The following is a 57241-nucleotide window of genomic DNA, read 5'->3' on the forward strand; positions in this document are numbered from 1 at the left end:
TCGACTTCGCCGACACGATCGAGCAGCAGGGTTTCACCATCGATAACCCGAACGCCGGCTCGGCGTGCGCCTGCGGCGATTCGTTTAACTAACTGGTTCCCCTAGGAAGCGCAGCCGTACTCTGCCCGCAGCCACTCCTTGGCTGTGGGCATTGTCGTATCTTCACGGGCGTCGGTGTCCGGCGGCACGGGGTCTTCCCCGAACACCTCCCCGGTGCGGGCCTTATCCCAAGCCTGCGTGATCACGAGGACGGAGCCGTCCGGGAAGTCGAACACAGAGTTCGAGGACGCGTACCCGGCGGTGAGGGAGCCGAAGCTGCGCGAGCGATCCAGGCCACGAAACGCCAGCATTGCCGCCTCGCCGGATGAACCCGTGTTCTCGTCTACCAGCACCGCCACGGGTGCATCCCACTTGCCTGCCGGCTCGCTCAGCGCCATGCCTGTCGGCGAGATGGAGTTTCCCTCGACCTCGATCGACATTTCTCCCGCCGCGAATTGGAAGAAGAAGGCGGGTCCGTCGGGCAGGAGCGGAGACACGCCGGCGAGCATCGGGTACATATTGCCGCCGGTGTTTCCGCGCAGGTCAACTATCGCGCCGCAGGCGCCCTGGTCCCGCGCGGAAGCGAGTTCGGTGCCGAGGGCATCGGCGTAGCGCTGCCCGTCGTCGTGCCGGGAGATGGCCGGTACGGTGACAATTGCCACCTCGCCGTCGATTTCCACGCCAGCGGAGGAGTCCGGCCCTGTGTCCTCCTGAGATTCCCCGCCAGTTTCCTCGCCCGGGCGCAGTAGCGCGGAGTGTTTGCCGCCGGCGGCGGAAACGGCAGCGTCGATAAGCGGGTAAAGCTCCTCGCGGCTCGAGGCGGCTGAGGCAGCATCCAACGCTGCCGCACGGGCCGCGGCGTACTCGAGGGAGTCCGCGTACACCCCGAGGTCGGTGAGCTCGAGCACGGTTTGGGTGTAGCGCTTCGGCGTATCGGTGCCCAGAAATCGCGCGGTGCCCGTGAGCTTCGCGCTCAGGACGGGTCCGTAGAAGTAGAGGGCCACGCCAGCGAGCACGAGAAGGGCGATCGCTAGAACGCCGAGCGCCCGCCAGATTTTCGCAGCCATTAGAGTTGGACCGGGTAATCTCTGTGCTCGATCTGCGGGTCGATGCGTCCCTCGACGAAGATGCCGTGCCAGACCATGAATGCCAGCACCGTCCACAGGCGGCGGGAGTGGTCGGAAACGCCGTCGCGGTGCTCCTTGAGCATCTCCAGCACCTGGTCCTTGGCAAAGATGTCGTCGGTCTGGGACTCGCGGATGGTGTCCTGCGCCCAGCCGAAGAGCTCGTCGCCCGCTAGCCAGTGACGCATCGGCACCGGGAAGCCCAGCTTCTTGCGGTGCAGCACGTGTGGCGGCACGATCTGCTCCATCGCCTTGCGCAGCGCGTACTTGGTGGTGCCGTTGGCGATCTTCTGATCGTGCGGGATCTTCTGCGCGATCTCGAAGACTTCCTTGTCCAAGAACGGCACGCGCAGCTCGAGGGAGTTGGCCATGTTCATCTTGTCGGCCTTGACCAGGATGTCGCCGCGCATCCAGGTGAACAGGTCGAGGTTCTGCATGCGCGCCACCGGATCCATCTCGGTGGACGCCGCGTAGATCGGCGCGGTGACCTCGCGGTGGTCCCACTCGCGTTTCGCCCACGGCAGCACACGCTGGAGCTGGTCGAAGTTGAAGGAGCGGGCGTTGCCGTAGTAGCGGTCCTCGATCGGGGTGGTGCCGCGCTCAAGCAGGCTCTTGCCTTTCATGCCGTCGGGCAGCACGCGGGAAAGCCGGTTCAGGCCGCGATTGAGCGTGGCAGGCAGCTTCTCAAACGGTGCGAGCGACAGCGGCTCCTTATAAATGGTGTAACCGCCGAACAGCTCGTCTGCGCCCTCGCCGGAGAGCACAACTTTCACGTGCTTTCGTGCCTCTTGCGCCACGAAGAACAACGGCACGAGCGAGGGGTCTGCCACCGGATCGTCTAGGTACCACATGATCTTCGGAATGGCGTCGGCGTATTCCTCGGGGCTGACAATCTTAACGATGTGCTCCACACCGATCGCCGCCGCCGACTCCGCTGCGACATCTACCTCGGAGTACCCCTCACGCTCAAAGCCGGTGGTGAAGGTGAGCAGGTCCGGGTTGTGGCGCTTCGCCAGCGCTGCGATCGCGGTGGAGTCGATGCCGCCAGAAAGGAAGGAGCCCACGGTGACGTCTGCGCGCATGTGCTTTTCGACGGAATCCTCCAACGCGGCCGCGATCTCGTCGTAAAGCTTCTGCTCATTGTCCACCTTCAGCGGGGTGAAGTGCGGGCGGAAGTAGCGGTCGGAGTGCACTTCGCCGCCAGGCTTGAGGGTGACGGTGCAACCGGATTCCACGCGGCGGATATCCTCGTGCAAGCTCTCCGGCTCCGGGACGTACTGCAGGTCCACGTAGTGCTCGATCGCGCGGCGGTCCAGACCTAGGCCTAGACCGAGCTCGTCGGCCATCTCAAGGATGGACTTCTTCTCCGATGCGAACACGGTGCCAGCTTCGGTGGTGGCGTAGTACAGCGGTTTGATGCCGAACTGGTCGCGGGCCGCAAACATCGTCTCCGACTCCGTATCCCAGATGACGAAAGCGAACATGCCGCGCAGGTGCTCGACCACGTTCGCGCCCCAGTGGTGGTAGCCAACAACAATCGGCTCCCCGTCGCCCTCAGTGTTGAAGGTGTAACCAGCTGCCTGAAGTTCCTCGCGCAGCTCCACGTAGTTGTAGATCTCGCCGTTGAACGTCAGCGCGTAACGCTCGGGGTTGTCCTCCGGGCCCCAGCGCAGAGGCTGGTGGGAATGCTCGATATCGATAATGGCCAAGCGGTTGAAACCGAACACTGCGTTATCGTCGTTCCAGGTGCCGGCCGCGTCCGGGCCGCGGTGATACATGCACTGCAATGAGCGCCCCACGGCGTCGACGTAATCCGGTCCGTTACCGCCCGCGGTGAGCATCGCAATAAGGCCACACATCGTTGTTGGAACCTCTCCTTATATATATGGTGCACCCCGCTTGATGCGGGGCCCGTTCACACCGTGCTGAACAATGCCTTCAACAATAGGGTTTCGGTTACGCAACGGGCGAACCAGACACGTCCACCTTTTGCCGTGCCCCATAAGGGGGCCAACTAATGGATGAACCCGCTGCGCGGTTGGAGACGCTGCCAAAACCGGTCGCATCGACTGGCGCCTAAATCCCAGCAAACTGGCGCTATTGTCGTGTGCGGCCGATGGGGGAGGTGGGCAGGACGGCTGAAAACGACGAAGGATTCCCGAGATTCCAACAGCCTTGCGGCTTTGAACTATTCTGGCCACGTAGGAATGTTTCCGCTTTGGCATGTTTTGAGTGTCAATTGCGTAAATGTTCAGTGATTGAAGTGTGGACAGGAAGGCAGACACACGTGGATAAGCAAGGAAACCGCGGAATCGCCAAGAAGATCGGCGTCGCGGGCTCGCTCCTGCTCGGAAGCTTCGCGCTGACGGGCTGCGATGTTGCGCCGCCGGAAGGCCTCGCGCGCATCCTCGACATGGGCTGGCCGGATCCGGTGACCCCCGAAGGCACCCAGATGTACAACTTCTGGGTGTGGGTCTGGGTTGCCGCCTGGATCATCGGCATCATCATGTGGACGCTGTTCATCGTTGCGATTGTGAAGTGGAACCACAAAGCGCGCACCAAGCAGGGCGCTGGCGAGTTCCCGAAGCAACTGCAGTACAACGTGCCTCTCGAACTCGGTTTGACCGTCCTGCCGATCATCATCGTGATGGTGCTGTTCTTCTTCACCGTTCAGGCGCAAACGCACACCACCGCGCTGGATAAGAACCCGAAGGTGACGGTCGATGTTACGGCCTACCAGTGGAACTGGAAGTTCGGTTACGCCGAGGTTGACGGCGAGTTCACCGCGAACGGCCAGAAGTACGAAGGTGTGGACGAGGAGCGTCAGGCACTCGCTGAGGAGTCCAAGAAGGACCCAGAGGGCATGAAGAACGCGAACCCGATCCACGGTGCGTCCATGGGCGACCAGTCCTACCTCAACTTCAACGAAATTGAGACAGTCGGCTCCACCGAAGAGGTTCCGGTGCTCGTGCTTCCGACCGATACCGCGATCGAGTTCCGTCTCGCGTCCGGCGATGTGAACCACGCATTCTGGGTTCCGGAGTTCCTGTTCAAGCGCGACGCTTACGCACACCCGGAAGCCAACCAGCAGCAGCGCAACTTCCAGATCGAGCGGATCGAGGAGACCGGTGCATTTGTCGGCCGCTGTGCTGAGATGTGCGGTACCTACCACGCAATGATGAACTTTGAGGTCCGCGCGGTCACGCCGGAGCAGTTCTCGGACTACATGCAGTTCCGTATGAACAACCCGGAGGCTCCGAACTCCGAGGCTCTGGCTGCTATCGGCGAGGACCCGTACGCAACGTCCACCCGTCCGTTCGTTACCGACCGCACCGGCTCGCGCGACGGCAACAACACCGTCGACCCGAACGCGACCGTTTAAGAAAGAGAGCAAGTAGCCATGGGAACCGGTTCTAAAGTTTTCTACGCTATCGGCACATTCCTTGCGTTGATGTCGGTGTTCTACATCCTGTCCACCACGTGGATCGGCGAGGATGCATACCTGTTCGGTCTTGAGTGGGTTGGCGCTGTCGGCCTAGTGCTCGCCACCGTGTTGTCCTTCATGATGGGCGGCTACCTCCACATCGCCGAATCTCGCATGGACATCGTCCCCGAGGACTGGGAAGAGGCCGAGATTGAGGACGGCGCTGGCGTGCTGGGCTTCTTCTCTCCGAGCTCCATCTGGCCGTTCGCGATGGCCGGCTCGATCCTGTTCTTCGGCCTGGGTATTGCTTTCTGGCAGCTGTGGCTAATTGCCATCGGCGGCGTAATGCTCATCTGGACGACTACCCAGTTGAACCTGCAGTACGGCATCCCGCGCGAGAAGCACTAGAGACCGTGCGTTGCCCGGCCGCCTTCGCCGGGCATCAACCTTCCCCCGCCACGCAAAATGGTGGGGGATTTTGCTGTTTCTGCCCGAGGGGGTGGCCCACCTGCTCCGGGGGTCAATCGAAAGTTGTGGCCCTGAAAGAGGTAGTTCCCCACAGTGTGAGATGGGGCACAGGCGGGAACTTTCTGATGATGGGGGTGGCGGTGGCTGGACAACCGCCTCGTCGGGGTGCAATTTTGCGGAAAGCACGCGTTACCCGAGATGTCGGGCGATGACCTGCAAAAATATCCGTCGTAAATCGTGCGAAATAGTTCCCGGGAATTGCAGAAAACTTTTTTGTTGTTTCCAATGTCTTGGATGTGCAGGTGGATGACACTCTCACAGGAAAATCGCGGGGGTAAGTGAGATGAATATCAGAACCCGATAGGGGATAATCACATTCGTGACGACCGCAGTTAATAACCAAGACATGGCGACACCGCAGAATCGTGTCCCCGTGCTGAACCGCCCCAATATGGTCAGCGTGGGCACGATTGCGTTCCTCGCCCAAGAGTTGATGTTCTTTGCCGGCTTGTTCGCGATGTACTTCACCTCGCGTGCAAACGGCCTCGCAGCCGGTGACTGGGAGAACCAGACCGCCCACTTGAACGTGATGTTCGGCCTGATCATCACGATCGTGCTGGTGGCCTCGTCCTTCACGTCGCAGTTCGGCGTGTTCGCAGCCGAAAGGGGTGACGTCTTCGGCCTGCGCAAGTGGTTCGCAGTAACCATTGGTCTCGGCGTGATCTTCCTTGGCCTCGTTGCATATGAGTGGGCTGAGATGGCCACGCACGGTGTGACCCCGCAAGCCAGCTCGTACGGCTCGGTGTTCTACATCATCCCCGGCTTCCACATGCTGCACGTGACCGCCGGCATCATCGCCTTCGTCGTTGTGCTGTTGCGCGTTGCGAAGTCGAAGTTCACCCCGGCGCAGGCAACTGCGGCGATGGTGACCTCTTACTACTGGCACTTCGTCGATGCCATCTGGATCGGCGTGTTCATCACTCTGTACCTCGTTCAGTAGGGCCGACAGGGCTTCGGCCTTTTCACGGACAGTTACTGATAAGCAGCTCAAAGGGAACACAATGGAAAACTCACCCAACAAGAAGCGTCGCGCACGCAAGACGCAGCGCACCGTCGCCGGTGCTGCCGCGTTGACGCTCGGCCTCACCGGTGCGGGTCTCCTGGCTTCGGCGCTGACCCCGAACACACAGGTTGCGTCCGCACAACGTGATGATCAGGCAATGATCCAGGAAGGCAAGGACATATACGATGTCGCCTGCATCACCTGCCACGGCGCCAACCTCCAGGGCGTAGAGGGCCGCGGCCCGTCGCTCATCGGTACCGGCGAGGGCGCCGTGTACTTCCAGGTCAACTCCGGCCGCATGCCGATGATGTCCAATGACGCGCAGGCGGAGCGTAAGCGCCCGCGCTACACCGAGTCCCAGGCTCTGGCGCTCGCCGCGTACGTCGCGGCGAACGGCGGCGGCCCGGAGTTGGTGTACAACCCGGACGGCTCCCTCGCAATGGAGGAGCTGCGCGGCAAGGGCTACAACGGCAAGATCCAGGAAGGCGACGTGGCCCGCGGCAGCGAGCTGTTCCGCCTGAACTGCGCGTCCTGCCACAACTTCACTGGCCGCGGCGGCGCGCTGTCCTCCGGTAAGTACGCGCCGACGCTGGACCCTGCGAACGAGCAGGAGATCTACCAGGCGATGCTCACCGGCCCGCAGAATATGCCGAAGTTCTCGGACCGGCAGCTCTCCGCGGACGAGAAGAAGGACATCATCGCCTTCATCAAGTCCTCCAAGGAAACTCCGAGCCCGGGCGGCTGGGGCCTCGGCGGCCTCGGCCCGGTCTCTGAAGGTATGGCGATGTGGATCATCGGCATCACCCTTGTCGCTGCAGCTGCTATGTGGATGGGATCCCGCTCATGAGTGAACTGAAGAAGAATTACACGACTGAAGAGCTAGACCGCATGAGCAATGCGGAGCTGGCTGCACTCGGCACGGAACTCGACGACGTCACCGTCGCGTACCGCAAGGAGCGCTTCCCGGTTGAGAACGATCCGCGCGAGAAGGCTGCTGAGCGCGGCATCAACATCTGGCTCACGATTTCGATCATCTGCGGCCTGGCGTTTTTGGGCGTGTACCTGTTCTGGCCGTGGGAGCCGAAGTTCCACGGTGACGAGGGCCTGTGGACGTACACCATGTACACCCCGTTGCTCGGCCTCACCGCAGGTCTCGGCCTGGCTTCGCTGGGTATTGCCATCACGCAGTACGTGAAGAAGTTCATCCCCGAGGAGATCTCGGTGCAGGTGCGCCACGACGGCCGCTCGAGCGAGCTGGACCGCCGCACGACCACCGCTCTGCTGAACGACGCGTGGGAAACCTCCACGTTCGGCCGCCGCAAGGCGATGAAGGGTCTGCTGGGCACCGCAGGTGTGCTCACCGGCCTGATGATCATCGCGCCGCTGGGCGGCATCATCAAGGATCCGTGGCGCCCGCGCCACGCCCTGAACTACCACGGCGACGGCACGCTGTGGACGCACGGCTGGACCATCCAGGACCAGGGTGTGAAGGTCTACTTGGGCCGCGACACCGGTGCGATCGCCGAGCTGCACGAGGGTGTGGCCGGCTCGCACTACAGCACCGCTGGCGTCTCGCGTCTTGTTCGCATGCGCCCAGAGGATCTGGCAGCTGCCGCCATGGAGACGGTCTTCCCCCTCTACCCGGACGACGTCAACGACGGCGACAACTACGACCCGGCCCGCGACGTGTATGAAAACCACATGCACTCCATCCACGGCCCGCGCAACGCCGTGATGCTCATCCGCCTGCGCTCGCAGGACGCGAAGCGTGTCACCGAGCGCGAGGGCCAGGAGGACTTCCACTACGGCGACTACTACGCCTACTCCAAAATCTGCACGCACATCGGTTGCCCGACCTCGCTGTACGAGGCGCAGACCAACCGCATTCTGTGCCCGTGCCACCAGTCGCAGTTCGACGCGCTGCAGTACGGCAAGCCGATCTTCGGTCCGGCCGCCCGTGCTCTGCCGCAGCTGCCTGTGACTGTTGACGAAGACGGTTACCTCATCGCTAACGGCAACTTCAACGAGCCCGTTGGCCCGGCATTCTGGGAGCGTCAGTCCTAATGAGTACGAAACTTGCAAAAGCCGCGGACAACGTTGATTCGCGCTACACGATCTCGGGCGTGCTGCGCCCGCAGTTGAACAAGGTTTTCCCCAGCCACTGGTCCTTCATGCTCGGTGAGATGGCGCTCTACAGCTTCATCATCTTGCTGCTGACCGGTACTTACCTTGCCCTGTTCTTTGACCCGTCGATCACCAAGGTGATCTACGACGGTGCGTACCTGCCGCTGAACGGTGTCGAGATGTCCCGTGCGTACGCAACTGCACTTGATATCTCCTTCGACGTCCGCGGTGGCCTCTTTGTCCGCCAGATGCACCACTGGGCCGCGCTGATGTTCATGATGGCGATGTTCGCCCACATGATGCGCGTGTTCTTCACCGGTGCGTTCCGCCGCCCGCGTGAGGCGAACTGGCTGATCGGTGTGACCCTGGTGCTGCTCGGCATGATCGAGGGCTTCATGGGCTACTCCCTGCCGGACGACCTGCTCTCCGGCGTGGGTCTGCGCATTATGTCGGCGATCATCCTGTCGATGCCGATCATCGGCACGTGGATTCACTGGGCGCTGTTCGGCGGCGACTTCCCGTCCGACCTCATGCTGGACCGTTTCTACATTCTGCACGTGCTGATCCTGCCGGGCATCATTCTGGCGCTCGTCGCGGCGCACCTCTTGCTCGTTTGGTTCCAGAAGCACACGCAGTTCCCGGGTCCGGGCCGTACGGAGAACAACGTCGTCGGTATCCGCATCCTCCCGGTGTTCGCGCTGAAGGCTATCGGCTTCATGATGATCACCTTCGCGGTGCTCGCTGCGATGGCTGGTCTGACGACTATCAACGCGATTTGGAACCTGGGCCCATACAACCCGTCGCAGGTCTCCGCTGGTTCGCAGCCGGATATCTACATGCTGTGGACTGACGGTGCCGCGCGTGTCATGCCGGCGTGGGAGCTCTACATCGGCTCCTACACCATCCCGGGCGCGTTCTGGGTGGTCCTGATGGCCCTGATCATGGTGATCCTGCTGATCTCGTACCCGTTCATCGAGAAGTCTGTCACTGGCGACGACGCCCACCACAACCTGCTGCAGCGCCCGCGCGACGTGCCGGTGCGTACCGGCATCGGTGTCATGGCCCTGACCTTCTTCCTGCTGCTCACCATCTCGGGCGGTAACGACCACGTGGCACACTTCTTCCAGATCTCGCTGAACGCGATGACCTGGGTCGGCCGCATCGGCCTGATCGTGCTGCCGCCGCTCGCGTTCTTCATCACTTACCGCCTCTGCATCGGCCTGCAGCGTTCGGACCGCGAGGTGCTGGAGCACGGTATCGAGACCGGCGTGATCAAGCGCCTGCCGAACGGTGCGTTCGTCGAGATTCACCAGCCGCTCGGCCCGGTGGACGAGCACGGCCACCCGGTGCCGCTGGAGTACGGCGGTGCACGCGTGCCGAAGCAGCTCAACCAGCTCGGCTTCGCCGACTCTGAGACCGTGGGTAAGTTCGCCCCGGCGGAGATCGGTGTCACGGAGCGTGTCCGCGACGCGCAGGAGCAGTACCACCATGAAGAGGTGGAGACGCTGCGTGCGCTCGAGGAGAGCAAGGATCGCACAGACCGCGATGCGACCCGCGAGAACAGCCACTAGCTGACAGCGTCAAGGCAGAGAGTCCCTTCCCAATCGGGAAGGGACTTTTTTAATAACAAATTGGTGAAATCGCCAGATGTGTCAAAGGTCACAGAAGTCAAATATCGGCAATGTATATAGCATTTGGGCGGTAACGAGATCGTCGATAAGCAAGTGCAAAGTGCCAGGTTGTAGGCTAAATGCCGCACGTTTCGCATATCGACGCCTGCCTGCGGGTGCCGACTTTTCGAGTGGGACTGCGGCCTGCTCCCGTTGGTAACGGATGAATAACGGCGTGGCGGCTGGACACCGTTGTTGCCGTTTCGTAACCTGTTCGAGACATTGCGACAACAGCCGTTGGAAGCATGTACCGAAACAACATATTGCCGCTACCTCAAGCACCGTCTCGCACCCGCGGGCGATGGGAGAGGGGCCGGGGAACCGTAGTGGGAATCGCTCCCCGTGGGGTTGGGATCGTTCTCAAGATTCAGCCCGACAGCTAACCCGGTTGGCGAAGAGAAGATATGGAGAGACTTACAGTGGCCAAGCACCGTCGCCAGACCAACACCGCAGCACGTACTGCAGCAGCGACCACCGCACTTGTCGCAGGCGCAACCCTGATCGCGCCGACCACCGCTACCGCCGCCGAGGTTCGGGTTCCCAACACCCCGATCTCCGTGCAGGTGCCGGGTATTGAGACCGTTCCGGGCATCGCCGCCATCCCGGGCATCGAGGCATGGATCCCGTCGCTGAAGGGCGTCTCCGCTGAGGGCGACATTCGCGCGGCTATCGCAAGCGTGAAAGCTATCCCGGGTGTGCAGAACGTTCCGGGCTTCAACGACTTCATCGCAAACGTTGAGCGCCAGCTCCTGCCGGCTCCGGCTCCGGTTGCCCAGTACTCCGCTCCGGCGCCGAAGCCAGCACCGGCTCCGAAGCCTGTGGGCCAGCGCATCGTTGAGATCGCTCAGTCCAAGATCGGCTCCCCGTACGTCTACGGTGCCGCGGGTCCCGACGCCTTCGACTGCTCTGGCTTTACCTCCTGGGTTTACGCTCAGGCGGGCAAATCCATCCCGCGTACCTCCCAGGCCCAGGCTAGTGCTGGCCAGTCCGTGCCGCTGAGCCAGATTCAGCCGGGTGACATCGTTGCCTACTACGGTGGCGCTTCCCACGTTGCCATCTACGCTGGCAACGGCCAGATTATCGACGCGCTTAACTCCGGTATTCCGGTTGGCTACCGCGACCTGCACATGATGCCGATTCACTCCGTGGTTCGCTTCTAGGCAGCGAGGCACTCGACGCCTTCGCTTGATGCGCTCCGCCTCAGGGCGGGGCGCATTTTCATACCCATTCACGGCGGGGATTGTGTAACTTTTGTAATCATTCTTAACAGCAATGTGCACATTCCCCAGCGGTTTCAACCGGGCGGAAATAACTGTTTGTCACAGGCTGATAACGGGCTATAGTTACACCGTTCTTTTCGTTGCATGGGCGCACACGTCCATTTGAGACAAAGAGGTTTTTAGTGGGTAAGCACTCCCTTCACACTTCCCGCTCCACGCGTGGTGGGGCAATCGCAGCCCTTGCCGCACTGGCTGCGGTGGGCACGTCTTTCGCCGCCCCGGCGAACGCGGACGAGGTGGACCAGCTGATTGACGAGATGGACAAGATCTCGCATGAGGCCACTGCGAAGATGGAGGAGATTAAGGGCCTCGAGGACAAAATCGGCGCTTCGCAGCGCAAGATTGACGATGCGAACCGACGTGCGGACGAGGCGAAGACTGAGCTGGCCGAGATCCGCGGCGTGAGCGATGCTCAGCGTCGCAATGTCGGCGACATCGCCCAATCGCGTTACCGCCTGCCGAAGAGTGAAGCGGTGCTTACCACCCTGGACTCCGGTAATCCGCAGGAGGCCATCGACCGCTCTGCCTACCTCGGTTCGCTGAGCAGAAACGCGGAGCGAGCGCTCGCGGACCTGGAGGGCGCGAACAAGCTCGCAGCGGAGAAGGCGTCGGCGGCTTCCATCGCCGTTGCAGAAGCGCAGTTCACCCGCAATGAGCTGGAATCCCAGCGGGCGAAGCTTGAGAGCGAGCGGGCCGACCTGGATGGCCGTGTACGCGACATCGAGGCTCGCGTGGACGCGTTGAGCGAGGAGGGCCGCCAGCGCTGGGTGAACAAGGATAACCCGATCAACCTTGCGTCGGCTGACCTGCCTGGCGTGGATTCGGGCATCGTCGCCGCAGCAATGGCGCAGATCGGAAAGCCGTACGGCTGGGGCTCGGCCGGGCCGGACGCATTCGACTGCTCGGGTTTGATGGTGTGGGCCTATGCCCAGAACGGCATTGGCATCCCGCGCACGTCGCAGGCGCAGCTTGCGGGTGGCACCCCGGTGCCGCTGGATCAGCTGCAGCCGGGCGACATCATTGGCTACTACCCGGGTGTCACGCACGTGGGCATGTACATCGGCGACGGAATGGTGGTGCACTCCTCGGACTACGGCATTCCGATCCAGGTTGTCCCGGCGAACTCCATGCCTATTCAGGGCGCTGTGCGCTACTAGGAGAACTTCGCGCAGTTGGCCACGCTGCTTGTTACCAACGATTTCCCGCCCACTGTGGGCGGGATTCAGTCGTACTTGCGGGATTTCGCAGATGAAGTAGTTGCGCGACAAGGGCCGGACGCGCTCGTGGTGTACGCCTCCACCCAGGACGAGGAGGCGGCGCGGGCGTGGGACGCGCAGCAGCCCTACACCATCATCCGTTCGCCGCATCGCGTGCTGCTACCAACTCGTGGCGTTGCGCGGGAGATGTCGCGCCTGATTCGCGAGCACAGCATCGATACAGTCTGGTTCGGCGCCGCGGCTCCCCTCGCGGTGATGGGGGCGCGGGCGAAGCGCGCCGGCGCCCGGCGGGTGGTGGCTACGACGCACGGGCACGAAGTGGGATGGTCGATGCTTCCCGTCGCCCGCCAGGTTCTGGGTGCGATCGGGCGCAGTGCAGATGCTGTGACTTTCATTTCGCGCTACACACTGCGCAGGTTCAGCCGAGCGTTTGGTAGCCAACCGGAGTATGTGCCGTTGCCGTCTGGGGTAGATACGGAGTTTTTCCGCCCAGCAACGGCGACGCAACGCGCCGAGACCCGCGAAGCGCTTGGTGTGGGGGATGCGCCGCTTGTGGTGTGCACATCCCGGCTCGTGGCGCGCAAAGGCCAGGACGCGTTGATTAAGGCACTTCCGCAGATTCGTGGCGCCGTGCCGGGAACGCAACTGGTCATTGTTGGCAGTGGCCCGTACGAAAAGACCTTGCGCCGTCTCGCCGTGGGGCAGGATGGTGTGGTGTTCACGGGCCCGGTCGATCGCGTGTATCTGCGCGATATTGTCGCGGCCGCAGACGTGTTCGCCATGCCTGCGCGCACTCGCGGCGGCGGCTTGGACGTTGAGGGGCTAGGCATTGTGTATCTCGAGGCGCAGGCCTGCGGTGTGCCGGTGGTGGCGGGTGATTCCGGCGGCGCGCCTGAGACAGTCACGGCCGAAACCGGGGTGGTGGTTAATGGTCGCGACGTTGATGCACTGAGCGAGGCGGTTTCGCAGTTGCTTATCGACGCTAACCGCCGCCGCGAAATGGGCACCGCCGGCCGAGTCCACGTGGCTCAGCATTTCTCCTGGGACGTACTCGGGCAGCGGTGCGTGGAGGTACTGCAAGGGCGCGCAGGCTAGACTTCTGCCTCATGGTTGAGATGGAACGTGGCCTGACCGTCGGCTTCGATATCGGTGGCACGAACGCTCGTGCCGCGGTTGTAGATGCCGAAGGCGCGATTATCGACGCTCGCCACACCGCCACCCCGCACGACGGCCCGGCGCTCACCCGCACGATTGTGGACACGGTGGCCAGGATCCGTGAGGACTACGACATCGACGCGGTCGGCGTGGCGCTTGCGGGCTTTCTGGACCCGGAATGCGAGGTGGTGCGTTTCGCCCCGCACTTGGCGTGGCGCGATGATGAGCCGTTGCGTCGGGAGCTGCAGGACGCGATCGGGCTTCCGGTGCGCCTGGAGCACGACGCGAATGCGGCCGCGTGGGGCGAATACAAGTATGGCGCTGCCCGCGAGATGGATACGTGGGTGTTTTTCGCGGTGGGGACAGGCATCGGCGCGACGTTGATGCACGAAGGCGAGATTTACCGGGGTGCGTTCGGCACCGCCCCGGAGTTCGGCCACATCACGGTGGTTCCCGGTGGTCGTGTGTGCTCCTGCGGCAAGCAGGGGTGCCTGGAGCGCTACGCGTCCGGCACGTCGTTGGTCGACTGCGCTATCGACAAGGCGACCAAGGGCGGATACCGCCACAGTGGCCTGTACCGCGCTGTGGTGGAGAAGCGGGCGACCGGGCACGACATCATGAACGCCGCGCGCGAAGGCGACGAGCTCGGGCTCGCCGCGGTGGACAGCTTCGCTACTTGGCTGGGGCGCGGATTTGCCATCGTCGCGGATGTTCTAGACCCCGCGCACATTGTGCTCGGTGGCGGGCTCTCGGAGGACGCGGACCTGTTCCTCACCCACGCGGTGGCATCAATGGAAGAAAACATCGTGGGCTCGCAGTATCGACCGCACCCGCAGATCCATTGCGCGGAGTTGGGGCCTCGGGCGGGTATGATCGGGGTCGCTGATTTAGCCCGCGGGGCCGAGGACCAGAAGAGGACTTAAACGATGGAAAACAAGTGGTATTCCTTCTTCAAGGCGCTTGGCTCCCCGCCGCTAATGTTGCTCAACCGCCCGCGAATCGAAGGCGCGAAGCATATCCCGGAGGAGGGCGGGGCGATTCTTGCCTCGAATCACCAGGCTGTGGCGGACTCGTTTTACTTACCAATGATGGTGCGCCGCCAGATCACCTTTCCGGCGAAGAAGGAGTACTTCACCACGCCTGGCCTGAAAGGGCGCGTGCAGAAATTCTTCTTCTCATCGGTAGGCCAGATCCCTATCGATAGGGAAAGCAAGGATGCTGCGGGCAACCTGCAGAATGCTGCGGCTGAGGTGCTCGAACGCGGTGACCTGTTCGGGATTTATCCGGAGGGCACACGCTCGCCGGACGGGCGGGTGTACAAGGGCCGCACCGGCATGGCGCGTATCGCGATGGCCACGGGAGCGCCCGTGCTGTTGGTGGGCATGATCGACTCGGGCAGGGCGAACCCGATCGGCACTACGCTTATCCGCCCAGTGCAGGTGCGCATCAAAATTTCGGAACCGATTGACCCGCACGGTTGGGCGGCCGAACACGGCTATGACCCAGATTCGCGCGAGGTCATGCGCCCGTTTACCGATTACTGCATGCACCGCCTGGCGGAGATGGTGGACACCGAGTACGTCGACGTGTACGCCTCGGAGGTAAAGAAATCGCTTGAAGAAACCGGCGCATACCCGCCGGGCGCGGAACCAGAAGGGAAGTAAGCGCGCAGATGGAGAAGTCGCTTGTCACCCGAATTGCCTTGGTGTGCGTAGTCGTCGCGCTCTACCTGGTGGCCAGTCAGACCGGCTGGCAGCCGAAACTGGTCGGCCCGCTCGCTGTCGCTGCCGTCGCGGTGATCATGTTCTGGCCGAAGCGCAAGGATGACGCGGAAGGGTCCAAGGTGCCGTCGAGAAGCGAAATGCTGCGTGACATCCGCGAAGAGCAACAGCGGTAGCATGCGGTACTTCTACGACACCGAATTCATCGAGGACGGCTCGACGATCGAGCTGGTGTCCATCGGCATCGTGGCCGAGGACGGGCGCGAATACTACGCGGTGTCCAACGAATTCGACGCGTCGCGGGCGAATAATTGGGTGCGCGAGCACGTGCTGACGAAGCTGCCGCGCACCGACCACCCCGCGTGGAAGGCACCTGCGCAGATCCGCGACGAGGTCTTCGCCTTCTTCACTGCCTCGCGCACCAAACCAGAGTTGTGGGCGTGGGTTGGGGCCTACGACCACGTGGTGCTTGCCCAGCTGTGGGGCGACATGTCAGGCCTGCCGGTGGAGCTGCCGCGCTACACCCGGGAGTTGAAGCAGTACTGGGAAATGGCGGGGCGGCCGCGGCTGCCGAAAGTGCCTGAGGACAACCACGACGCGCTCGTGGACGCGAGACACAACCTGCGGAAGTTCCGTGTGTGCGTCGAGGCGCTGCCGCTCGACCGAAAAGGCGGCGTGAAGGCTTCGGCGAAGCATTCAGTAAAACCCCAGTAGTGCGCCAGTAGTGCGCCAGTAATGCGAGGGTGAAACTTAGGCGGGAATCGCCAGTCATGCTTATACTTGCCGGGTGAGTTGGACAATTGATATCCCCAAGGAAGTCCTGCCTGATCTCCCGCCGCTGCCGGGTGACCTCAACGAGCAGTTCCAGGACGCCATTGCCCGCGATGCGAAGCAGCAGCCCAGCTGGGACCCGGTGCAGGCCGAGTACGTGCGCAAAATCCTCGAATCTGTGCCGCCGGTGGTGCTTGCACCTGAGGTCGAGGGGCTGAAGAACCACCTCGCCGACGTGGCGAACGGTAAGGCGTTCCTGCTGCAGGGCGGCGACTGTGCTGAGACGTTCGAGTCCAACACCGAGCCCCACATCAGGGCGAATGTGCGCACCCTGCTGCAGATGGCGGCGGTGCTTACGTATGGCGCGTCCATGCCGGTGGTAAAGCTTGCACGTATCGCCGGTCAGTATGCGAAACCGCGTTCCTCCGACCTGGACGGCAACGGGCTGCCGAACTACCGCGGCGACATTGTAAACGGTGTGGAGCCGGATGAGCAGTCCCGTCGCCACGACCCGGCGCGTATGGTGCGCGCTTACGCGAACTCGTCGGCGGCGATGAACCTTGTGCGTGCTCTGGTGTCTTCGGGCACTGCGGACCTGCACAACATCGACAACTGGAACAAGGAGTTTGTCACCAACTCTCCGGCTGGCGCGCGCTACGAGGCGCTGTCGCGCGAGATTACGCGCTCGCTAGCGTTCATGGACGCCTGTGGGGTCAACGACGATCACCTGCGCACCTCCAACGTGTATGCCTCGCACGAAGCGCTGCTGCGCGATTACGAGCGTGGCATGCTGCGTCTGGCCACCGACTCGAACGGCGAGACGAAGCTCTACGACTTGTCGGCGCACCAGCTGTGGATCGGGGAGCGCACTCGCGGCATCGACGACTTCCACGTGAACTTCGCGGCGCTGATTAACAACCCGATCGGCATCAAGCTGGGCCCGACCACCACCCCGGACGAGGCTGTGGCGTACGCCGAGAAGCTCGACCCGGAGCGCATCCCGGGCCGACTCACCATGGTGATCCGCATGGGCCAGGACAACGTCCGCGACGTCCTGCCGGGCATCGTGAAGAAGGTGGAGGCCTCCGGCCACAAGGTGATCTGGCAGTCCGACCCGATGCACGGCAACACGTTCACCGCGTCGAACGGCTACAAGACCCGCCACTTCGACAAGATTTTGGACGAAGTGCAGGGCTTCTTCGAGGTGCACCGCGCGCTGGGTACGCACCCGGGTGGCATTCACATCGAGCTCACCGGCGAGAATGTCACCGAGTGCCTCGGTGGCGCACAGGACATCACCGACGTGGACCTGCCGGGCCGCTACGAGTCCGCGTGCGACCCGCGACTGAACACCGAGCAGGCGCTCGAGCTGTCGTTCCTCGTCGCGGAGATGCTGCGATACTAACGGGTACTCACGGCCACTCGCGCTGAGAGAGCCGCAGGTTACGTAGGCACGATGATCTGCGGGATCTCTCCGTGCATGCCGGAGCCGAACCACCACGCACCGACGGCCACCGCGCCCACCACAGCCAGCGCGAAGAGGATGTAGAGCATTAGTCCGAATCCGGAGCGGTTGCTCACCGGTTTCGGCGGGGTAGTCGCGGGCGCCTCCGGCAGGTGCATCGGCGGCTCGTAGCCACGCGGGGCGGCCGCGGGGGCCTGCTTTATGGCGGGCTGCCGTGTGGCGGGCTGCCCCGCGGGTACCGGGGCCGGGACTGGGGCGGGGGCCGCGCCGGGTTGCGCCGCGGGCCACTGCGATTGCGCGGGTTTTTCGTGCACCCGCGGTTCGGCTCGTCCGGCGGGGGAGAGGCGCGTCGGCGCGTCGTCACCGGCTGCGTCGAACTCGGGCTCGCCGGGGAAGAGACGGCGCTCGGCAGCGCGGGTAGACCCTGATGCGCCACCGCTGCTGGAGCTGACAAGCCCGAAGTTGGTTGGGTGCTCCGCAGCCCGGTTCGCAGCCGCATTGTGCGGGGCGGGCACGACGTAGGCAGGCAGGCCGAGGTCTGCGGCGACGTCGTCGAGGGCAGCGAGGAATTCGGCCGCGTCGTGGAAGCGGGCGTGCGGGTCGCGGGAGGTGGCGGTGGCCACGAGCTCGTCGAAAAGCTTCGGCACCCCCTCAATCATCGCGGACGGCGCCGGTACATCCATGCGCAGGCGTGCGGTGGCGTGCGCGATAGGCGTCTCGCCGGAAAACGGCGTGTGGCCGGTGAGGAGTTCGAAGAGCACCACGCCCGCGGAGTAGACGTCGCTAGCTTGAGTGATCGGGCTGCCGTCGACCTGCTCTGGGGAGAGGTAGGCGACGGTGCCCACAATCTGGTCGGTCGACGCCGTGGTTTCGGCGGCGGCGCGCACCAGGCCGAAGTCGGAGAGTTTCACCCGGTTATCGCCGTCGATGAGGATATTGTCCGGTTTGATGTCGCGGTGCACCATGCCTTTCGCGTGCGCCACGGACAGTCCCGTGAGCATCCCGCGCATCACTGCAGCAGCGGCGTGCGGCGGCATGGGGCCACGCTCGGCGAGCAGTTCGCGCAGGGTACCGCCGGTGATGAGCTCCATGACCAAAAACACCTGGTCGCCCTGCGCGGAGAAGTCGTAGACATTGACCAGGTTGGGGTGAGAAAGTTGCGCCATCGCGCGTGCTTCGCGACGAAAGCGGTCCCGGAAGACCGCGTCATGCACGTACTGCTCGTGCATCACCTTGGCCGCGACCTCCCGCCCGAGGCGCGCGTCTACACACCGGTACACCGTAGCCATGCCGCCGCGTGCAATGGCTCGGTCAATGACGTACCTGTCGTCGAGGTACGTGCCGGGTGGGAGTGTCGCCATAGCCCTAAGGGTAGAATTACGCGACGTGAGTGCACAAACGAATCTTGAGCAATTGCTTGCCGACGAAACCCTGCTTGCCCTCCCCGACGTTGCTGAAACGCTCGGCGTTCCGGTGACCAAAGTGCACGACTACGTAGGCGCGCGCAAGCTCGTGATGTACAAAACGGGCGGCAAAAAATTCATCCCAGCCGCGCTGTTGGGAGAGGACGGTTTGAGCAAGTTCGTCTCCGGGGCGATCACGGTGCTTTCCGACGGCGGCTACGACGACGAAGAAATCCTCGCGTTCCTGTTCACCGCCGACGATTCGTTGCCGGGGCGCCCGGTGGATGCCCTGCACGGCCAGAAGGCGCGCGAGGTTATCCGGCGCGCGCAGGCGATGGCGCTGTAGTGGCGTCGCGCTCCTGCACCCACTTCACCGCGGCGACAGCTGCGATGCCTGCGACCGCGAGGAACCACAGGTCGTATAGGCGGTGATTGCCGCCGCCGTCGAAGGCGAGCGCGACCACCACGCTCACCCCGATGAGCAGGTTGACTACCCAGGCAGGTGGGCGGAACGTGCCCGCGAGCGAGAGAATCGATGCGTAGTACCACGGCAGTGTCACCGCGTTCGCCACGAACGCCACCCCGTAGGCGGCGGTGGCGCCAGCGAGGCCGCGCGCGCCGTAGTCCTCGCCACGACGGGGCCGCATGAGCCACCACACCGCCACGAGGCCAGCGAGCATCAGCACGCTGAACACCGTGCGGGTCACTCCAAGCGCGGTGTTGTAGGCGAGGTCCGGCGCGAAAAGCTGCATGAGCGGGGTGAGCAGTTCCGCCGCCAGCGTGGGCCCGGCCAGCGGGTTGATTACCTTCGAGTTGCCGGTGATTTCCGCCAGCCATCCCCACGACGCGCCGCTGACCCACGTGACCAGCTGGATCACAGCGGCAGTTACCGCCACTGACCAGGCGCCTGCGACGAGGAATCGGGCCGGGCGCAGTGTTTTAGCCACCATCATCCACACCACAAACGGCAAAGCCACGGCCGCAGTGGCTTTCAGCGACACCGCGAGCGCGATGAGCACCATGCCGGGTGTGAACCACTCAAGGCGCAGGCAGGCGTAGAGGCCAACGCACACCAGGCCCACCATCACGGCCTCGTTGTGCATGCCGCCGATGAGGTGCAGAAGCATTACGGGGTTCGCGGCGCCTATCCACAGGGCGAGAGCCGGGTCGCCGCCGACGGCGCTGGCGATACGGGGCACCGACCACACAATCAACGCGAATCCCGCCAGCGCGATGAGCCGGTAGATCACTAGCCCTGCGGTGACATTGTCGCCCACCAGCGTGGTTACCGCCTTGCCGAGTCCAAGGTGGAGCGGGCCGTACGGGGTGGTGGTGTTGCGCCAATCGTGCGAGACCTCCCAGAGGTATGGGCCGGGGTTCTCGGCGGCGCCTTGGGTGTAGGGGTCGAAGCCATCGCGAAGCATCGCTCCTTGCATGAGGTAGGAGTACACGTCACGCGACAAAATGGGGGCGCTCAGCGCAAGCGGCGCCGCCCACGCCCACGTTGCCCGGCGCAACTCAGTCTGCGTCGGGCGGGCGCGCCAGAGCCACAGCCAGGCAAACACCAGGGCCACAATCCCCACGGTCAGTGCGATAGAAAATAGCGCGCGCCCGTGACCGTAGGTAAGGTGCTCCAACCCAGCTGCGCGCATGAGGCCGCCGCGGTAACGCGTCGCGCCGGCACCAAAGGAACCCACCGCAATGAGCGCGCTCGCGATGACACCCAGCCACACCGGTGAGGAAAGGGGAGAAGGCGCCCGCATCACATTTGCCGGTCTGTCGCCTTGCGCGCTAGCGCGGTCAGCGCTTCTGTGACGGGGGCATCTAACCCATCAAGGTACGCCAGGCCAGAGCGAGTGAGCTCCGAGATGCGCGCCTCCACGGCGTCTTCCGCACCGCTTTCCCGGATGATCTCGGCGAGACGGGCCAGCGTATCCGGGTCGTCGGTCGCCCCGATGCCGGCGCGCAGCTCTTCGGCCTCCGGCGCATCGCCGAGCAGTTCCAGCGCGGTGGCGTAGAGCACCGTGCGCTTTCCCTCCCGCAGGTCGTCCCCGGCAGGCTTACCGGTCACCGCCGGGTCACCGAATACGCCAAGGAGATCGTCGCGAAGCTGGAATGCAACGCCGATATCGCGGCCGTAGCCTCGGAACGCCGCAGTGGTGTCCGCGTCGGCGCCTGCCAACGTGGCACCGAGGTGCAGCGGCCGCTCGACAGTGTACGCAGCAGTTTTGAACCGATTGACCCGGTTGGCCATCTCCTTCGACTCGCTGCCGCGGCCCTCCAGGGCGATGTCGAGGAGTTGGCCACCGATAACCTCGGTCCGCATACCCACCCACGGTTCGGCGGCACGCTCGAGCGCGGCAGCCGAGACCCCGGAGTAGCGCCACATGTCCTCTGCCCAGGCGAGGGCGAGATCGCCGAGCAGGATCGCGGTGTTTACGCCGTACACGGAGGCGTCGCCAAGCAACTGCTCCTGCTTATGCTGGTGCTCGACGGCGCGGTGCACCGTTGGATTACCGCGGCGGGTGTCTGAGGTGTCGATGATGTCGTCGTGTATCAGCGCGCAAGCCTGGATGAGCTCGAGGGAGCTAAGTGCCCGCATGACCGCCTCGGGGTCCTCGCCGCTGCGTTGTGCACCTCCCGCGCCGATGAAGCCGGCCCAGCCGTACCGGGGGCGAACGCGCTTGCCGCCGCCCATCACGAAAGCTCGCAGGTGCGCGACCGCCTGCGCCACAGGCTCGCCGATCTCGCGCACCCGTGGTTCGTGCTCGTCGAAGAATTGAGCAAGATGCTTCTCGACGGCCTCCGGCACCGCCGCCAAATCCATCATCAAGCCGGCATCCGTTCCAGCACCCGATCTAGCACCCGATCCAGCCACGTATGCGCTCCTTGGTTACCTCGGCGAAGTGTTGCCCAAAACCCTACTGCCCCGCGTCACGTAAATCGTCTCCGCCCGCCGTGTCCATATTTTGAGCCACAACGTCGAGTGCGAGGATGGCGAACGGTCGCGCGTCCCCGTCGTAGTGGAAGTGCCGCACTAAATCTTCAAAGCCGAACTTGCGGTAGAGCGAAAACGCGTTGTTTGCCTCTCCGTCGACCTCCGGGGTGGAAAGGAGTGCCCAGCGGGCCGGGACGCCCCGCAGCAACTCGCGCAGCAAATGCGTACCAATGCCTTTGCCCTGGTAAGCGGGCGAGACGTGTACTTCGGCAACCTCAAAGTAATCGGCCAGCATCGTGGTGTGCTGTGTAGTAAGACCGCCGTTTTGTCGCAGCGCCTTCACTAACTGGCGGTCCCACCAACGTTCCCGTGCCCCGAGGAAACCGTAGGCCACGCCCACTACAGCGCCGTTGTACACCGCCGCCACAGCAGTAAACCCGGGCCACGCAACCTCTCCGCGCCACACGCGGATGCGTTGTTGACGGATGGCGGGGGAGTACTCCATTGCCTCCATATAGATATCGACAAGCGTCGGCACGAGCATCAAAAACTCGGGCTTTGTCAATCGGCGAATCTCTACGGGCATTCCTTCATTGAACTACGTCGACGGGGTGCATGGGTGAGTTTCGGTCCTGTATCCACGGGTTCGCACAAGTGTTTGACATTGTGGCCTTCCGTGTCGAACGGCTGTTTTAGGGTGTGGGCAATTACAGGAAAGGGGAAGATGAAATGGGAAGCATAGTTTCCGCCACTACTGGAAAGGCCTACGGTGTCGCGGCCACGTCGTCTCGCGCAGACGCGTTCCTCGATGCGGCTGAAGTTCTCCTCGTGCAGGCGCAAGAGGATTTCGCGGCAGGCCGGTACGATCTCGCGATGGAGAACGCATATCGCGCCGCGCTGCGGACTGCGGGAGCGTACTGCGCCGGGTCCGCAGAAATCCGCAAACGCAAGCGCTTGCCCACCAACGCATGGAAGAAGCTTGCGTTGGCAGGTAAAGAAGGCGAGGCGTGGTCTCGTACATTTTCCGCATTCTCTGCGCTGCGCGGCCGCGTGGCCTCCGGTATTGAGCTCGATCCGGAAGCAGATGTGGTGGGTGAGCTGCTGGGCAACGCCGAGGCGTTCTACCGTGAACTGCGCCCAGAGGCGGTATCTGGCGTGGCGTAACTCCCGCGGCCATGTCGGCGGGCCGGAAAACTCGGCTATAGGGGATTGGGAACAAAGTGGGTAGCATGTCCGTTAGACCGGTAACGCACCCCATGTTCCAACCGTGACGTTGAGAGGTATCAGTGGCCCTATCTGAGCAGGAAATGCGCGCGCTGCGCGAGATTGAGCAGTCGCTGCTGGCGGAGGATCCGAAGTTTGGTAGCTCCGTCGAGCGCGAAGTCGGCTATGGCCCGTCCGCGCAGACGGGCAAACTGACCATGCGCAGTGTGGCGCTTGTGGTGCTTGGCATTGTCCTGCTCCTTGCCGGTGTGGCGCTCGCGTCCTGGAACATGTGGACCGTGGTGATCAGCATCATCGGCTTCGGTGTCATGCTTGCTGGCGGCATCATGGCGCTTCGCACCCCGGCGTCTGAGGGGCCAGCGAAACGGCAGAACCCCAACGCCGGAAAGCAGCGCTCGCAGCGCAGCGTGTCAATGGAAGAAAGCTTCCGCCGCCGCTTCGAAGACCGCCAGTAGCGGGTTAAACGACAAAATGTGTGTCTAGAATCAGCGATTTATGTGTCCTGACCTCTAGCGTTGCTGGAAATATATGCTTGCTGGGCTTATATCTGTCCTCTGAGCCGTAAATCCTCGGTGTGGTGCCGGTGATGTGCTACGGGCCGGTGGTGGCATTAACCAATGCCAAAGAACCGACCCCGCTGCAGCGTGTGCGGCGGCGAAATGAAACGTAACGGACGCACCACAGCACACCGGGCGAGGTGGCGCTGCAAAACCTGCGGCGCCTCCACCACAAAACGACGCCCAGACATCTCAAACAAGACCGCTTTTGATGCCTTCATCGCCCACGTCACCAGTGGTGAAAGCTTGGAAACCACTGCCGATAAACTCGGCTACCGCCCGCGCACCCTACAACGCAGGTTTGAACCGTTCTGGCTTATCGACGTGCCTGATCCCACCATCGGACACGACGGGCGTATCTACGACCAGATCTTCATCGACGGCACCTACACCGCCAGCGGGTGCCTCATCGTGGCCGCCACATTGGATCACGTCATCGCCTGGCACTGGTGCAAACACGAAACCACCCACGCCTACCAACAACTCCTCGAGCGCATCCCCGCACCCTTAATCGCTGTCATCGACGGCGGACAAGGCGCAGCCAGCGCCATCAAGACATGCTGGCCTGACACCAAAATCCAACGCTGTCTCGTTCACGCCCAACGCGTCGTGCGCCGCTACACCACATCACGACCGCGCACCGAAGCAGGACGAGCGATCTACCAACTCGCGCTCAACCTCACCAAAATCACCACCTTGGATCAAGCAGCTCAATGGGGTGTGCAACTACATGAGTTCGGAAACGTCTACCGCGCCTGGATGGATCAAAAGACGCTGACCAAAGACCCGAAAACCGGCGCGTGGACACGCGAGTGGACACACGCCAACGTGCGCAAGGCCTACAACAGTCTCAACCACCTCTGGCGCAACCAACTGCTGTTCGTCTACCTCGACCCACCCGACAGTGTGCTCGATGTCAGCCGGATCAAATCGACCACCAACAGCCTGGAAGGCGGCATCAACGCCCAACTGAAACTGCTGGCCCGCACCCACCGCGGCAGATCCGGGGAGCATCAGCGTCGGATGCTGGAGTGGTGGCTGTATCTGAAAACGGAACTGCCTGACGATCCTGTTGAGATCGCCAGGCAGTCCAACTGGGGCCAGGACCAACTCGCCAAAGTATCCACCCTGACCCACAACGAGAACCAAGCCGACCACGAAACCGGACGACCAGCCCTCTACGACAACGCTATCGACACCAACTACACACACTCAATCGGCATCCGAAAAGGCCACATCTAACCCCGCGACACGCCGGAGTCAGACACACATTTTGTCGTTTAACCCCCAGTAGCAGCGTCCCCCTCTTAGTTTCAGCCTCCCCGTACTGCGGGGAGGCTTCTTGTATGTGAGCCCCGCTCCCTTATGTCCTTTGCAATGGTCCCAAATGTCGAGCTGTGAAGTGGCATCATGCCACCGTCCGGACGTCGGTTACGGGGTTTGTCCGGCGAAGCGGGCCAAAGGTCGTCAGATCTGTCCGGTCAGCCACTCAATTGGATCGATCTTCCCGTGCGTTCCCCGCAGGCCCCACTTCGCCCCACCTGCACGCCCCACTTCGTCCCACGGGGCCGCGAAACGGCGCAATCGGTCCCTGTTACCTGGGTAAACACTGCACCGTAGTTTCATTCGTTGCACGTTGTGCGGTGCGGTATGTGAGTGACTCAAGGGGATTTTGTGGCTCTGATTTACTTAAGTGGCTATTTTCTCATGGCTCTGCACCGCTTCGCCCCACCGATAAAAGCGCAATCTACCTGCTGTGATACAAAAGAAATCGGGAAAGTTGACGTGCAGTGTGGCGTTTGTGGGGGAAAGTGGGTTAAAGTGGGGCACAGCGGAGAGACGTGGTGCGCATCTTGACTACGTGCGTACGACGGATCGAAGCCGAGAAATTTCATAGCCGTAGTCAGAACGCAGAAGGAAGGTAGGTCGCCGGATGTTTCTGGGAACCTACACTCCCAAGCTGGACGACAAAGGTCGCCTGACACTGCCCGCTAAGTTCCGCGAGGAGCTGGCGGACGGGTTGATGGTGACCAAGGGGCAGGATCACTCGCTCGCGGTGTACCCGCGCGATGAGTTCGCCGCTCGCGCCCGCAAGGCCGCGGCGGCATCCCGCACCAACCCGAAGGCGCGCGCGTTCATCCGAAATCTGGCTGCCAGTGCGGATGAGCAGACGCTGGACGGATCTGGCCGCATCACCCTGTCCCCGGCGCACCGCGAGTACGCAAACCTGTCCAAGGAATGCGTGGTCATCGGTTCCGTGGATTTTCTCGAGATCTGGGACCTCGAGTCCTGGGAAAAGTATCAAGAAGAAACCGAAGCCGCGTTTTCCGCGGCGGACGACGACGACATTCTCTCCGGCCTGCTGTAGGGCTGACTACCCGACTGGCAGGCATGACTCACGGAGAGCGTGTACGAACTCTGTCCGGGGTGTGAAGCTTCTCTGGTGTACTTCCCCGACATCAGATAAGCCGCCCCGGGCAGGGCTCTATGCGCTCCCCATCCGTTTAGGGATAGCGCACGCAAGCGCCAGTGACAGCCGAATACGCAAAGGGGGTGGCCCCACATGCAGCAACACACGCACGCTGAAGACCCTCACGGTCACGTGCCGGTGATGCGCGAGCGCATGGCGGAGCTGCTCGCGCCGGCTGTGGAGCGCTTCGGGGGCAATGCAGTGCTTATCGACGGAACCCTGGGTGCCGGCGGCCACACCGAGTACTTCCTCACCACTTTCCCGGACGCGAGGGTCATCGGCATCGACCGGGACCCGATGGCATTAGAGCAGGCTTCCCAGCGTCTCGCGCCGTTCGGCGACCGATTTGCAGGTGTGCAGACCCGGTTCGACAACGTCTGTGAGGCCGTCGATAGTGGCGAGGGCGACATCTTCGACACTGCTCGCGAACATGGAGTCACTGGCGCGCTGTTCGACCTGGGCGTGTCCTCTATGCAGCTCGACCAGGAGGACCGCGGGTTCGCTTACCGCGGCGATGCGCCGCTGGATATGCGAATGGACCCCACCCAGGGCATTACTGCGGCTGAGGTGCTTAACACGTATTCACACGGTGAGCTGGCGCGGATTCTGAAGACGTACGGCGACGAGCGTTTCGCGGGCAAGATCGCCTCGGCTGTCGTGCGCGAGCGTGAGACAGAACCGTTTGACCGGGCGGCACGTTTGGTGGAGCTACTCTACGACACCATTCCGGCGGCCACGCGACGCACTGGCGGGCACCCGGCAAAGCGCACGTTTCAAGCGTTGCGCATCGAGGTGAACCGCGAGCTTGAGGCGGTGGAGAACGTCGTTCCCGCAATTGCTTCGCTTCTCGGGGTTGGTGGCCGCGCGGTGTTCATGAGCTACCAGTCGCTGGAAGACAAGATTGTGAAGTCCGCGTTCGCAGAACTCACTGCTTCCAAAACTCCGCAAGGGCTGCCGATGGAGCTGCCCGGAGCCGAGCCGTCTTTCCAGCTCATCACGCGTGGGGCCGAAAAGGCGTCCGAGGCAGAAATTGCACGAAACTCCCGAGCCGCGCCGGTGCGGGTACGGGGCATTGAAAAACTTCGCGATATAAAAGATTTGAATTCTTAAAAGGACGGACACCATGGCAGCACGAGACGCACGCGCGGGATCCCGCGCCACCACGCTGACTCGCGATAGCCGCGCCACGCGTACCACGCGCACGCCCCGCCGCTCGCAGCCGCAGCAGCCGGGGATTAAGCCGCACGTGCCCCACACGAAGGCACCGGCTGCCCGCGGGCGGCTTGGGTCGCAGCAGGTGGTTTCTGTCCGCGGCCGCCGCGTATCAACTGCTGCCACGGCCTCGAAGTTCTCCGCGGTGTCGTCCGTGGCGTTGCCGCTGCTCATCGTGGGTATCATCGCCGCGATGGTGCTCTCGGGCATCGCTACGGCACAGACGTTTACTATTCAGAAGCTGCAGTCCCAGGAGCGCGAGCTGGTCAACGAAGTGGAGTCGCTTTCCCGCGATTTGGAAGACCGCCGCTCAGCTGCGCGTATCGCGCAGTACGCCGAGGACTCCGGGATGGTTGTGGCGCCCGAGCCGGGAATTATGGCTGTGGATGAGCAAGGCCGCGCGGAGGAGCGTCGTCCGTTCAACCCTGATTCTGTGGTGAAGCTGGTGGACGTCAACGGCGAGCCGACCCGCAGCGGTCGCGCCACCTCCGACGAGGCCGCCACCCGCGAGCTGGGTGATTCGCTCACCCAACGCCCCGGTGGCAACGTGCTGGGAGGCCAGCCGCCGGCGGGCCAGGAACAGCCGCAGATTGCCAACCTCGCCCCGTACCAGCCGAACGTCGCCGCGCCCCGCTAGGGCATGCGTGAAAGCCTGAGGCGAAAACTACTCCTTGCAGTGTGGCGCAACCGGCGAAACACGTGCAGCGGGGCATGATGGGATGGAAATTGTGCGAAACTAGGGAGGAGAGCAGGGCACGTGAGTCACACGGGTGCACCGCGGCCGGCGAAGGGCCGGGCGGACCGCGCGCAGGAGCAGCGCCACATCACGAACCGGCGCGTGTACTATCTCGCCCTCATCTTCCTTGCCATCGCGACATTGCTCATCGGTCGTTTGTTCTGGGTCCAGGTAGTCAAGGGCCCCGAGTTGCGTGCGCAGGCCGAGCAGCAGCGTACCCGCGTGTACGTCGAGCCTGCCCGCCGTGGCGAGATCGTCGACCGGGAGGGCAACCAGCTGGCTTACACCATGCAGGCCCGCTCACTCACGGTTTCCCCGAACCTGCTGCGTGAGGAGCTGAAGCAGCAGCAGGAGTTGCAGTTGCGTATCGACGGGCTATCGCAAGAAGACATCGACGCCCAGATCGATGCCAGGGTAGAGGACGTTTTGCGCACCATGGCGAACGAGATCCCGGGCATGATCGGTGATGGCGAAGAGGGGGAGGACTCCGATTCCGGCAGCGGCGACTCCGACGAGCCGAATCGCACCGTCGGTGAGGTCAGCGCGAAAGAGATCCTGGACAAGCTGCACGCGGACTCGAACTACGAGGTGCTGGTGCGCAACGTTGACCCGGACGTGGCCTCTAAGGTGGCGGCTGCGTTCCACGGTGTGGCGGCGGACCACCAGGATATTCGCCAGTACCCCAACGGCGCGGTGGGCGAAAACATCATTGGCAAGGTGTCCATGGATGGCCAAGGCCAGTTTGGGCTTGAGGCGTCGTCGGACGCCGCGCTCACCGGTATCAACGGGCGTTCCACTGAGGATGTCTCCGCCGACGGGCAGTCGATTCCGGGCACGCTTCGCGACGTGGTGCCTGCCGTGGACGGTTCGCGCATCCAGCTCACGATCGACTTGGATCTGCAGACCTTTGTGCAGCAGACCCTTGAGCAGGCGAAGGAGAATTCGCAGGCAAAGCAGGCCGAGGCTGTGGTGCTCGACGCGCACACTGGTGAGGTGCTGGCGATGGCGAACACGGACACCATCAACCCGAATGCGGACTTGGAGAAGCAGATTAAGCAGGGCCGTGATTTCGAGAACCCGTCGATATCGCACCCGTTCGAGCCTGGCTCGGTTGCGAAGGTGATTACTGCGGCTGCCGCGATCGACCTGGGGCTGACGGACCCGCGCGAGGTGCATCAGGTGCCGGGATCCATCGACATGGCTGGCATTACGGTCAACGACGCTTGGACGCACGACGTGCTGCCGTACACCACTGCCGGTATCTTCGGCAAGTCCTCGAACGTGGGCACGTTGCAGATCGCGCAGCGTCTCGGCGAGGAGCGTTACTGGGACTATCTCAACCGCTTCGGCATCGGTTCCACAACAGGCATCGAGCTGCCGAACGAATCAGCCGGCCTGGTTCCGGTGCTCGAGCAGTGGTCCGGCGGTACCTTCGCAAACCTGCCGATCGGGCAGGGGATGAGCTGGACAACGCTGCAGATGGCGAGCGTGTATCAGGCACTTGCGAACGGCGGCGAGCGTATCGAGCCGCGCGTCATCTCACAGGTGACAGGCCCGGACGGTGAAGAGGTGCCGCAGGAGGAACCGCAGCGCACCCGCGTGGTTAGCGAGGAAGCGGCCCGCACCACCGTCGATATGTTCCGCGCGGCCTTCCAATCCGACTCGGCTGGCGTGCAGTCCGGTACCGCCCAGGGCAACGAGTTGGAGGGTTATCAGCTGGCCGGTAAGACCGGTACCGCGCAGAAGGTGAACCCGGAGACGGGTGCGTACTCGCAGAGCGAGTTCTGGATCACGTTTGCAGGCATCGCGCCTGCCGACGATCCGCGCTTCGTCGTGGCCGTCATGCTCGATGAGCCGCAGCGTGGTCCGCTTCACGGCGGCGCAGGTGGTCAGTCGGCGGCGCCGGTGTTCAAAGAGATCGCGAGCTGGCTGCTCAACCGCGAGAACGTTCCCCCGAGCCCGCCGGCTGAGCCGTTGGTGTTGCAGGAGAACTAGGGAGGAGAAAAAGGTATGTCTGACACGCCCACGCTTCACACCCTGGCGGAGATCGCAGGCGCGCGTCTGGAAAATGTTCCCGAAGGGGAACGCGAGCAGGTGGGTTCCGCCCCGGTGACGTTCATCGGTCTGGATTCCCGCAATGTCGAGCCGGGTGGCATGTTTGCCGCACTACCGGGCACGCGTGTGCACGGCGCGAAGTTCGCGGGTGAATCGCAAGCCGCCACTATCCTCACCGACGATGAAGGCCTGGCGATTCTTGCCGAGGCAGGCGAGACGCGCCCCGTGCTCGTGGTGGACAACATCCGCAAAGTGCTTGGCGACGTCGCCGCCCAGGTCTACGGCCACCCTTCGCGCGAGATGACGTTGATCGGGGTGACGGGGACATCAGGCAAGACCACTACGACGTACATGCTGGAAAAGGGGCTCGCGGCTGCCGGGCACACCGTGGGGCTTATCGGTACCACCGGCACGAAGATCGCGGGCAGGGATGTGGCCACCCAGCTCACTACGCCGGAGGCGACCACCCTGCAGCAACTTTTCGCGCGAATGCTGCGTGAAGGTGTCACACACGTCGTGATGGAGGTGTCTTCCCACGCGCTCATGCTGGGCAGGATTAACGGCGCGGAGTTCGACGTGGCTGGGTTTACCAACCTGTCGCAGGACCACCTGGATTTCCACCCGACGATGGAAGATTACTTCGATGCGAAGGCGCTGTTTTTCGATCCCGCTAGCCCTCTCGCGGCGAAGCGCAGCGTGATCTGCATCGACGACGAGTGGGGCGAGCGCATGGCGCAGGTGGCCAGCAACCCCGTAACGGTAGGGACCAAGGGCCAGACGGCGGATGTCTCGGCGCAGCTTATAGCCGTTGACGAAGCCGGCGTTCAGCACATCCGAATCGGCGAGCGGGAGTTTAGGCTGCCCATGCCGGGAGAGTTCAACGTGGCCAACGCCGCACTCGCGTGCGCGCTCGCGGACGCAGCCGGGGTGGAGCTCGACGGATTCATTCGCGGCCTCGAACAAGCGGCGGTACCCGGGCGCATGGAACGCGTCGATGCGGGCCAGGATTTCGTGGCGGTGGTGGATTACGCACATAAGCCCGCGGCTATCGGCGCGGCGCTCGCTGCGCTTCGCGGCCAGGTCGACGGCCGCATCGGCGTCGCTGTCGGTGCCGGCGGAAACAGGGACACCTCGAAACGCCCGCTCATGGGTGCGGAAGCCGCACGTGGTGCAGACTTCGTGGTGGTCACCGACGATAATCCGCGCACCGAAGATCCCGCGGCCATCCGCTCGGCCGTGATTGCCGGCGCGCGTGAGGCCGAAACAGGAGCAGAGATCACCGAAGTCGGTTCACGCGCAGGCGCCATCGATGCGCTCGTGCAGTGGGCACGCCCCGGCGACGCCGTTATCGTGGTGGGCAAAGGCCACGAGGTGGGCCAGATCGTCGGGAGCGAAACGTTGCACTTCGATGACCGGGAAGAACTACGGCGCGCCATTAGGCAGTACGCGGCGCAGCGAGAAGACGGGGGTAACGCATGATTGACATGAGTTTGGCGCAGATCGCCGAGATCACAGGCGGGCGCTTGAGCCCAGAGGCGGAGCCTAAGGCAAGGGTGACCGGCTACGTGGAGATCGATTCGCGAAAGATTGGCCCCGGCGGGCTATTCGTGGCGTTTCCCGGGGTTCGAGTGGACGGGCACGAGTTCGCGGCGAAGGCTGCCGAGGCGGGCGCGACGGCGGCGCTTACGACGAAGGAAGTGGGGGTGCCAGCGGTAGTCGTCGATAAGCTTCTGCCCCAAGCTGACGACAACTCCGACCTTGCGGCAAACGATCCCGATGGCTCCGCGGCTGGTGTTGTGGACGGCATGACGAAGTTGGCGCGCTATGTCGCGCGCGAACTCACCGCGAACCACGGGCTGAACATCATCGGCGTGACGGGTTCCGCGGGCAAGACGTCCACGAAGGATCTCATCGCCGCGGTGCTGTCGCGCGCGGGCGAGACGGTTGCCCCGCCCGGGTCGTTTAACAACGAGATCGGGCATCCGTACACCGTGCTGCGCTGCACGGAGGAAACAGACTTCTTGGTGGCGGAAATGTCGGCGCGCGGGGTGGGGCACATTGCGCACTTGGCGACGATTGCCCCGCCGACCATCGGCGTCGTGCTCAATGTCGGCTCGGCGCACTTGGGTGAGTTCGGATCCCGCGAAAACATCGCACGCGCGAAGGGCGAGCTGGTCGAAGCGCTGCCGGAAAATGGCGTGGCGGTGCTCAATGCCGACGACGAGCTGGTGGCGGGAATGGCTCCGCGTACGAAGGCTCGTGTGGTGACGTACTCCGCCGCGGGCAGCCGCTCGGCGGATTACTACGCCACCGATGTCTCGCTGGACGCGGTGGCGCGGGCGTCGTTTACCCTGCACACCCCGGCGGGCAATACGGAACCCGTCCGTCTCAACGTCTTCGGCGCCCACCAGGTGGATAACGCGCTGGCCGCAGCAGCGGTGGGCATCGAATCCGGCATGGACGCCAAGACGGTGGCGGAGGCGTTGACGCAGGCGCACTCCGTGTCCGTGAACCGGATGGACGTGCAGACGCGCGCGGACGGCGTGACGGTGATCAACGACGCCTACAACGCGAACCCAGAGTCCATGCGCGCTGCTATCGCCGCGCTCGGCTACACGGCGGCGGCGCGACCCGGTGTTCGCTCGGTGGCGGTGCTCGGCGAGATGGGCGAGCTCGGCCCCGGGGCGCACGAGGCGCATGCGGCGCTTGCCGACGAGCTCGCGCGATACCGCGTCACCCACCTCGTAGCCGTGGGCCCCGGCGACAACGTCGCCGCACTCGCGCAGCGCGCCCGCAGCCGCGGCGTGGAGACCACCGTGGTGGCCGACGCAGCTGAGGCGGCCGAGGCGGTGCGCGACATCATTTCGCATTCCCCGCTGGGGGAGGAAGACTGGTCATCGCGCGAGGACCGCGATGTGGTACTGGTCAAGGCCTCGAACGCTGCCCAACTGTGGGTGGTGGCGGAGACGCTTTTGGCGGGTCATACCCTTAGGTGAGCTTTAAACCCTCGGAGAACTAGCAAGGTAGCAATGTAATGGTTCAAGTCATCATCGCCGGGACAATCAGTTTCTTGGTTTCCATTTTCGTGACCCCGATGCTGATCCGGTACTTCAACCGCCGTGCGATGGGCCAGGAAATCCGTGAGGACGGCCCCGCCTCCCACGCACGCAAGCGTGGCACGCCCACCATGGGCGGTATCGCTATCTTGCTCGCGATCGCGTTGGGCTACCTTGGGGCGTCGATAAGCGCCCTTGCGACAGGCCACACTGCGTTCACCGCAACGGGCCTGATCGTGCTGTTCCTCACCCTCGCGCTTGGCCTGGTGGGGTTTGCCGACGACGGCATCAAGCTGTTCATGCACCGCAACCTGGGCCTGAATAAGACAGCGAAGCTGATTGCGCAGTTCGCCATCGCGATCGCGTTCGGCATCCTCATCCTGCAGTTCCCCGACGAGAACGGGCTAACGCCGGGCTCTCCGTTCTTGAGTTTCGTGCGCGACATTGAAATGTTCGACCTCACGCTCGGAGGCGGGGTTATCGGCACGATTGCCTTCCTGGCGTTCATTTATATTCTGCTGGCGGCATGGTCGAATGCGGTGAACCTCACCGACGGCCTGGACGGGCTTGCGGCCGGTTCGACCGCGCTGGTGATGGCCGCCTACACCGCGATCACCTTCTGGCAGTTCCGCAACTCCTGCGCCGTATCCGCCACCGCGAGCTGCTACACGGTGCGTGACCCGCTTGACCTTGCCATCCTGGCCGCAAGTGGCTTCGGCGCTTGCGTGGGTTTCTTGTGGTGGAACGCGGCCCCGGCGAAAATCTTCATGGGCGACACAGGCTCGCTCGCACTTGGCGGGTTGGTCGCGGGCCTTTCCGTGGGTTCCCGTACCGAGCTTTTGATGGTTGTCATCGGCGCGCTGTTTGTGCTCGAAGCGGCGTCGGTGGTGATCCAGGTGGCGGTGTTCAAGACGACCGGCAAGCGCGCGTTCCGCATGGCGCCGTTCCACCACCACTTTGAAAACGACGGCTGGGCCGAGACGACCGTGGTGATCCGCTTCTGGATCATCAGTGCAATGGCTGTCGCGCTCGGCCTCGCCATCTTCTACGGCGAGTGGCTCAGCCAAGTGGGGACGCTGTGATGTTGCCGGAGATCGCATCCGGCGTGCTGGTCGCCGGCGCGGGGGTGTCGGGGATCGGCGCTGCGGAGCTGCTGCAGGCAGCCGGCGCACGCTTCAAGGTTGTGGACGACAACCCGGGGGGCCGTGCACGCGCCGAAGCTCTGGGCTTCGGCACACTCTCGGGTGAGGGCGCCAGAGCGAGCTTTGCCGACTTCGGCCTGGTGGTCACTTCCCCCGGGTGGCGCCCCGACGCGCAGTTGCTTATCGACGCTAAAGCTGCCGGCCTTGACGTCATCGGCGACGTTGAGCTGTGTTTCCGCCTCGACCGTGCCGGCGTGTTCGGCCCGCCGCGCGACTGGTTAGTAGTCACCGGCACCAACGGCAAAACCACGACCACCGGCATGCTTGCGGCGATGATGATTGAGGCAGGCAAAGACACCGGCAAGCGCGCGGGCGCATGTGGCAACATCGGCGTCGCGGTGGGCGAGGCGTTGCTCGCGCCCGAGCGGCTCGACGTGTTGGTGGCGGAGCTTTCCAGCTTCCAGCTGCACTGGTCCAGCCAGCTCGTGCCGGACGCTGGCGTGCTGCTCAACTTGGCCGACGACCACATCGACTGGCACGGCAGCTTCGACGCGTACGCCGAAGCCAAGGCGAAGGTGCTGCGGGCGCCCGTCGCGGTGGCGGGTGTAGACGACGCCGAGGTGCGCCGATTGGCCGAAGCGACCGGCCGCGACGACATCGTAGGCTTCACCGCCAGCGCACCCGACGATGGGCAGGTGGGAGTTGAAAATGGGCGCATCGTCTCGCGCATCGGTTCAAGCCGCGTGGATGTGGCCAGTGCTGAAGGCATTCAGCCGCCGGGCTTGGCAGGTGTGCTCGACGCCCTGGCCGCCACCGCCGTGGCTTTGAGCCAAGGCGCGAAACCCGAACACGTTCAGCGTGCACTAGAGGCCTACCAGGTTGCGGGGCACCGCGGGGCGGTTGTGCATTCCGCTGGGGGAGTGGACTGGGTGGATAACTCCAAGGCGACGAATCCGCACGCTGCGGACTCCGCGCTCACCGGCGCTGGCGACGTGGTGTGGATCGCCGGCGGGCAGCTCAAGGGTGCGGCAGTGGATGCGGTAGTAAAAGCACATGCGCAGCAATTTCGCGCCGTGGCACTGCTTGGTGTGGACCGTGAGCTGATCCGTGAAAGCGTGGCGCGTGTCGCCCCGGAGGTGCCCATCTTCGTCACCGACGCGACCGACCCGGTGCAGGCGATGGAGGAAGTTGTGGCCTACGCGGCGAGCAAGGCCCGCCCCGGGGATACGGTGCTGCTCGCCCCCGCGGCGGCCAGCCTGGATATGTTTTCCGGAATGTCGGCGCGTGGTGACGCGTTCGCGGCCGCCGCAATGAGACACTAATGCTCGGCTAGTAAGGTCAACTAGAGGTTCAGACTTTAACGAAAGGGCGGCCCATGACGGTGCAACGCGACAACCCCTCAGCACGACGCGCGCCCCGGCCGCCTGCGCCGCCTAGCAACGCGCCGGAATCCAAGCTCGCCGCCGGTGTGCGCCGAATCGGCGAGTTCCTCGATTCGCGCCCGCTTATCGATTACTCCATGATCCGCTCGATCGTGCTCATCCTCGCCGGTCTCGGCGTAGTGATGGCCATGAGCTCGTCGATGGCGTCGTCCTTCGCCGCGAACGCGAGCGTGTGGGCCCAGGCGGTACGCCAATTCATCATGGTCATCCTCGGCTTGGGCGCGTTCTGGCTCGCGCTGCGAACCCCGCCTGAGAAGCTGCGCACCGCCTCCAGCTGGCTGATGGTCATCTCCATCGCGCTGCTCATTGCCGTGCTCACACCGCTAGGCACTGGGCGAGAAGAGGTGGGCTCGCAGTCCTGGTTGGTCGTCGGGCCCCTGCGTATGCAGCCCTCTGAGCTCGCCCGCATTGCGATCGCTATGTGGGGCGCGAAGGTGCTAGCGAACAAGGACCCGCCCCAGCCGATGCGACGCGACAACGGTTTTATGCTGTTCAGCCTCGTGGCGATCATTTGTGTGCTGCTTATCTTCGCCCAAGGGGATATGGGCATGGCGTTATCGTTTGCGGTCGTGGTCGCCTTCATCCTCGTCTTTGCAGGGGTGTCGCTGAAGCTGGTGGGCATCCTCGCCGCAGGCGCGGTCGTGGTGCTGATCGGGGAGTTCCTCTCCGGGGGCTTCCGCTCCAACCGTATCCACGTATACTTCGATGCGCTGCGCGGCGAGTTCGAGGACACCCAGGGCGCGGCTTTTCAGTCGCACCAGGGCTTTTTATCCCTTGCCGACGGCCACATCTTCGGCGTGGGCCTGGGACAGTCCCGCGCGAAGTGGTTCTACCTGCCGGAGGCGCGCAACGACTTCATCTTCGCCGTGATCGGTGAAGAACTCGGACTGTGGGGCGGCGCACTGGTGATCATCCTGTTCGCACTGCTGGGCTTCTTCGGACTGCGGTCCGCGCGCCGGGCACAGACCCAGTACCAGACGCTTATGGCGGCCGCCCTTACCGCGGCCGTTGTCTCCCAGGCCTTCATCAACATGGGCTACGTGGTGGGCCTGCTTCCGGTGACCGGTATTCAGTTGCCAATGCTGTCTGCGGGCGGCACTTCGGCAGTGATTACGCTCGGCGCAATGGGGGTTCTGGCGAACATCGCGCGCCACGAGCCGGACGCCATCTCGTCTATGCAGAACTACGGTCGTCCAGCCTTCGACCGCGTCTTCGGACTGGATGAGCCTCGTGCACTCGCGCAGAGCCGGACGCGAACACGAACGCGAGCGCAAGGGCCGCAAGGGACGCAAGGGCCGCAAGGGCCGCAAGGGCAAGGTCAGGGCAGCAGCAAACCCGCCGCAGCGTCGCAGCGCACTCAGGCTCGCCAGCGCCGCGAAGAGCGCTTCGGCACCCCGGTGACCGCGCGCGGCTCGAAGCAGGCGCCGCAGCGTCAACGCGCGCACCGCCCGGCGCCATACGATCGTGGGGCCACTGCACGTTACGATAGGCAGCATCAGCGCAGCCCGCGAAGATAGCGGGCGCGAAACACATACAGACACGTTCAGGGCCTGGAAAGGCCTGGAGGGCCTGGAGGGCCTGGAGAGCCTGGAGAGCAATGACTGCACAACTTTCTGTTGTTGTCGCTGGAGGCGGCACCGCGGGGCATATTGAGCCGGCACTGGCAATTGGCGAGGTGCTGCGAGACACACACGGCGCGCACGTGGTGGCGCTCGGCACGGAACGGGGGCTGGAGACGACGATTGTGCCCGCCCGTGGCTTTGATCTGGAGCTCATTGACCCGGTGCCCATTCCGCGAAAGAAACCGTGGAAGTTGTTCTCCGTGCCGCTGAAGCTGCGCCGCTCGGTGAACCAGGCGAAGGCCGTGATGCGTGAGGCGGGTACCCAGGCTGTGATCGGAACCGGCGGCTATGTTGCGGCCCCGGCGTACCTCGCCGCAAAATCGCTCGGTTTGCCGTTCTTCGTCTTAGAGACCAATGCGCTCGCTGGCATGGCGAACAAGCTGGGTGTGCGTTTGGGCGGCACGGGCTTCAACGCGGTACAAAACTCCGGGATGAAGGGCGACGTTGTGGGGATCCCTGTGCGCCCCGGTGTGGGTGTGGACCCAGACGGGGCGAAGCGCGAGCGGGGCCTGCGCATGTGGAACCTTGACCCGGAACGCAAGACCATCTTGGTCACGGGCGGATCCCAGGGCGCAGTCAGCATTAATAACGCGCTCGCAGGCGCGGTTGAGCGGCTCACCGCGGCAGGCCACCAGGTGCTGCACGCGTACGGGCGCAAGAACGACATGCCCACCACACACGAGCACTACACCGCCGTGCCCTACATCGACGACATGGAGGCCGCCTACGCAGTGGCTGACATCGTGGTCTGCCGCTCCGGCGCAATGACGGTCGCCGAGAACTCCGCCGCGGGGCTTCCGGCTATCTATATTCCGCTGCCGCACGGCAACGGGGAGCAGGGTTTGAACTCGGCGCACTTGGTCGACGCGGGGGCGGCGCTGCGAATTGAGGATGGGCAGCTGACAGCAGACGTGCTCGTCGATAAGCTTTTGCCCTTGCTTTCCGACGATGCCGCGCTCGGTGCGATGCGCGACGCCCTGGAGTCTTCCGGCGCGGGAAACGTGGCCGAAGAACTGGCGCTACGCGTGGCCGATGCGGCGCGCGAGGCGACTGGGAAGGAGAAGTAGATGGCGGATTTAACGCGTGTGCACCTGGTGGGGATCGGTGGTGCCGGAATGTCCGGGCTTGCCCACATCCTGCTCGATCGCGGTGCGACGGTGACGGGGTCGGACGTGAAGGATTCGCGGCCCGTGCGCACTCTGCAGGCGAAGGGCGCGGCTGTGGCGATCGGTCACGACGAGGCAAACCTAGAGCTTTCCGGCGCGCTTCCCACCGCTGTGGTGACGAGTTTCGCCGCCATTCCGCAAGACAACCCCGAGCTCGTGCGCGCCCGCCGCGAAGGCATAGAGGTACTGCGCCGCTCCGACCTGCTCGCCGAGCTGATGGAGGGATCCACGCAGCTGCTCATCGCGGGCACGCACGGCAAGACGTCCACGACATCGATGGCCGTGGTGGCGCTGCAAGCGGCGGGGGAGGACCCCTCGTTCGCCATCGGTGGCCAGCTCAACCGGGCCGGCACCAACGCCCACCACGGGCAAGGCAACGTGTTCGTGGCGGAGGCTGACGAGTCCGATGCCTCACTTTTGCGCTACGCGCCTGATGTGGCGGTGGTGACGAACATCGAGCCTGACCACCTCGATTTTTATGGCTCGGCCGAAAAGTACTTCGAGGTCTTCGACAAGTTCGCCGATATTGCACGCCACCTGGTGGTGTGCCTGGACGACGAGCACGCGGCCGCGTGCGGCAAGCGTGCGCTGGAGCGCGGCATCACGGTGTCCGGCTACGGCACCGCGGAAGCGGTGGCGCGCAACCCGGAGGTGCCCGCTGGCGCAGTGGTCACAGCAGAGCGTGTCGACGGCGCCAACGTAGCTGTGGAGCTGCAGCTGCGCACCGCCGACGTGGCTGGCGAGGTTGCGTACACCCTCGCCGTGCCCGGGCACCACATGGTGCTCAACTCCGCAGGCGCGCTGCTCGCTGGCGTGCTCACCGGCGCCGACCCTGGGCGTTTGGCGCGGGGGCTTTCCGAGTTCACTGGCGTGCGCCGTCGCTTTGAGTTTAAGGGCGAAGCCGCAGGTGCGAAGGTCTACGATGACTACGCGCACCACCCAACAGAGGTCGCCGCAGTGCTCGGCGCGGCGCGCGACACCGTGGCCGCCGAGGGCGAAAACGGGCGCGTGGTGGTGTGTTTCCAGCCGCACCTGTACTCACGCACGACGGAGTTCGCCACCGAGTTCGCGCGAGCACTCTCGCTCGCGGACTCGTGCGTGCTGCTGGATATCTACGGCGCCCGCGAAACTCCGGTAGAGGGTGTTACCTCACGCATTATCGCCGAGAAGATGAGCGCACCAGTGGTGCTCGAGCCGGATTTCTCGGCCGCGCCCGCCACGGTGGCCGCCCAGGTGCGCCCGGGCGATCTCGTGCTCACCATGGGCGCGGGCAGCGTGACCATGCTTGCCGACGAGATCGTGGCGGCCCTTGAAGCTACGCGCGGGGAGTAGGAGATGTCTACATCGATCACACCGGGCAGGCATCCCGAAGATGAAGGGCGCGAGCCGGAAGCCACGGGCCGCGAGATACAAGACGTGGAGCGTGAGCCGGGCGAAGCTCTTCAGGCGGAGCGTCAGCCGGCTGGCTCGAGTGCGTTGCCGGATCCCCATTCCGAGCCGAAGCCGGATGAGGCACCTCAAGGTAAATCGGCGCGCCGCCGTTCGTTGATCGCGCTCGCGGCTTGCTTTGCTTTCATTGGTGCGGTGGCGGCTGCGATGCCGTTTACTCCCATGATGCCGGTGCGCGGCATTTCCGTGGACGGCAACGTGAACTTGGGTGATGAGGATATCCAGGCGGCCACCGGCATTGAAGTGGGCACCCCGATTGCACGCGTGGACGTGCGCGAGGCTGCCAGCAACGTCGCGGCGAATCCGTGGGTGGAATCCGCTACGGTGTCGCGCGATTGGCCGAACGCGGTGGGCGTTGAGGTGGTGGAGCATGTACCCGTGGCTTGGGTGGACCAGAACGGGGAGCCGCACCTCATCGACAGGGACGGGCGTGATTTCGTTGTCGCCCCGCCACCGCCGGGGGCTGTGCAGCTCGACGGCGTGAGCGAGGAAGAGATGCCTGCCGCCGTTGAAGTCGCAGCCGCCATTACGGACCGGGCGCGGCCGCGCGTTCGCGCACTCACCACGGACGGGCCGTACAGCTTCGCGCTTGTGCTTGACGACGACCGGACGGTGTATTGGGGCGCCGCCGAGGACAACCACAACAAGGCCATCGCTTTGGAAACCGTCTTGCAGATGGAAGGCCAAGCCTTCAACATCTCTAACCCAGAATTGGTCAGCGCCTCCTAAAAGGAACCTGACCCCGCAAAAGGCCAGGTCACAACCCTAAAGTACAGGTTGAGGGTTGTGACACGCCGGGGCATACAACCAAAATCGGCTCGCTTTCACACAAGATGGGACGCAACCAACGCTTCCCCTCAACCTTGAAAGGCGAGACCACCACCATGACCTCTCCCGCGAACTACCTCGCCATGATCCGCGTCGTCGGTGTCGGCGGCGGCGGCGTGAACGCCGTGAACCGCATGATCGAGGAGGGCCTGAAGGGCGTCGAATTCGTCGCCATCAACACCGACTCGCAGGCCCTGCTGTTCACCGACGCAGACACCAAGCTCGACATCGGCCGCGAGGCCACCCGAGGCCTTGGCGCAGGTGCAAACCCGGAAGTGGGTCGCACTAGCGCCGAGGACCACAAGCAGGAGATCGAGGAGTCACTCAAGGGTTCCGACATGGTGTTCGTTACCGCTGGCGAGGGCGGTGGCACCGGCACCGGTGCGGCCCCGGTGGTGGCAGGCATTGCGAAGAAGATGGGCGCACTGACCATCGGTGTGGTTACCCGGCCGTTCACCTTTGAAGGCAAGCGTCGCACCCGCCAGGCGCTCGAGGGGATCGAGGCGCTCAAGGAGGTCTGCGACACCGTTATTGTCATCCCGAACGACCGCCTCTTGCAGCTCGGCGACGCAGAGCTTTCCATGATGGACGCGTTCCGCGCTGCCGACGAGGTGCTGTACAACGGTGTGCAGGGTATTACGAACCTGATCACCATCCCGGGCATGATCAACGTCGACTTCGCCGACGTGCGCTCCGTGATGGCGGATGCGGGATCCGCACTCATGGGTGTGGGCTCGGCGCGTGGCGACAACCGCGTGATGACGGCTACCGAGCAGGCGATCAACTCGCCGCTTTTGGAGACCACCATGGAGGGTGCGAAGGGTGTGCTGCTCTCCGTCGCCGGCGGCTCCGACCTGGGCATCATGGAGGTCAACAACGCCGCCTCCATCGTGGCGGATAAGGCGGACGAGGATGCGAACATCATCTTCGGCACGATTATCGACGACAACTTGGGCGACGAGGTCCGCGTGACCATCATCGCCACCGGCTTTGACGAGAAGGCCAACGCGCGCCCGGCAGATGATCAGGCGGGCGGTTCCACGACGGTGGCCGTCGAGAAGCCTGCTCAGCCCGAAGCTGGCGAGGATGAGCCCGCGCGTGGCTCCCTGTTCGGCGAGCGCGAGCAGCGCACCCAGCGCGAGGAGGACTACCAGCCGCGCCACCGCTACGAGCCGAACCAGTCCGGCCTGTTCACCAACTCCGACCGCCAGCGCGGCGATGATCTGCGCCGCGACCGTGGGTTCGACCAGGGCTTCGACGGCGGCGACGGCTTTGACGACCTCGACGTGCCGGATTTCATGCGCTAAGCGCTAGGGTGGGGCTTTATGACAGAGCCCAACAACCGCCCCGTCCGTATGGTGTTTACCTCCCGTGCTGGCGGGGCTTCGTCGTCCCCGTACGATTCGTTCAACCTGGGCAGCCATGTCGGCGACAACCCGGCCGATGTGGCCGCCAACCGCACCCGGCTCGCCGACATCCTGGGGCTGCCAGAGGATCGCTTCGTGTGGATGGAGCAGCTGCACACCAACCACGTCACGGTGGTTGACGGCCCGCAGGATTGCCCAGTGGAAGCCACTGACGCGCTGGTGACCCGAGAGAAAAACCTCGCGTTATGCGTGCTTGTAGCGGACTGCACGCCGGTGCTGTTGTCCGACCACTCGGCGGGCGTGATCGGTGCCGCTCACGCCGGGCGCATGGGCGCGCGTAACGGCATCGTTCGCCGCACCGTGGAGAAGATGGTGCAACTCGGTGCCAAGCCGGAGAACATCCAGGTGCTGCTTGGCCCCGCTGCCGCGGGCGAATCCTACGAGGTGCCAGAGGAGATGGCGGCCGATGTTGAGCGCCACCTGCCGGGCTCGCGCACCACCACGCGCGAAGGAACCCCGGGTATCGACGTGCGCGCTGGCCTGGTGCGCCAGCTGCTCAGCATGGGAGTGCGCAACATCGACGCGGATCCGCGCGACACCATTGCCGACAACGACTTTTTCTCCCACCGGCGCGACGGCACCACCGGGCGCCAAGCAGGGGTGATCTGGTTGACGGGGGTGGAGGCATGATTGCGCAACGTTATGCGGAAGTAACCCGGCAGATCCGTGAGGCGGAAGCCGCGGCCGGCCGCCCCGCAGGCAGTGTGCAGCTGCTTCCGGTGACCAAGTTCCACCCGGTGGATGCGATCCGAGAGCTCGCCGAGCTGGGGGTTGAACTTGTCGGGGAGAACCGCGAGCAGGAAGCCAGGCAGAAAGCAGAGCAGCTTAACGACGTTTGCCGGATCGCCATGATCGGCCAAATCCAGTCGAAGAAGGCCAATGCGGTAGCCCGCTGGGCGTCCGAGGTCCACTCCCTGGACTCGGTGAAGCTGGCCGAAGGTTTGGAACGCGGCATGGCACTCGCCCTCGAGCGTGGCGACAGGACTACGGCGACGCTGCCGTGCATGGTGCAACTCTCCGCCGACGGCGACACCGCAAGGGGTGGCGCGGCGGTGGAAACGGTGCCCGAAATCGTCGCTGCAGTCGAAGGATCGGAGCACTTGGAACTGGCGGGTTTTATGGTGGTGCCACCCCTGGAATCCGACCCACGCGAGGTGTTCGATTCGGCCCGCGCAACAACCGACGAATACGCCTCGACTCTCAAGCGAAACTTGAGACTTTCCGCAGGTATGAGTGGTGATTTCGAACTTGCAATTGCGTCTGGATCGGACATCGTGCGTGTCGGAACAGCTGTGCTTGGACCCCGGCCCGTAGGCTAAGCCGCACCCCCGTTCCAGACCCCCGACCTAACCCCGCAAGGAGCCCAAAAATGTCATTTCTTGGCAGCGCGAAAGAGTTCTTCGGCCTCGGCCCTATCGAGCACACCGAGGAGGATGCGTACTACGACGACGGCGCTTACCGTGACGGTGGCTCCACCGCCTATGACCGCGACGTGCGCCCGGCTCGCGAAGAGCGCTACACCCCGGCCGCGCCTGCGCGCCCGCAGTACACGCGCAACTACACCCCGCACATTGTCACCGCGTCCCCGCGTACGTACAACGACGCCAAAGAAATCGGGGAGCCGTTCCGCGACGGCGACGCAGTGGTGATGGACCTGACGGACCTGAACACCGCTGATGCAAAGCGCATTGTGGATTTCGCCGCCGGCCTGTGCTTCGCGTTGCGTGGCAACATGCACAACCTCTCCCGCGGGGTGGATACCCAGCGCCGCCTCTTCGCCATCGTCCCGGAAAACGCCGGGTTGGAAAAGGATGACCTGAAGCGCGCTGCACAGCTGCGATAGTGCTTCGTTAGGGTAAGACGCGTGGCACTATTCGGAGCAATACTTTTCACGATCGTCGGGCTTTACTCGCTGATTGTGGTCATCCGCATCATCGTCGAGATGATCCAGGCGTTTTCCAAACAGTTCGACCCACCGCACTGGTTCATCATGGTGGCGGAGCCGATCTTCCGCCTTACTGATCCACCGGTGCGCGCTTTGCGTCGCGTAATTCCGCCGCTGCGGCTCGGTGGCGGGGTTGGTTTGGACGTCAGCGTGATTGTGCTTTTCATCGCGCTTGCCCTCATTCAGGGGCTCATCCGCGGGCTGCTCATCGCGCCCGCCCTGTAGCCCACTCAACGTGGGGTTGAGATTCAGGGTAGAACTTAGAAGGTAGCCACCAAAGCGTGGACTACACCCAACTTGAAGTAAACAGTTACAATTCAGCAGACAACTAGGTAAGCGATGCCGTAACGTGGTTCGCACCTTATGCCCGCTCCGGCGGGCGAATATCCGACATCGAAGGGAACGCTAATGCCGCTGACACCAGCAGACGTGCACAATGTCGCTTTCAGCAAACCCCCGATTGGTAAGCGGGGATACAACGAGGACGAGGTGGATCAGTTCCTCGACCTCGTTGAGGACACGCTGGCGCAGTTGCAGGATGAAAACGACGAGCTGCGCGCACGTGTGGAGGAGCTGAGCAGCGGCGAGGCAGCCGCAGCCCCGGTTTCCACCCGCATCGAGCCGGCTGCCACCTCCGATGTCAACGCCGACGAGATCCGCCAGCAGGTGGAGAACCAGGTGCGCGAGGAGTTCGAAGAGGAGCTCTTCGAGGCAAAGCAGCAGCGGAAGCAGGCTGAGCGCCAGATTCAGAACCTGCAGGCCGAGTTGGATACGGTCAAGCGGAAGGCTGAGCGCGACCGTCAGCAGGGCATCGAGGATCAGAACGAGTCCGACCGTCGCATCGCCGATGCAGACAGGCGTGTGGTGGCGGCCGACAAGCGCACTGCAGATGCCGAGGCTCGCACCGCTACTGCGAACCGTCTCACCGAGGAAGCGGACGCACGCACTGTGGCCGCAAACCAGCTCACCGCGGAAGCTGAAGCCCGCACTGTCGCGGCGAACAAGCGCACTGAGGAGGCCGACGCCCGTACCGCTGCCGCCAACCTGGCAGCGGAGGAGAGTGCCGCGGATGCTGCCGAAGCGCGCGCTGAGACTGAGCTGTACAACCAGAACCACATGCAGGCAGCAAAGGTGCTTAGCTTGGCGCAGGAGATGGCAGACCGTCTCACCTCCGATGCGCAGCGCGAAGCGTCCAGCATGATCGCGGACGCACAGGACGCTGCGGACCGCGAGCTGCACGACGCGCGCACCAAGGCAAAGCGCCAGCTGCAGGATGCCCAAACGCGCTCTCGCGCGCAGCTCGACGAGGCTGAGGCAAAGGCCAAGCAGCTCGTTGAGGAGGCACAGCGTCAAGCGGAGGAGACCACCTCCCAGGCCAACGAGCGCGCAGAAGCGCAGATCCGCCAGGCCGAGGAACAGGCGACGAAGCTGCGCACCGAGGCTGAGCAGAAGCACTCCGAGATCCTCAACACGGTCAAGCAGCAGCAGACTGCGCTGGAGAACCGCATCGCGGAGCTGCGTACCTTCGAGCGCGAGTACCGCACTCGCCTGAAGACGCTGCTGGAGTCTCAGCTGGAGGAGCTGGAGGCGCGCACCTCTTCCGCTCCGAACGAGCAGTAACAACTTTCCTTCAAGCCGCGGCGTTGTATGATGTGCAACGTCGCGGCTTTTGCGATGCGCACTGATCCGGCCATCACCGGGGAGCGCTTCCGGAAGAACAGCTTAAAGGCCCAGTAGAACCGGACGTTTACCACGGAAGACGTCACTTCCTTCACCACAACGAAGTGGGGGTGCGTATGCGCCCCAAGCAGGGTGGTACCGCGTGGGTTGACCGCGTCCCTGCGAGGTTGAAGGAGTATGTGATGGTGGGCAACGTCTACCCGAAGGTGAGCTTCGACGGAGACACCTTCCCCGAACTCGAGCAGTCCGTGCTCGCGTACTGGAACAGCGACAACACGTTCCAGGCCTCGCTGGACAACCGCGAGGGCGCAGAGGAATACGTGTTTAACGACGGACCGCCGTTCGCAAACGGTTTGCCGCACTACGGCCACCTGCTCACCGGCTACGTCAAAGACATCGTGCCGCGTTTCCGCACCATGGCTGGCTACCGCGTGCCGCGCGTATTCGGGTGGGACTGCCACGGCCTGCCTGCTGAGCTGGAGGCGGAAAAGCAGCTCGGTATTACGGACAAGGGCCAGATCGAGGAGATGGGCCTAGAGAAGTTCAACGAGTACTGCGCCAAGTCGGTGATGCACTACGCCGGTGAGTGGGAGGACTACGTCACCCGCCAGGCACGTTGGGTGGATTTCGAAAACGGCTACAAGACGATGGACCCCGAGTACATGGAGTCCGTCATGTGGGCGTTTAAGGAGCTCTACGATAAGGGCCTGATCTACCAGGGCTTCCGTGTCCTGCCGTACTCCTGGGCAGAGCACACGCCGCTGTCTAACCAGGAGACCCGGCTGGACGATGCGTATCGCGACCGCCAGGATCCCACAGTCACCGTCACCATGCCGTTCACAGGAGCGAGGGAAGGCTTCGCTGCGGAGCAAACCGTACAGGAGCACCCGGAACTTCTGAACGCCGCCGCGATCGCCTGGACCACCACGCCGTGGACGCTACCGTCGAACCTCGCGCTCGCGGTGCACCCGGAGGTGGAATACAGCTTGGTGAAGGTGGGGGCAGACGGGGCGGAAGGCTTCGTCGATAAGCAACTGCTCTTGGCGACGAGCCTGCTCGGCGCGTACGCCAAGGAGTTGGGCGAGTTTGAGACCGTGGCGACGTTCGTCGGCGCGCAGCTGGAGGGTCTGGAGTACGAGCCGGTGTTCGGTTACTTCGCGGACACCGAAAACGCGTTTATGGTGCTCAACGCCGATTACGTGACCACCGAGGACGGCACCGGTGTCGTGCACCAGGCGCCGGCGTTCGGTGAGGACGATATGCTCACCTGCGAGAAGTACGATATCGGTCTGGTCATCCCGGTGGATGCGGACGGCAAGTTCACCTCGCTCGTGCCCGACTACGAGGGCCAGCTGGTCTTCGACGCGAACCGCGACATCATCCGCGACTTGAAGGCCGCCGGGCGGGTTGTGCGCGACCAGACGATTAACCACTCCTACCCGCACTCCTGGCGCTCCGGCGAGCCGCTGATCTACATGGCGCTGCCGGCGTGGTTTGTGAAGGTCACTGACATCCGCGACCGCATGGTGGAGCTGAACCAGGAGATCGACTGGATCCCATCTCACATCCGTGACGGCCAGTTCGGCAAGTGGCTCGAAGGCGCGCGCGATTGGAACATCTCGCGCACCCGCTACTGGGGCTCGCCGGTGCCGGCGTGGGTGTCGGACAACCCGGAGTACCCGCGCGTGGACGTGTACGGCTCACTCGACGAGCTGGAGCGCGACTTCGGCGAGCGCCCGAAGTCGTTGCACCGCCCGCACATCGACGAGCTTACGCGCCCGAACCCGGACGACCCGACGGGGCAATCCATGATGCGGCGTGTGCCGGACGTGTTGGACTGCTGGTTCGAGTCCGGCTCCATGCCCTTTGCGCAGTACCACTACCCGTTTGAGAACGTCGAGGAGCACGATTCACGCCAGCCCGCGGACTTCATCGTGGAGTACTCGGGCCAGACGCGCGGCTGGTTCTACGTCCAGCACGTGCTGGCTACCGCGCTGTTCGACCGCGTCGCGTTCAAGCGCGTCGTCGCCCACGGCATTGTGCTCGGCTCCGACGGGCAGAAGATGAGTAAGTCGAAGGGCAACTACCCGAACGTCAACGAGGTCTTCGACCGCGATGGCTCGGACGCCATGCGCTGGTTCCTCATGTCCTCGCCGATCCTGCGCGGCGGCAACCTGATTGTCACCGAGCAAGGCATCCGCGAAGGTGTGCGCCAGGCGCTTTTGCCGATCTGGAACGCGTACACGTTCCTGCAGCTGTACTCCTCTGAGGAAGCGACCTGGTCGCTGGACTCAGACAACGTGCTCGACCGTTACATCCTGGCCAAGACCCACGATTTGGTCGAAGGCGTTGACGCGGCGCTGCGCGAGACCCGTATCGCGGATGCCTGCGACGAGGTCCGGCGCTTCGCCGACACCTTGACCAACTGGTACGTGCGCCGCTCCCGTGACCGTTTCTGGGAGGGCCAGGAGGCGCACCCGGAGGCATTCAACACGCTCTACACGGTGCTGGAGATTGTCACGCGTGTCACCGCGCCACTTTTGCCGTACATCTCCGAGGTGATCTGGCGCGGCTTGACCGGCGAGCGTTCGGTGCACCTGACGGACTACCCGGTGGCCGCCGAGATTCCGGCGGACGCCGAGCTGGTAGCCGCGATGGACGCCACACGTGCGGTGTGCTCCGCGGCGTCGTCGGTGCGAAAGGCGAACAAGCTGCGTAACCGCCTGCCACTGCCGAAGCTCACCGTGGCGCTCGCCGACGCTGAGAAGCTCGAGCCGTTTGTTTCAACCATCCGCGACGAGGTGAACGTAAAAGATGTGGAGCTGACCACCGACGTGGATTCCGTCGGTTCGTTCGAAGTCGTGGTGAACGCGAAGGTGGCCGGCCCGCAGTTGGGCAAGGATGTGCAGCGCGCCATCAAGAACGTCAAGGCTGGTAACTACGAGCGTCGTGGCGACGACGTGGTGGTCGACGGCGACATCGTGCTCACCCCGGAGTTGTACACCGAGCGCCTGGTGGCGGAGAACCCGGAGAGCACCGCGCGTGTCGACGTTGCCGGCGGCGCCGTCGGCCTCGTGGTGCTGGACACCGAGGTCACCGAGGAGCTCGAGGCAGAGGGTTGGGCCGCCGACGTGATCCGCGGCCTGCAGGACGCGCGTAAGCAGGAAGGCTTGGAGGTCTCCGACCGCATTGCCGTGGTGCTTTCCGTGCCCGCCGAGCGCGAGGAGTGGGCGAACCGCCACGCTGACCACATCGCGGGCGAGACGCTGGCCACATCCTTCGACGTGGTCACCGAGCCGGTTGAGGGCCACAGCGTGATCGACGGCGTGATCGCCACGGTGCGCAAGCAGTAGGTCCCCGCTAGTTCCGCGCACTCGCCGCGGTGCCGTGAAGCCGTAGCGCTAACCGGTGCCGCGGCTTCTGCGTGCCCGGGGAAGGGGCTACCCGTGCAAGGTCAGGCCCCAGTACTGGATCGCCCCGGCGATGGACATGCCACCCGCGAGGGTCTTGTTGTAGTCGCTCACGCGTGAGGAAACGCCGAGCGCCCATGCTCCGGAGTTGTCGTAGGCGAAAATGGCGCCGCCCGAATCTCCTCGGTCGTTGATATTCCGGTAGAAGAACTGGCCGGCCTTATCCACCTCCACGAACACGCCGCACGAGTAGCCGGTGGTGGAGCCGAGCCGACAGATCGCCATGTCACGCCTCGCTGCTTCCTCCGGGGTAATCCAGCCCTGCAGCGGTTCGTTGATGGGAAGCGCTGAGTCGACATACGGCTTCGCCTCGGCGTAGAGCTCGATCAAACCGATGTCGGCGCCGGTGATGTTAGTACTGGAGCCCTCGACGTAGGACTCCACCATTTCGCCGATGCGCAAGGTATTGCCCTGGGAATCCGCGACGTAGAACTGATCACCCACGCGCCCGCAGTGGCCCGCGGTGATGATGAATGCTCGGTCCCCGCGCGAGGCGATGAACCCGGTGGAGCACACCATGTTCTGGTTCGCGTTGTGGATGCGCGCGCCGGGCACGATCTTGCCGGGGGCTTCCAGGAAGCGCCAGTCTTCCCGGTTGTGGTACAAGATGCCGAGGTTGTCGTCGCGGCCTGCGCGGCCAGCGCCGTTGTTGCCCGGGTCGATGCGCTGCGGGTCCACGACCGGGGTGTGCGCTGGCGGAGGTGCTGCGTTGGGGGTGGGGTCGGGGACTACGAAGTTGGAGGCGGGGAAATCGAAACCGTAGACGTCGGCCGTCACTCCGTTAGTGCTGCAACTGAAGGTGAAATCCCCCGAAAACTCAGCGCTTTCCAGGTGGCCTTCAAGCGGGCCTTCGAAGAGATCTCCCGAGATACGGTCCTCGGGCACGTCGTTGGCCCACACCATGACCGAGGTGAAGTCGATGCCCTCCGCGGCGAAACCATCCTCCACTGCGCTTTCGCACGCGTTGGCCACGTCCGCGCGGTTGAGGCTAACGGCGGCAGTGGTGGTTTCCGTGCCCCAGAGATCGACGGTGGTCTCTTCGTTCGCATCTTGCTCCTCAACATCCGACTCGGAGCAGGCGGCGAGCGGCAGGAGCGCGATCAATGTGGCGGCGCGTAGGGCGGGGGAGAACCTCATGTACTGCATACTTACATACTTGACCCAAGTGTGCTGGAAATCACAAGGCTTGAGGCTCAATCGGTGTGGATTGGAGAAAACGCCCCGGGCTGGGGCACAGTTGCACTATGGCTCGCTGGGTGCTGCACATCGACATGGACGCGTTCTACGCGTCGTGCGAGCAGCTCACCCGCCCCACCCTCAAGGGCCGCCCAGTACTCGTCGCGGGTGTCACCGGCCGGGGGGTGGTGGCAGGGGCAAGCTATGAGGCACGCAAGTATGGCGCACGCTCGGCGATGCCCACGCACCGCGCGGCACGGCTCGTCGGCCCGAAAGCCGTGTTGGTCGCGCCGCGCCGGGCGGTGTACTCGGTGGCGTCGCACCGAGTTTTCGAGGTTATCGCCAGGCACGTGGACGTGGTGGAGCAGCTTTCTATCGACGAAGCCTTCATGGAGCCCGCCGAGCTCGTCGGTGCCACCCCTGAGCAGGTCACCGAGTGGGCCAACGACCTGCGCGCCGAAATCCGCAGCGAAACGGGCCTGCCTAGCTCAATCGGGGCGGGCCCGGGCAAGCAGTACGCGAAGATCGGTTCGGGCCGGGCGAAGCCCGACGGGGTGTTCGTCATCCCGCACGAGAGACAGCTTGAGATCTTGCACCCGATGCCGGTCAGCGAGCTGTGGGGCGTGGGACCGGTGACGGAGGCGAAGCTCGCGGCGGCGGGTATTGCCACCATCGGCGACTTGGCGCACTTGAGCGAGAAGGAGTTGGACATCGCGCTTGGCGGAGCGGTGGGCAGGCAGTTGTGGTGGTTGGCGCAGGGTATCGACGACCGCCCGGTCGCTCCCCGCGCCGAAGCAAAGCAGATCTCCTCCGAACACACGTACCCGCAGGATCTGACCACCCCGCCGGAGGTGGACGAGGCCCTAAAACGTGCCGCGGCCGAGTCGCACCGCCGCCTGGTCAAAGACGGCCGCGGCGCACGCACGGTGACGGTGAAGCTGCGGATGGCCGACTTTCGTATTGAGTCGCGCTCCGCGACGCTGCCCTACGCCACGGACGACGACGAAACGCTGCTTGCTACCGCGTTCAAGCTGGTGCGCTACCCGGACGAGGTGGGGCCGATCCGGTTGGTAGGCGTGTCGTACTCCGGCCTGGAGGATTCGCTGCAGGACGTGCTGTTCCCGGAGCTGGACCAGGCGATTGTAAAGCCGCGGCCGGTGTCCACCGACTACGAGACGGGCGTGAGCGATCACGCCGGCGAACCCGAGGTCGAGGTGGTGCGCGAGGGTGAGCCCGCTGGTGCTGCCGGGCGGTGGAGCGCCACGCAGGATGTCTTCCACCCAGACTTCGGCCACGGCTGGGTTCAAGGTGCCGGCAAGGGGTGGGTGACGGTGCGGTTTGAAACGCGGGCGACTGGCCCCGGCAAGATCAAGTCTTTGCGTGCCGATGACCCGCAGCTTACGCCCGCCGATCCGCTGGATTCGCTCGCCTGGGGCGATTGGCTGGGGCGGGAATAGCAGTAAAAACCCCAGCTAGAACAGCGTCTGCGGGGCGACCCCCGACGACAAGGCGGTGGCGAGCGCAATGCGGGCCTGTCCCGCGCGCAAGAACCCGGCCGGAATGGCACCGAGCGCTCCCAGCGTAGAGCCACCGCCAGCGCCGCCGTATTCGAAGGCCACCTCGCCGTTCGGCACCGAGCTGGCCACCACCACCGGTACGCCCGCGCTGAGAAGGCCGGCAATCGCTTCGCCCATCGCGTCGGAGACGTTGCCCGCGCCGAGCGCCTCAACCACCACGCCATCCGGGTTGAGCTGGGCGGCGGCTCGCACGAGCTCGGCGTCGGCGCCCGCCCAGGCGCGGATGATGGGAATACGAAGCGGCGCAAGCGGCGCGGGCTGCACCGCCACGGGCCGCGGCAGGGGGCGCTCACTGGCAAGCGCGAAAGCGTGCAGGTCGGAAGTGTGCACCTTTTGCAGCCCGCGCGCCGGGAGGGTTTCGCCGCCGAAGTGCACGAGCACTCCGGTGCCGCGGCGCAGCCGGTCGGCGGCAACGTCGATCGCCCGGCGGAGGTTCTCGGGCCCGTCCGGGTGCGGGTGGTCCGCTGGGCGCATCGCGCCGGTGAGCACCACGGGCCGCGGATCGTCGTGCACCAGGTCGAGCGCGAGCGCGGTCTCGGCAAGGGAATCGGTGCCGTGGGTGACGACTACGGAAGACACGGAAGCGTCGTCAAGCGCACTGCTTACTAGCCCCCGCAACATGTCGATGTCCCCAAGCCCCACTGACGACGAATCCAACCTCACCGCATCGTAAGTGCGCACCGGCAACCCGCTGCCGCTTGCTGCAACGAGCTCGGCGGCGGTGCGGGTGGGCACAAGCGCGCCGGATGCGTTTTGGGTGCACGCGATGGTGCCGCCGGTGGTGATGACAAGTGTGAATTCGCCCATGGCTTGAGCGTAGTGCCCGTGTGGCAATTGGAGCAGCTGCGTATCGACGGTAACGTGAGCGGGAAGAAGCCGCTTCCCGCGTGCTCAGCCGAAATGTGTAAGGAGATCCCGTGAAAGCCAAGCAACTCGCCGCCGCACTCGCAGTAGTCGGACTCACGTTCGGCGTGAGCGCGTGCTCTGAGGACGAGGCGACGGTGGAGGAGACCACCGCGGCGCCGACCGACGGCCAGGACGCCGCGCCGGCGCAGATGCCCACCGCGGAGGAGCTTAACGCCGTGCTCATGCGCGCTGCGGACCCGAACCTGCCGATCAACGAGCGCGTGCACACCGTCCAGGGCGGCGAGCAGGTGCCGGAGCTCTTCGACAAGATGAGCCAGTCGCAGCAGGAATCCGGCGCGCAGTTCCAGGTGGTTGACCCGGTCCTGCCGGGCTACACCGCGAACTCCGTGCTGGCCACGGTGAGCTTCACGCGCCCGGACGCGGAACAGCAGCTCGCCCAGGACGTCGAATTCGTGCACGAGGACGGTGCCTGGAAGATCTCCCAGAGCTGGGCCTGCTTCCTCATCTCCAACACGTTGCCGGCGGAGGAGGTGCCGGCGATGTGCATGAGCAACACCCCGGCCGAGGCACCCGCGCCTGACGCCCCGGCCAACCCGGAGGTGCCGGCGCCAGCCCCGGGCGGCGAGGTACCGATGGAGGCTCCGGTGGAGGAGCAGTTCCAGGAGGCTCCGGCGCTCTAGTCGCCGTAGCGCACGGCGCGGGTGATGTCTTGGACCACCCGCGCTTGTTCATTTCCGCCCGAGTACACCAGGCGGGTGGTCGCGGCCACCTGTCCGCTGGCGGGCAGCGGCTGGCGCAGGTTCACCACAACTCGCCCTTCGGAGGTGGTTGAGGTGGATTCCACCTCAACGTCGCTGCCGTCGAGCTCGCCCGCGACGTCGTTGTCGATGGTCACACTGCTTTGCGACGGGTTCTCATCCACGTCCACCCCCAGCGTGACCGCGTCGCCTTCGATGCCTTCCACGGTGTAGGTGGTCGTGCGCACCATCGTCTTGTCGCCGGCCACGCGGTTTTTTACCGTCCACGTGCCTCCGACGCCCACCGGGTCTTCCGGGAAGATGACGTTGGTGGTTACCAGCGACAGCAGCGCGGGTTCCACGAGCTGCAGTCCGCGCGGGGCAGCCTCCGGGGGAGCGAGCAGCTGCAGGGTGGAAATCTCGCCGCGGTCGTCCGCGCGCCAGCGCATGAGGAAGCCTTCCGCGCTGGCCACGTCCTGGCCGATGTTTAGGTCCGTGTGCTTGCCGGAGCCGACGGTGAAGTCGATCTCGCGGCTTGCTTCCTGCTCATCGCCCTCGGGTGCTGGGGCGGGTTTAGCGACGATGTCGAGCGGCAGCGTGGTGGTGTTCACGTCGCCGCCCGCCGGTGCGTTCTCGTTTACCTCCACGCCCGCTTCCGCGGTGGCTTGGTCGATGCCAGCGGAAATGGCGACCGTGGTCTGCGTTGCATCCTTGCCGTCAGCGTTGCTGTCTGCGTGGTCTGAGTACCGCAGTACCTGCGGGTTTTCGCCCTCGGCGAGGAGCTCCACATCCGCGGCGTCGACGGGGAAAACCGGGATGCCTTCGAATGGGTCAGGCTCGCTCGAGCAGGCGGCAAGTGGTGCGCAAAGCCCCGCGAGCAGCGCGGCGGTGAGAACCCGGTGGCGTGCAGTGGTGCCTTTCAAACTGAACATTGTTCTAAACCTACCCACCCCGGCTACAGTTGGTGCGCAATGGATCAGGCAGACACAAAGCGGAAAACCCCGCGCTATCTCGGCGCGGTGGTGGCCGTCATGCTCATCGTCGCAGCATTAGACCAGGCCGTAAAGCAGCTCATGGTCACCTGGCTCGAGCCGGGGCAGGCCGTGCCGGTCATCGGCGACTGGTTCCGCTTCTACCTGCTGTTCAACCCAGGGGCGGCGTTTTCCATGGGGCAGAACTCCACGTGGCTGTTTACCACTATCCAGCTGGTGTTTGTCATCGGTGCGCTGTGGTTCGGCCCGCGGATGGACACCCGCTTTGAGGCTCTAGGTCTGGCGCTGATCGCTGGCGGTGCGCTGGGCAACCTCATTGACAGGCTGTTCCGCGACCCGGGCTTTTGGTTCGGCCACGTGGTGGATTACATCTCGGTGGGTAACTTCGCGGTGTTCAACTTGGCTGACGCGGCGATCACGGTTGGCGTGGTGGTGTTCGTCATTGCCACCTTCATCGGGGAGGGTGCCCGTGAGCGGTGAGTTTCGGGCCCTGCCGGTTCCGGAGGGGCTAGAGGGAATGCGTGTGGACGCCGCGATTGCGAAGCTGTTCGGCGTCTCCCGCGCCGTCGCTGCGGAGATGGCCGCATCGGGCAGTGTGCTTGTCGACGGAGCTCCCGCTGGCAAGTCCGACCGCGTGCCCGCGGGGGTGATGCTTGAGGCCACGCTGCCCGAGCCGAAGCGTGCCCCGGAACCCTCCCGCGAGATCGTGGACGGGTTGGACGTCTTGTACCAGGACGAGGACCTAATCGTGGTGGACAAGCCTGTCGGCGTGGCTGCCCACCCCACGCTCGGGTGGGAGGGCCCCGATGTGGTCGGCGGGCTGCAGGCGATGGGCATCCAGCTGCCTGATGCTGGTCCCCCGGAGCGCAAAGGCATCGTGCAGCGCCTCGACGTGGGCACCTCCGGCGCCATGGTGGTTGCGTTAAGCGTGCCGGCGTACTCGGTGCTCAAGCGGGCGTTCAAAGAACGCGCGGTGGACAAGACGTATCACGCGATGGTGCAGGGGCTGCCGGACCCGATCGTGGGCACAATCGACGCCCCGATTGGCCGCCACCCGTCCTCAGGGTGGAAGTTCGCGGTCACCGCCGACGGACGCCCGAGTATCACGCACTACGAAGTCATCGAGGCGTTTCGGCGTGCGAGCCTTTTGGAAGTGCACTTGGAAACCGGCCGTACCCACCAGATCAGGGTGCACATGTCCTCTGTGGGGCATCCGTGCGTGGGCGACCCGATGTACGGCTGCGACCCGAACCTCGCGCGCGAGCTGGGGCTCGTCCGCCAGTGGCTGCACGCCACTGGGCTCGGGTTCGTCCACCCGCGCACCGGCAAATACATGGAGGTTACCTCGCCGTATCCGGACGATTTGGCTGTCGCGCTTGAGCGCGTGCGCAATGCGTAAACTGCTCGGCACTGTCGGTGCCGTCGCCGCGCTCGCGGCCGCGGTCGGCGCGTGCTGGGCTATAGGTACGGCTCACCCCGTGCCGGATCCGACCCCGCGTGGCGACCAGCTGGGCATGGAGGACGGAGAGACCCGGGACGAATACGTCGCCCGCGCGAATGCTTCGATCGGGGAGGATCTCGCGGACGCTTCCGCGTACGCGCTCGTCTCCTTTCAGCAACCGGTTGCGGCGGAGGAGGCGGCGCGTGTGGTTGAGGGGGTGGAAAGGGTAAACGCTGTCGTGGCAAAGCAACATGCCCCTGTTGCCGTTCCGGAGCCAGTGGCCGGAGCCACCCGCGCCGACGTGTTCGCGCGTGCCGTTGGGGACGACATCGCGGCGCTAGTGGTTCGCGACAGCAGCGAGGTGCTGCGCGCAGTGGCACAAAACCCGGGCGTGCTTGCCGTCGAGGCGCTGCCGCCGGACGCGGTGTGGGGCGCGTTCGGAGTGCGCGAAGTGCGCTAGCGCGGGGTGTATAGTTTGGCAGAGTTCAAAAACCGCACTGGACGCGAGGAGACCTCTTGGCTACCCACAACCGACGCAACCGCAGCCGTTTCACGCACGCGGGGCTCGCATTGGCGATGGCATCGGCCCTCGCCCTGTCTGCCTGCGGCTTTGGCGGCGGAGGGGGAGCCGATAACGCCGAGGGCGACGGGCTGAACCCGGGCGACTACACGGTTGCCGCCGCCGACGGAGTTTCGAACAGTGTGGTGGTGACCGGCAACATCGAGCCGGTGCGACAAGTCAACATCACCTCCGCTCTGCAGTCCGAGGTGGAAAAAGTTTCGGTCAAGGCTGGCGACCGCGTGCGCGCCGAGCAGTTCCTGGCCTCCCTGAACACGGATCAACTAGAGCGCCAGCTGGAAATCCAGCAGAAGCAGCAGGCAAACGCGCAAGCCGACGCCATGGCTGCGGTGGAGCAGGCACAGGCGCAGTTGGATGCGTACCAGGCCAGCATCAATAACGGCACCCACCCGGGTATTCGCGCCGCGCAGGCCCAGGTAAACCAGGCCCAGGCCGCGTACAACGCCGTCGCGGGCGCGAACGGTGGCGCACGCGTGGTGTCCCAGGGCATCGCGGCAGTGGAGCGCGCAGTGGGCGACGCTTCCTCCG

53 protein-coding genes (2 of these 53 only partly in view) are annotated in these 57241 nt (G+C 64.3%); 44 read left to right on the forward strand and 9 right to left on the reverse strand.

The annotated features are described in order from the left end of the window. On the forward strand, window positions 1-92 hold the final stretch of the coding sequence (locus HWX32_RS03320) for an iron-sulfur cluster assembly accessory protein (protein ID WP_075469288.1). The gene continues 253 nt to the left of window position 1, outside the view; only the last 92 of its 345 coding nucleotides appear in the window; its start codon lies beyond the left edge, outside the window; its stop codon occupies window positions 90-92. 9 nt (window positions 93-101) lie between these two features. Here the strand turns inward: HWX32_RS03320 and HWX32_RS03325 are convergent, their stop codons facing one another. Next, window positions 102-1106 (reverse strand): S41 family peptidase, encoded by a 1005-nt coding sequence (locus HWX32_RS03325; protein WP_175934702.1) that lies wholly within the window; start codon window positions 1104-1106, stop codon window positions 102-104. Next, window positions 1106-3022: an asparagine synthase (glutamine-hydrolyzing) gene (gene asnB / locus HWX32_RS03330; protein ID WP_175934703.1), complete on the reverse strand. Its 1917-nt coding sequence runs from the start codon at window positions 3020-3022 to the stop codon at window positions 1106-1108. Before asnB ends, HWX32_RS03325 begins: the two co-directional genes overlap by 1 nt. A 428-nt stretch (window positions 3023-3450) precedes the next feature. Between asnB and HWX32_RS03335 the strand changes: the two genes are divergently transcribed. From HWX32_RS03335 to HWX32_RS03400, 14 genes are all read left to right on the forward strand, one after another. Beyond that, complete coding sequence (locus HWX32_RS03335; RefSeq protein ID WP_075469290.1) at window positions 3451-4545, forward strand: cytochrome c oxidase subunit II; 1095 nt, start codon at window positions 3451-3453, stop codon at window positions 4543-4545. A gap of 18 nt (window positions 4546-4563) precedes the next feature. Continuing rightward, window positions 4564-4995, forward strand: coding sequence for a cytochrome c oxidase subunit 4 (locus tag HWX32_RS03340; RefSeq protein WP_075469291.1), 432 nt, complete (start codon window positions 4564-4566; stop codon window positions 4993-4995). Window positions 4996-5434: 439 nt separating this feature from the next. Then, complete coding sequence (locus HWX32_RS03345) at window positions 5435-6055, forward strand: heme-copper oxidase subunit III (RefSeq protein ID WP_175934704.1); 621 nt, start codon at window positions 5435-5437, stop codon at window positions 6053-6055. A gap of 61 nt (window positions 6056-6116) precedes the next feature. Continuing rightward, the gene (locus tag HWX32_RS03350) at window positions 6117-6965 is read left to right on the forward strand and encodes a cytochrome c (RefSeq protein ID WP_175934705.1); all 849 of its coding nucleotides are present in this window, start codon (window positions 6117-6119) and stop codon (window positions 6963-6965) included. Further along, window positions 6962-8182, forward strand: coding sequence for a ubiquinol-cytochrome c reductase iron-sulfur subunit (locus HWX32_RS03355; RefSeq protein WP_175934706.1), 1221 nt, complete (start codon window positions 6962-6964; stop codon window positions 8180-8182). The genes HWX32_RS03350 and HWX32_RS03355 overlap by 4 nt, the downstream gene beginning before the upstream one ends. Next, complete coding sequence (locus tag HWX32_RS03360) at window positions 8182-9813, forward strand: cytochrome bc complex cytochrome b subunit (protein WP_075469295.1); 1632 nt, start codon at window positions 8182-8184, stop codon at window positions 9811-9813. The genes HWX32_RS03355 and HWX32_RS03360 overlap by 1 nt, the downstream gene beginning before the upstream one ends. Before the next feature lie 518 nt (window positions 9814-10331). Further along, window positions 10332-11072: a C40 family peptidase gene (locus HWX32_RS03365; RefSeq protein WP_175935018.1), complete on the forward strand. Its 741-nt coding sequence runs from the start codon at window positions 10332-10334 to the stop codon at window positions 11070-11072. A gap of 242 nt (window positions 11073-11314) precedes the next feature. After that, window positions 11315-12349 (forward strand): C40 family peptidase, encoded by a 1035-nt coding sequence (locus HWX32_RS03370; protein ID WP_254868248.1) that lies wholly within the window; start codon window positions 11315-11317, stop codon window positions 12347-12349. 15 nt (window positions 12350-12364) lie between these two features. Continuing rightward, the gene (locus tag HWX32_RS03375; RefSeq protein ID WP_175934707.1) at window positions 12365-13504 is read left to right on the forward strand and encodes a glycosyltransferase family 4 protein; all 1140 of its coding nucleotides are present in this window, start codon (window positions 12365-12367) and stop codon (window positions 13502-13504) included. Window positions 13505-13515: 11 nt separating this feature from the next. Next, window positions 13516-14487: an ROK family protein gene (locus HWX32_RS03380; protein ID WP_175934708.1), complete on the forward strand. Its 972-nt coding sequence runs from the start codon at window positions 13516-13518 to the stop codon at window positions 14485-14487. A gap of 3 nt (window positions 14488-14490) precedes the next feature. After that, entirely contained in the window at window positions 14491-15228 is a 738-nt protein-coding gene (locus HWX32_RS03385; protein ID WP_075469300.1) for a 1-acyl-sn-glycerol-3-phosphate acyltransferase, read from the forward strand. Window positions 15229-15236: 8 nt separating this feature from the next. Continuing rightward, window positions 15237-15461, forward strand: coding sequence for a hypothetical protein (locus tag HWX32_RS03390; protein ID WP_175934709.1), 225 nt, complete (start codon window positions 15237-15239; stop codon window positions 15459-15461). 1 nt (window position 15462) lies between these two features. Continuing rightward, a complete protein-coding gene (locus tag HWX32_RS03395; RefSeq protein ID WP_175934710.1) occupies window positions 15463-15999 on the forward strand; it encodes a polyadenylate-specific 3'-exoribonuclease AS in 537 nt (178 codons plus the stop codon). A gap of 73 nt (window positions 16000-16072) precedes the next feature. Further along, a complete protein-coding gene (locus tag HWX32_RS03400) occupies window positions 16073-17461 on the forward strand; it encodes a class II 3-deoxy-7-phosphoheptulonate synthase (protein WP_175934711.1) in 1389 nt (462 codons plus the stop codon). Between the two features lie 38 nt (window positions 17462-17499). Here the strand turns inward: HWX32_RS03400 and HWX32_RS03405 are convergent, their stop codons facing one another. After that, window positions 17500-18882 (reverse strand): protein kinase, encoded by a 1383-nt coding sequence (locus HWX32_RS03405; RefSeq protein ID WP_175934712.1) that lies wholly within the window; start codon window positions 18880-18882, stop codon window positions 17500-17502. A 25-nt stretch (window positions 18883-18907) separates the two neighbouring features. Here HWX32_RS03405 and HWX32_RS03410 point away from each other — a divergent pair, with 25 nt between their 5' ends. After that, window positions 18908-19270 carry an Rv2175c family DNA-binding protein gene (locus HWX32_RS03410; protein ID WP_121509126.1) on the forward strand — a complete coding sequence of 121 codons (363 nt, stop codon included), beginning with the start codon at window positions 18908-18910 and terminating at the stop codon, window positions 19268-19270. On the opposite strand, the gene HWX32_RS03415 is transcribed toward HWX32_RS03410, so the two are convergent. From HWX32_RS03415 to HWX32_RS03425, 3 genes are all read right to left on the reverse strand, one after another. Beyond that, on the reverse strand, window positions 19239-20687 hold the full coding sequence (locus tag HWX32_RS03415) for an alpha-(1->6)-mannopyranosyltransferase A (RefSeq protein WP_175935020.1): 1449 nt from the start codon (window positions 20685-20687) through the stop codon (window positions 19239-19241). The two genes, HWX32_RS03410 and HWX32_RS03415, sit on opposite strands and share 32 nt — an antisense overlap. After that, on the reverse strand, window positions 20687-21754 hold the full coding sequence (locus HWX32_RS03420; protein WP_175935021.1) for a polyprenyl synthetase family protein: 1068 nt from the start codon (window positions 21752-21754) through the stop codon (window positions 20687-20689). Before HWX32_RS03420 ends, HWX32_RS03415 begins: the two co-directional genes overlap by 1 nt. A 91-nt stretch (window positions 21755-21845) precedes the next feature. After that, complete coding sequence (locus HWX32_RS03425; protein WP_175934713.1) at window positions 21846-22448, reverse strand: GNAT family N-acetyltransferase; 603 nt, start codon at window positions 22446-22448, stop codon at window positions 21846-21848. Window positions 22449-22591: 143 nt separating this feature from the next. Here HWX32_RS03425 and HWX32_RS03430 point away from each other — a divergent pair, with 143 nt between their 5' ends. The 22 genes from HWX32_RS03430 to ileS all read left to right on the forward strand — a co-directional run bounded on the left by HWX32_RS03430 (window position 22592) and on the right by ileS (window position 49226). Beyond that, window positions 22592-23026, forward strand: a complete 435-nt coding sequence (locus tag HWX32_RS03430) for an SAV_6107 family HEPN domain-containing protein (protein ID WP_175934714.1) — start codon at window positions 22592-22594, stop codon at window positions 23024-23026. 122 nt (window positions 23027-23148) lie between these two features. Continuing rightward, the gene (locus HWX32_RS03435; protein ID WP_175934715.1) at window positions 23149-23541 is read left to right on the forward strand and encodes a DUF3040 domain-containing protein; all 393 of its coding nucleotides are present in this window, start codon (window positions 23149-23151) and stop codon (window positions 23539-23541) included. A gap of 162 nt (window positions 23542-23703) precedes the next feature. Beyond that, window positions 23704-24885: an IS1249 family transposase gene (locus HWX32_RS03440; protein ID WP_175934716.1), complete on the forward strand. Its 1182-nt coding sequence runs from the start codon at window positions 23704-23706 to the stop codon at window positions 24883-24885. Between the two features lie 691 nt (window positions 24886-25576). Then, complete coding sequence (gene mraZ / locus HWX32_RS03445; protein ID WP_075469310.1) at window positions 25577-26011, forward strand: division/cell wall cluster transcriptional repressor MraZ; 435 nt, start codon at window positions 25577-25579, stop codon at window positions 26009-26011. A gap of 195 nt (window positions 26012-26206) precedes the next feature. Further along, entirely contained in the window at window positions 26207-27223 is a 1017-nt protein-coding gene (gene rsmH / locus HWX32_RS03450) for a 16S rRNA (cytosine(1402)-N(4))-methyltransferase RsmH (RefSeq protein WP_175934717.1), read from the forward strand. A gap of 13 nt (window positions 27224-27236) precedes the next feature. Continuing rightward, window positions 27237-27962 (forward strand): hypothetical protein, encoded by a 726-nt coding sequence (locus HWX32_RS03455; protein WP_175934718.1) that lies wholly within the window; start codon window positions 27237-27239, stop codon window positions 27960-27962. Window positions 27963-28163: 201 nt separating this feature from the next. Continuing rightward, window positions 28164-30056, forward strand: a complete 1893-nt coding sequence (locus HWX32_RS03460; RefSeq protein ID WP_254868296.1) for a penicillin-binding protein 2 — start codon at window positions 28164-28166, stop codon at window positions 30054-30056. A 15-nt stretch (window positions 30057-30071) separates the two neighbouring features. Continuing rightward, entirely contained in the window at window positions 30072-31595 is a 1524-nt protein-coding gene (locus HWX32_RS03465; protein ID WP_175934720.1) for a UDP-N-acetylmuramoyl-L-alanyl-D-glutamate--2,6-diaminopimelate ligase, read from the forward strand. Continuing rightward, the gene (gene murF, locus HWX32_RS03470; RefSeq protein ID WP_175934721.1) at window positions 31592-33112 is read left to right on the forward strand and encodes a UDP-N-acetylmuramoyl-tripeptide--D-alanyl-D-alanine ligase; all 1521 of its coding nucleotides are present in this window, start codon (window positions 31592-31594) and stop codon (window positions 33110-33112) included. The genes HWX32_RS03465 and murF overlap by 4 nt, the downstream gene beginning before the upstream one ends. A gap of 38 nt (window positions 33113-33150) precedes the next feature. Beyond that, the gene (gene mraY / locus HWX32_RS03475) at window positions 33151-34254 is read left to right on the forward strand and encodes a phospho-N-acetylmuramoyl-pentapeptide-transferase (protein ID WP_175934722.1); all 1104 of its coding nucleotides are present in this window, start codon (window positions 33151-33153) and stop codon (window positions 34252-34254) included. Next, a complete protein-coding gene (gene murD, locus HWX32_RS03480; protein WP_175935022.1) occupies window positions 34254-35636 on the forward strand; it encodes a UDP-N-acetylmuramoyl-L-alanine--D-glutamate ligase in 1383 nt (460 codons plus the stop codon). Before mraY ends, murD begins: the two co-directional genes overlap by 1 nt. Window positions 35637-35689: 53 nt before the next feature. Next, a complete protein-coding gene (locus tag HWX32_RS03485) occupies window positions 35690-37273 on the forward strand; it encodes an FtsW/RodA/SpoVE family cell cycle protein (protein WP_175934723.1) in 1584 nt (527 codons plus the stop codon). 80 nt (window positions 37274-37353) lie between these two features. Beyond that, a complete protein-coding gene (gene murG / locus HWX32_RS03490; RefSeq protein ID WP_175934724.1) occupies window positions 37354-38445 on the forward strand; it encodes an undecaprenyldiphospho-muramoylpentapeptide beta-N-acetylglucosaminyltransferase in 1092 nt (363 codons plus the stop codon). Then, window positions 38446-39876, forward strand: coding sequence for a UDP-N-acetylmuramate--L-alanine ligase (gene murC, locus HWX32_RS03495; RefSeq protein WP_175934725.1), 1431 nt, complete (start codon window positions 38446-38448; stop codon window positions 39874-39876). It abuts the gene before it with no gap. A gap of 3 nt (window positions 39877-39879) precedes the next feature. Then, complete coding sequence (locus HWX32_RS03500) at window positions 39880-40722, forward strand: cell division protein FtsQ/DivIB (RefSeq protein WP_082259955.1); 843 nt, start codon at window positions 39880-39882, stop codon at window positions 40720-40722. Window positions 40723-40877: 155 nt separating this feature from the next. Then, window positions 40878-42128, forward strand: a complete 1251-nt coding sequence (gene ftsZ / locus HWX32_RS03505; protein ID WP_082259963.1) for a cell division protein FtsZ — start codon at window positions 40878-40880, stop codon at window positions 42126-42128. 18 nt (window positions 42129-42146) lie between these two features. Then, window positions 42147-42878 (forward strand): peptidoglycan editing factor PgeF, encoded by a 732-nt coding sequence (pgeF, locus tag HWX32_RS03510; RefSeq protein WP_082259956.1) that lies wholly within the window; start codon window positions 42147-42149, stop codon window positions 42876-42878. Beyond that, a complete protein-coding gene (locus HWX32_RS03515; RefSeq protein WP_175934726.1) occupies window positions 42875-43567 on the forward strand; it encodes a YggS family pyridoxal phosphate-dependent enzyme in 693 nt (230 codons plus the stop codon). Before pgeF ends, HWX32_RS03515 begins: the two co-directional genes overlap by 4 nt. A 50-nt stretch (window positions 43568-43617) precedes the next feature. Beyond that, window positions 43618-44091, forward strand: coding sequence for a cell division protein SepF (locus tag HWX32_RS03520; protein WP_175934727.1), 474 nt, complete (start codon window positions 43618-43620; stop codon window positions 44089-44091). 21 nt (window positions 44092-44112) lie between these two features. Further along, window positions 44113-44418, forward strand: coding sequence for a YggT family protein (locus tag HWX32_RS03525; RefSeq protein ID WP_075469325.1), 306 nt, complete (start codon window positions 44113-44115; stop codon window positions 44416-44418). 183 nt (window positions 44419-44601) lie between these two features. Next, on the forward strand, window positions 44602-45813 hold the full coding sequence (locus tag HWX32_RS03530) for a DivIVA domain-containing protein (RefSeq protein WP_175934728.1): 1212 nt from the start codon (window positions 44602-44604) through the stop codon (window positions 45811-45813). A 242-nt stretch (window positions 45814-46055) separates the two neighbouring features. Then, entirely contained in the window at window positions 46056-49226 is a 3171-nt protein-coding gene (ileS, locus tag HWX32_RS03535; protein ID WP_175935023.1) for an isoleucine--tRNA ligase, read from the forward strand. Window positions 49227-49313: 87 nt separating this feature from the next. Here the strand turns inward: ileS and HWX32_RS03540 are convergent, their stop codons facing one another. Further along, complete coding sequence (locus tag HWX32_RS03540) at window positions 49314-50480, reverse strand: hypothetical protein (RefSeq protein WP_175934729.1); 1167 nt, start codon at window positions 50478-50480, stop codon at window positions 49314-49316. A 107-nt stretch (window positions 50481-50587) separates the two neighbouring features. Between HWX32_RS03540 and HWX32_RS03545 the strand changes: the two genes are divergently transcribed. After that, window positions 50588-51976, forward strand: a complete 1389-nt coding sequence (locus tag HWX32_RS03545) for a DNA polymerase IV (RefSeq protein WP_175934730.1) — start codon at window positions 50588-50590, stop codon at window positions 51974-51976. A 15-nt stretch (window positions 51977-51991) separates the two neighbouring features. Here the strand turns inward: HWX32_RS03545 and HWX32_RS03550 are convergent, their stop codons facing one another. Continuing rightward, entirely contained in the window at window positions 51992-52903 is a 912-nt protein-coding gene (locus HWX32_RS03550) for an asparaginase (RefSeq protein ID WP_175934731.1), read from the reverse strand. A 110-nt stretch (window positions 52904-53013) separates the two neighbouring features. Between HWX32_RS03550 and HWX32_RS03555 the strand changes: the two genes are divergently transcribed. Further along, the gene (locus tag HWX32_RS03555; protein WP_175934732.1) at window positions 53014-53643 is read left to right on the forward strand and encodes a hypothetical protein; all 630 of its coding nucleotides are present in this window, start codon (window positions 53014-53016) and stop codon (window positions 53641-53643) included. On the opposite strand, the gene HWX32_RS03560 is transcribed toward HWX32_RS03555, so the two are convergent. Beyond that, the gene (locus HWX32_RS03560; RefSeq protein WP_175934733.1) at window positions 53640-54632 is read right to left on the reverse strand and encodes a DUF6263 family protein; all 993 of its coding nucleotides are present in this window, start codon (window positions 54630-54632) and stop codon (window positions 53640-53642) included. The genes HWX32_RS03555 and HWX32_RS03560 overlap by 4 nt on opposite strands. Window positions 54633-54671: 39 nt before the next feature. Here HWX32_RS03560 and lspA point away from each other — a divergent pair, with 39 nt between their 5' ends. The 4 genes in view from lspA to HWX32_RS03580 are tightly spaced (at most 56 nt apart) and all read left to right on the forward strand, a layout consistent with a single transcriptional unit that may run on beyond the window. Then, the gene (lspA, locus tag HWX32_RS03565; protein WP_075469332.1) at window positions 54672-55172 is read left to right on the forward strand and encodes a signal peptidase II; all 501 of its coding nucleotides are present in this window, start codon (window positions 54672-54674) and stop codon (window positions 55170-55172) included. Continuing rightward, the gene (locus HWX32_RS03570) at window positions 55162-56091 is read left to right on the forward strand and encodes an RluA family pseudouridine synthase (RefSeq protein ID WP_242648337.1); all 930 of its coding nucleotides are present in this window, start codon (window positions 55162-55164) and stop codon (window positions 56089-56091) included. The genes lspA and HWX32_RS03570 overlap by 11 nt, the downstream gene beginning before the upstream one ends. After that, window positions 56084-56593: a hypothetical protein gene (locus HWX32_RS03575; RefSeq protein WP_175934734.1), complete on the forward strand. Its 510-nt coding sequence runs from the start codon at window positions 56084-56086 to the stop codon at window positions 56591-56593. Before HWX32_RS03570 ends, HWX32_RS03575 begins: the two co-directional genes overlap by 8 nt. 56 nt (window positions 56594-56649) lie before the next feature. Next, window positions 56650-57241, forward strand: the beginning of a protein-coding gene (locus HWX32_RS03580; protein ID WP_175934735.1) for an efflux RND transporter periplasmic adaptor subunit. 1166 nt of this gene lie beyond the right edge of the window; the window shows 592 of its 1758 coding nt (coding positions 1-592); it begins with the start codon at window positions 56650-56652; its stop codon lies beyond the right edge, outside the window.

This window comes from Corynebacterium sp. Marseille-P4321, assembly GCF_903645305.1.
Taxonomy (GTDB): Bacteria; Actinomycetota; Actinomycetes; order Mycobacteriales; family Mycobacteriaceae; genus Corynebacterium.

Excerpts from the sequence above, each read along its gene's own strand:
- HWX32_RS03545 (WP_175934730.1), top strand. The coding sequence starts at position 50,588 with ATGGCTCGCTGGGTGCTGCACATCGACATGGACGCGTTCTACGCGTCG.
- HWX32_RS03520 (WP_175934727.1), top strand. The coding sequence starts at position 43,618 with ATGTCATTTCTTGGCAGCGCGAAAGAGTTCTTCGGCCTCGGCCCTATC.
- HWX32_RS03500 (WP_082259955.1), top strand. The coding sequence starts at position 39,880 with ATGTCTACATCGATCACACCGGGCAGGCATCCCGAAGATGAAGGGCGC.
- HWX32_RS03455 (WP_175934718.1), top strand. The coding sequence starts at position 27,237 with ATGGCAGCACGAGACGCACGCGCGGGATCCCGCGCCACCACGCTGACT.
- HWX32_RS03380 (WP_175934708.1), top strand. The coding sequence starts at position 13,516 with ATGGTTGAGATGGAACGTGGCCTGACCGTCGGCTTCGATATCGGTGGC.
- HWX32_RS03550 (WP_175934731.1), bottom strand. The coding sequence starts at position 52,903 with ATGGGCGAATTCACACTTGTCATCACCACCGGCGGCACCATCGCGTGC.
- HWX32_RS03575 (WP_175934734.1), top strand. The coding sequence starts at position 56,084 with ATGCGTAAACTGCTCGGCACTGTCGGTGCCGTCGCCGCGCTCGCGGCC.
- HWX32_RS03420 (WP_175935021.1), bottom strand. The coding sequence starts at position 21,754 with ATGATGGATTTGGCGGCGGTGCCGGAGGCCGTCGAGAAGCATCTTGCT.
- murC (WP_175934725.1), top strand. The coding sequence starts at position 38,446 with ATGGCGGATTTAACGCGTGTGCACCTGGTGGGGATCGGTGGTGCCGGA.
- pgeF (WP_082259956.1), top strand. The coding sequence starts at position 42,147 with ATGACAGAGCCCAACAACCGCCCCGTCCGTATGGTGTTTACCTCCCGT.
- HWX32_RS03340 (WP_075469291.1), top strand. The coding sequence starts at position 4,564 with ATGGGAACCGGTTCTAAAGTTTTCTACGCTATCGGCACATTCCTTGCG.
- ftsZ (WP_082259963.1), top strand. The coding sequence starts at position 40,878 with ATGACCTCTCCCGCGAACTACCTCGCCATGATCCGCGTCGTCGGTGTC.
- HWX32_RS03355 (WP_175934706.1), top strand. The coding sequence starts at position 6,962 with ATGAGTGAACTGAAGAAGAATTACACGACTGAAGAGCTAGACCGCATG.
- HWX32_RS03395 (WP_175934710.1), top strand. The coding sequence starts at position 15,463 with ATGCGGTACTTCTACGACACCGAATTCATCGAGGACGGCTCGACGATC.
- HWX32_RS03465 (WP_175934720.1), top strand. The coding sequence starts at position 30,072 with ATGTCTGACACGCCCACGCTTCACACCCTGGCGGAGATCGCAGGCGCG.
- HWX32_RS03540 (WP_175934729.1), bottom strand. The coding sequence starts at position 50,480 with ATGAGGTTCTCCCCCGCCCTACGCGCCGCCACATTGATCGCGCTCCTG.
- HWX32_RS03325 (WP_175934702.1), bottom strand. The coding sequence starts at position 1,106 with ATGGCTGCGAAAATCTGGCGGGCGCTCGGCGTTCTAGCGATCGCCCTT.
- asnB (WP_175934703.1), bottom strand. The coding sequence starts at position 3,022 with ATGTGTGGCCTTATTGCGATGCTCACCGCGGGCGGTAACGGACCGGAT.
- murG (WP_175934724.1), top strand. The coding sequence starts at position 37,354 with ATGACTGCACAACTTTCTGTTGTTGTCGCTGGAGGCGGCACCGCGGGG.
- HWX32_RS03515 (WP_175934726.1), top strand. The coding sequence starts at position 42,875 with ATGATTGCGCAACGTTATGCGGAAGTAACCCGGCAGATCCGTGAGGCG.
- murD (WP_175935022.1), top strand. The coding sequence starts at position 34,254 with ATGTTGCCGGAGATCGCATCCGGCGTGCTGGTCGCCGGCGCGGGGGTG.
- lspA (WP_075469332.1), top strand. The coding sequence starts at position 54,672 with ATGGATCAGGCAGACACAAAGCGGAAAACCCCGCGCTATCTCGGCGCG.
- HWX32_RS03560 (WP_175934733.1), bottom strand. The coding sequence starts at position 54,632 with ATGTTCAGTTTGAAAGGCACCACTGCACGCCACCGGGTTCTCACCGCC.
- HWX32_RS03425 (WP_175934713.1), bottom strand. The coding sequence starts at position 22,448 with ATGCCCGTAGAGATTCGCCGATTGACAAAGCCCGAGTTTTTGATGCTC.
- rsmH (WP_175934717.1), top strand. The coding sequence starts at position 26,207 with ATGCAGCAACACACGCACGCTGAAGACCCTCACGGTCACGTGCCGGTG.
- HWX32_RS03405 (WP_175934712.1), bottom strand. The coding sequence starts at position 18,882 with ATGGCGACACTCCCACCCGGCACGTACCTCGACGACAGGTACGTCATT.
- HWX32_RS03440 (WP_175934716.1), top strand. The coding sequence starts at position 23,704 with ATGCCAAAGAACCGACCCCGCTGCAGCGTGTGCGGCGGCGAAATGAAA.
- mraZ (WP_075469310.1), top strand. The coding sequence starts at position 25,577 with ATGTTTCTGGGAACCTACACTCCCAAGCTGGACGACAAAGGTCGCCTG.
- HWX32_RS03530 (WP_175934728.1), top strand. The coding sequence starts at position 44,602 with ATGCCGCTGACACCAGCAGACGTGCACAATGTCGCTTTCAGCAAACCC.
- HWX32_RS03350 (WP_175934705.1), top strand. The coding sequence starts at position 6,117 with ATGGAAAACTCACCCAACAAGAAGCGTCGCGCACGCAAGACGCAGCGC.
- HWX32_RS03430 (WP_175934714.1), top strand. The coding sequence starts at position 22,592 with ATGGGAAGCATAGTTTCCGCCACTACTGGAAAGGCCTACGGTGTCGCG.
- HWX32_RS03360 (WP_075469295.1), top strand. The coding sequence starts at position 8,182 with ATGAGTACGAAACTTGCAAAAGCCGCGGACAACGTTGATTCGCGCTAC.
- HWX32_RS03415 (WP_175935020.1), bottom strand. The coding sequence starts at position 20,687 with ATGCGGGCGCCTTCTCCCCTTTCCTCACCGGTGTGGCTGGGTGTCATC.
- HWX32_RS03385 (WP_075469300.1), top strand. The coding sequence starts at position 14,491 with ATGGAAAACAAGTGGTATTCCTTCTTCAAGGCGCTTGGCTCCCCGCCG.
- HWX32_RS03390 (WP_175934709.1), top strand. The coding sequence starts at position 15,237 with ATGGAGAAGTCGCTTGTCACCCGAATTGCCTTGGTGTGCGTAGTCGTC.
- HWX32_RS03485 (WP_175934723.1), top strand. The coding sequence starts at position 35,690 with ATGACGGTGCAACGCGACAACCCCTCAGCACGACGCGCGCCCCGGCCG.
- ileS (WP_175935023.1), top strand. The coding sequence starts at position 46,056 with ATGGTGGGCAACGTCTACCCGAAGGTGAGCTTCGACGGAGACACCTTC.
- murF (WP_175934721.1), top strand. The coding sequence starts at position 31,592 with ATGATTGACATGAGTTTGGCGCAGATCGCCGAGATCACAGGCGGGCGC.
- mraY (WP_175934722.1), top strand. The coding sequence starts at position 33,151 with ATGGTTCAAGTCATCATCGCCGGGACAATCAGTTTCTTGGTTTCCATT.